Source organism: Halochromatium roseum (genome assembly GCF_016653315.1).
Classification (GTDB): Bacteria; Pseudomonadota; Gammaproteobacteria; order Chromatiales; family Chromatiaceae; genus Lamprobacter; species Lamprobacter roseus.
This window is the reverse complement of the sequence record NZ_NHSH01000061.1, coordinates 168,459-224,830: the sequence shown is the minus strand read 5'-3', so window position 1 is coordinate 224,830 and position 56,372 is coordinate 168,459. Positions and strand designations below refer to the sequence as shown.

52 protein-coding genes (2 of these 52 cut by a window edge) are annotated in these 56,372 nt (G+C 57.2%); 21 read left to right on the top strand and 31 right to left on the bottom strand.

The window, feature by feature from the left end; all coding sequences use genetic code 11:
- The 4 genes from rpmG to CCR96_RS14590 form a co-directional block, all read right to left on the bottom strand.
- Nucleotides 1-162: the 5' portion of a 50S ribosomal protein L33 gene (gene rpmG, locus CCR96_RS14605; RefSeq protein WP_093034499.1), read on the bottom strand. Its footprint begins 6 nt before the window's first position; the window shows 162 of its 168 coding nt (coding positions 1-162); the start codon lies at nucleotides 160-162; its stop codon lies beyond the left edge, outside the window.
- A 65-nt stretch (nucleotides 163-227) separates the two neighbouring features.
- Nucleotides 228-464 carry a 50S ribosomal protein L28 gene (gene rpmB / locus CCR96_RS14600; RefSeq protein ID WP_201220840.1) on the bottom strand — a complete coding sequence of 79 codons (237 nt, stop codon included), beginning with the start codon at nucleotides 462-464 and terminating at the stop codon, nucleotides 228-230.
- A gap of 266 nt (nucleotides 465-730) precedes the next feature.
- Nucleotides 731-1,408, bottom strand: a complete 678-nt coding sequence (radC, locus tag CCR96_RS14595; protein ID WP_201220839.1) for a RadC family protein — start codon at nucleotides 1,406-1,408, stop codon at nucleotides 731-733.
- Nucleotides 1,409-1,482: 74 nt separating this feature from the next.
- Nucleotides 1,483-1,779, bottom strand: a complete 297-nt coding sequence (locus CCR96_RS14590) for a type II toxin-antitoxin system TacA family antitoxin (RefSeq protein ID WP_201220838.1) — start codon at nucleotides 1,777-1,779, stop codon at nucleotides 1,483-1,485.
- A 170-nt stretch (nucleotides 1,780-1,949) separates the two neighbouring features.
- Here CCR96_RS14590 and coaBC point away from each other — a divergent pair, with 170 nt between their 5' ends.
- The 3 genes from coaBC (at nucleotide 1,950) to argB (ending at nucleotide 4,905) form a co-directional block, all read left to right on the top strand.
- On the top strand, nucleotides 1,950-3,368 hold the full coding sequence (gene coaBC / locus CCR96_RS14585) for a bifunctional phosphopantothenoylcysteine decarboxylase/phosphopantothenate--cysteine ligase CoaBC (RefSeq protein WP_338035887.1): 1,419 nt from the start codon (nucleotides 1,950-1,952) through the stop codon (nucleotides 3,366-3,368).
- Complete coding sequence (gene dut, locus CCR96_RS14580; RefSeq protein WP_201220837.1) at nucleotides 3,346-3,804, top strand: dUTP diphosphatase; 459 nt, start codon at nucleotides 3,346-3,348, stop codon at nucleotides 3,802-3,804. The genes coaBC and dut overlap by 23 nt, the downstream gene beginning before the upstream one ends.
- A gap of 204 nt (nucleotides 3,805-4,008) precedes the next feature.
- Nucleotides 4,009-4,905 (top strand): acetylglutamate kinase, encoded by an 897-nt coding sequence (argB, locus tag CCR96_RS14575; RefSeq protein WP_201220836.1) that lies wholly within the window; start codon nucleotides 4,009-4,011, stop codon nucleotides 4,903-4,905.
- 248 nt (nucleotides 4,906-5,153) lie between these two features.
- Here argB and pyrE read toward each other — a convergent pair whose 3' ends face one another.
- Nucleotides 5,154-5,801, bottom strand: coding sequence for an orotate phosphoribosyltransferase (gene pyrE, locus CCR96_RS14570; protein ID WP_201220835.1), 648 nt, complete (start codon nucleotides 5,799-5,801; stop codon nucleotides 5,154-5,156).
- 164 nt (nucleotides 5,802-5,965) lie between these two features.
- On the opposite strand from pyrE, the gene CCR96_RS14565 reads away from it, so the two are divergent.
- Both CCR96_RS14565 and CCR96_RS14560 read left to right on the top strand, forming a co-directional pair.
- Nucleotides 5,966-6,649 carry a sulfite exporter TauE/SafE family protein gene (locus CCR96_RS14565; protein ID WP_338035886.1) on the top strand — a complete coding sequence of 228 codons (684 nt, stop codon included), beginning with the start codon at nucleotides 5,966-5,968 and terminating at the stop codon, nucleotides 6,647-6,649.
- A 451-nt stretch (nucleotides 6,650-7,100) separates the two neighbouring features.
- Nucleotides 7,101-7,796 carry a VPLPA-CTERM sorting domain-containing protein gene (locus tag CCR96_RS14560; protein ID WP_201220834.1) on the top strand — a complete coding sequence of 232 codons (696 nt, stop codon included), beginning with the start codon at nucleotides 7,101-7,103 and terminating at the stop codon, nucleotides 7,794-7,796.
- Nucleotides 7,797-8,004: 208 nt separating this feature from the next.
- Here the strand turns inward: CCR96_RS14560 and CCR96_RS14555 are convergent, their stop codons facing one another.
- The 7 genes from CCR96_RS14555 to rph form a co-directional block, all read right to left on the bottom strand.
- On the bottom strand, nucleotides 8,005-8,319 hold the full coding sequence (locus CCR96_RS14555; protein WP_201220833.1) for a DUF167 domain-containing protein: 315 nt from the start codon (nucleotides 8,317-8,319) through the stop codon (nucleotides 8,005-8,007).
- Nucleotides 8,303-8,482, bottom strand: a complete 180-nt coding sequence (locus CCR96_RS14550) for a hypothetical protein (RefSeq protein WP_201220832.1) — start codon at nucleotides 8,480-8,482, stop codon at nucleotides 8,303-8,305. Before CCR96_RS14550 ends, CCR96_RS14555 begins: the two co-directional genes overlap by 17 nt.
- A 19-nt stretch (nucleotides 8,483-8,501) precedes the next feature.
- Entirely contained in the window at nucleotides 8,502-9,077 is a 576-nt protein-coding gene (locus tag CCR96_RS14545; RefSeq protein WP_201220831.1) for a YggT family protein, read from the bottom strand.
- Nucleotides 9,074-9,910, bottom strand: coding sequence for a pyrroline-5-carboxylate reductase (proC, locus tag CCR96_RS14540; protein WP_201220830.1), 837 nt, complete (start codon nucleotides 9,908-9,910; stop codon nucleotides 9,074-9,076). Before proC ends, CCR96_RS14545 begins: the two co-directional genes overlap by 4 nt.
- Nucleotides 9,911-9,992: 82 nt before the next feature.
- Nucleotides 9,993-10,718, bottom strand: a complete 726-nt coding sequence (locus CCR96_RS14535) for a YggS family pyridoxal phosphate-dependent enzyme (RefSeq protein WP_201220829.1) — start codon at nucleotides 10,716-10,718, stop codon at nucleotides 9,993-9,995.
- Between the two features lie 219 nt (nucleotides 10,719-10,937).
- Nucleotides 10,938-11,597: an RdgB/HAM1 family non-canonical purine NTP pyrophosphatase gene (rdgB, locus tag CCR96_RS14530; protein WP_201220828.1), complete on the bottom strand. Its 660-nt coding sequence runs from the start codon at nucleotides 11,595-11,597 to the stop codon at nucleotides 10,938-10,940.
- A 67-nt stretch (nucleotides 11,598-11,664) separates the two neighbouring features.
- Nucleotides 11,665-12,381, bottom strand: a complete 717-nt coding sequence (gene rph / locus CCR96_RS14525) for a ribonuclease PH (RefSeq protein ID WP_201220827.1) — start codon at nucleotides 12,379-12,381, stop codon at nucleotides 11,665-11,667.
- 406 nt (nucleotides 12,382-12,787) lie between these two features.
- Between rph and CCR96_RS14520 the strand changes: the two genes are divergently transcribed.
- Nucleotides 12,788-13,657: a YicC/YloC family endoribonuclease gene (locus CCR96_RS14520; protein ID WP_242519098.1), complete on the top strand. Its 870-nt coding sequence runs from the start codon at nucleotides 12,788-12,790 to the stop codon at nucleotides 13,655-13,657.
- 85 nt (nucleotides 13,658-13,742) lie between these two features.
- On the opposite strand, the gene CCR96_RS14515 is transcribed toward CCR96_RS14520, so the two are convergent.
- Nucleotides 13,743-14,327, bottom strand: a complete 585-nt coding sequence (locus CCR96_RS14515; protein WP_201220825.1) for a Uma2 family endonuclease — start codon at nucleotides 14,325-14,327, stop codon at nucleotides 13,743-13,745.
- A gap of 68 nt (nucleotides 14,328-14,395) precedes the next feature.
- On the opposite strand from CCR96_RS14515, the gene CCR96_RS14510 reads away from it, so the two are divergent.
- The 5 genes from CCR96_RS14510 to CCR96_RS14490 all read left to right on the top strand — a co-directional run bounded on the left by CCR96_RS14510 (nucleotide 14,396) and on the right by CCR96_RS14490 (nucleotide 19,912).
- The gene (locus CCR96_RS14510; protein ID WP_201220824.1) at nucleotides 14,396-15,970 is read left to right on the top strand and encodes an ATP-binding protein; all 1,575 of its coding nucleotides are present in this window, start codon (nucleotides 14,396-14,398) and stop codon (nucleotides 15,968-15,970) included.
- Between the two features lie 109 nt (nucleotides 15,971-16,079).
- Nucleotides 16,080-16,229 carry a DUF433 domain-containing protein gene (locus CCR96_RS14505; protein WP_201220823.1) on the top strand — a complete coding sequence of 50 codons (150 nt, stop codon included), beginning with the start codon at nucleotides 16,080-16,082 and terminating at the stop codon, nucleotides 16,227-16,229.
- Nucleotides 16,230-16,831: 602 nt separating this feature from the next.
- Entirely contained in the window at nucleotides 16,832-17,440 is a 609-nt protein-coding gene (locus CCR96_RS14500; protein WP_201220822.1) for a PEP-CTERM sorting domain-containing protein, read from the top strand.
- Nucleotides 17,441-17,878: 438 nt separating this feature from the next.
- Nucleotides 17,879-18,622 (top strand): PEP-CTERM/exosortase system-associated acyltransferase, encoded by a 744-nt coding sequence (locus CCR96_RS14495; RefSeq protein WP_201220821.1) that lies wholly within the window; start codon nucleotides 17,879-17,881, stop codon nucleotides 18,620-18,622.
- Between the two features lie 336 nt (nucleotides 18,623-18,958).
- Nucleotides 18,959-19,912 carry a PEP-CTERM sorting domain-containing protein gene (locus tag CCR96_RS14490; protein ID WP_201220820.1) on the top strand — a complete coding sequence of 318 codons (954 nt, stop codon included), beginning with the start codon at nucleotides 18,959-18,961 and terminating at the stop codon, nucleotides 19,910-19,912.
- Between the two features lie 48 nt (nucleotides 19,913-19,960).
- On the opposite strand, the gene CCR96_RS14485 is transcribed toward CCR96_RS14490, so the two are convergent.
- Both CCR96_RS14485 and CCR96_RS14480 read right to left on the bottom strand, forming a co-directional pair.
- A complete protein-coding gene (locus CCR96_RS14485) occupies nucleotides 19,961-20,911 on the bottom strand; it encodes a S1 family peptidase (RefSeq protein ID WP_201220819.1) in 951 nt (316 codons plus the stop codon).
- A 34-nt stretch (nucleotides 20,912-20,945) separates the two neighbouring features.
- The gene (locus CCR96_RS14480; RefSeq protein WP_201220818.1) at nucleotides 20,946-21,638 is read right to left on the bottom strand and encodes an N-acyl amino acid synthase FeeM domain-containing protein; all 693 of its coding nucleotides are present in this window, start codon (nucleotides 21,636-21,638) and stop codon (nucleotides 20,946-20,948) included.
- Between the two features lie 137 nt (nucleotides 21,639-21,775).
- On the opposite strand from CCR96_RS14480, the gene CCR96_RS14475 reads away from it, so the two are divergent.
- Nucleotides 21,776-22,642 (top strand): ThiF family adenylyltransferase, encoded by an 867-nt coding sequence (locus CCR96_RS14475; RefSeq protein WP_201220817.1) that lies wholly within the window; start codon nucleotides 21,776-21,778, stop codon nucleotides 22,640-22,642.
- Between the two features lie 103 nt (nucleotides 22,643-22,745).
- Here the strand turns inward: CCR96_RS14475 and CCR96_RS14470 are convergent, their stop codons facing one another.
- Both CCR96_RS14470 and CCR96_RS14465 read right to left on the bottom strand, forming a co-directional pair.
- Nucleotides 22,746-23,678, bottom strand: coding sequence for a PEP-CTERM sorting domain-containing protein (locus CCR96_RS14470; RefSeq protein ID WP_201220816.1), 933 nt, complete (start codon nucleotides 23,676-23,678; stop codon nucleotides 22,746-22,748).
- Between the two features lie 554 nt (nucleotides 23,679-24,232).
- Nucleotides 24,233-26,512 (bottom strand): efflux RND transporter permease subunit, encoded by a 2,280-nt coding sequence (locus CCR96_RS14465; protein WP_201220815.1) that lies wholly within the window; start codon nucleotides 26,510-26,512, stop codon nucleotides 24,233-24,235.
- 204 nt (nucleotides 26,513-26,716) lie between these two features.
- Between CCR96_RS14465 and CCR96_RS25595 the strand changes: the two genes are divergently transcribed.
- Nucleotides 26,717-27,112 carry a PilZ domain-containing protein gene (locus CCR96_RS25595; RefSeq protein WP_201220814.1) on the top strand — a complete coding sequence of 132 codons (396 nt, stop codon included), beginning with the start codon at nucleotides 26,717-26,719 and terminating at the stop codon, nucleotides 27,110-27,112.
- 232 nt (nucleotides 27,113-27,344) lie between these two features.
- Entirely contained in the window at nucleotides 27,345-27,755 is a 411-nt protein-coding gene (locus CCR96_RS14455; RefSeq protein WP_201220813.1) for a PilZ domain-containing protein, read from the top strand.
- A gap of 58 nt (nucleotides 27,756-27,813) precedes the next feature.
- On the opposite strand, the gene CCR96_RS14450 is transcribed toward CCR96_RS14455, so the two are convergent.
- The 9 genes from CCR96_RS14450 to prsT all read right to left on the bottom strand — a co-directional run bounded on the left by CCR96_RS14450 (nucleotide 27,814) and on the right by prsT (nucleotide 42,821).
- Nucleotides 27,814-28,701 (bottom strand): XrtA system polysaccharide deacetylase, encoded by an 888-nt coding sequence (locus tag CCR96_RS14450; protein ID WP_201220812.1) that lies wholly within the window; start codon nucleotides 28,699-28,701, stop codon nucleotides 27,814-27,816.
- A gap of 38 nt (nucleotides 28,702-28,739) precedes the next feature.
- Complete coding sequence (locus tag CCR96_RS14445) at nucleotides 28,740-30,191, bottom strand: TIGR03016 family PEP-CTERM system-associated outer membrane protein (protein ID WP_201220811.1); 1,452 nt, start codon at nucleotides 30,189-30,191, stop codon at nucleotides 28,740-28,742.
- A gap of 17 nt (nucleotides 30,192-30,208) precedes the next feature.
- Entirely contained in the window at nucleotides 30,209-31,150 is a 942-nt protein-coding gene (locus CCR96_RS14440) for an XrtA-associated tyrosine autokinase (RefSeq protein WP_201220810.1), read from the bottom strand.
- Between the two features lie 13 nt (nucleotides 31,151-31,163).
- Nucleotides 31,164-32,720 (bottom strand): XrtA system polysaccharide chain length determinant, encoded by a 1,557-nt coding sequence (locus CCR96_RS14435; protein WP_242519097.1) that lies wholly within the window; start codon nucleotides 32,718-32,720, stop codon nucleotides 31,164-31,166.
- A 58-nt stretch (nucleotides 32,721-32,778) separates the two neighbouring features.
- Nucleotides 32,779-33,417 (bottom strand): polysaccharide export protein, encoded by a 639-nt coding sequence (locus tag CCR96_RS14430; protein WP_201220981.1) that lies wholly within the window; start codon nucleotides 33,415-33,417, stop codon nucleotides 32,779-32,781.
- 97 nt (nucleotides 33,418-33,514) lie between these two features.
- Nucleotides 33,515-34,891 carry a PEP-CTERM-box response regulator transcription factor gene (gene prsR, locus CCR96_RS14425; RefSeq protein ID WP_201220809.1) on the bottom strand — a complete coding sequence of 459 codons (1,377 nt, stop codon included), beginning with the start codon at nucleotides 34,889-34,891 and terminating at the stop codon, nucleotides 33,515-33,517.
- Nucleotides 34,888-36,981, bottom strand: coding sequence for an XrtA/PEP-CTERM system histidine kinase PrsK (prsK, locus tag CCR96_RS14420; protein WP_201220808.1), 2,094 nt, complete (start codon nucleotides 36,979-36,981; stop codon nucleotides 34,888-34,890). The genes prsR and prsK overlap by 4 nt, the downstream gene beginning before the upstream one ends.
- Before the next feature lie 57 nt (nucleotides 36,982-37,038).
- Nucleotides 37,039-38,460, bottom strand: a complete 1,422-nt coding sequence (locus tag CCR96_RS14415; RefSeq protein WP_201220807.1) for an ExeA family protein — start codon at nucleotides 38,458-38,460, stop codon at nucleotides 37,039-37,041.
- 686 nt (nucleotides 38,461-39,146) lie between these two features.
- On the bottom strand, nucleotides 39,147-42,821 hold the full coding sequence (gene prsT, locus CCR96_RS14410; protein ID WP_201220806.1) for an XrtA/PEP-CTERM system TPR-repeat protein PrsT: 3,675 nt from the start codon (nucleotides 42,819-42,821) through the stop codon (nucleotides 39,147-39,149).
- Between the two features lie 326 nt (nucleotides 42,822-43,147).
- Here prsT and CCR96_RS14405 point away from each other — a divergent pair, with 326 nt between their 5' ends.
- From CCR96_RS14405 to CCR96_RS14395, 3 genes are read left to right on the top strand one after another with little or no spacing between them, the layout of a single operon-like run.
- Nucleotides 43,148-43,963: a S1 family peptidase gene (locus CCR96_RS14405; RefSeq protein ID WP_201220805.1), complete on the top strand. Its 816-nt coding sequence runs from the start codon at nucleotides 43,148-43,150 to the stop codon at nucleotides 43,961-43,963.
- Nucleotides 43,951-45,339: a sigma-54 interaction domain-containing protein gene (locus tag CCR96_RS14400; RefSeq protein ID WP_338035885.1), complete on the top strand. Its 1,389-nt coding sequence runs from the start codon at nucleotides 43,951-43,953 to the stop codon at nucleotides 45,337-45,339. The genes CCR96_RS14405 and CCR96_RS14400 overlap by 13 nt, the downstream gene beginning before the upstream one ends.
- Before the next feature lie 17 nt (nucleotides 45,340-45,356).
- On the top strand, nucleotides 45,357-46,256 hold the full coding sequence (locus tag CCR96_RS14395; RefSeq protein ID WP_201220804.1) for an HDOD domain-containing protein: 900 nt from the start codon (nucleotides 45,357-45,359) through the stop codon (nucleotides 46,254-46,256).
- Here the strand turns inward: CCR96_RS14395 and CCR96_RS14390 are convergent, their stop codons facing one another.
- The 5 genes from CCR96_RS14390 to CCR96_RS14370 all read right to left on the bottom strand — a co-directional run bounded on the left by CCR96_RS14390 (nucleotide 46,257) and on the right by CCR96_RS14370 (nucleotide 50,633).
- Nucleotides 46,257-47,648, bottom strand: coding sequence for a TIGR03013 family XrtA/PEP-CTERM system glycosyltransferase (locus CCR96_RS14390; RefSeq protein ID WP_201220803.1), 1,392 nt, complete (start codon nucleotides 47,646-47,648; stop codon nucleotides 46,257-46,259).
- A 303-nt stretch (nucleotides 47,649-47,951) separates the two neighbouring features.
- Nucleotides 47,952-49,019, bottom strand: coding sequence for a nucleotidyltransferase domain-containing protein (locus CCR96_RS14385; RefSeq protein WP_242519096.1), 1,068 nt, complete (start codon nucleotides 49,017-49,019; stop codon nucleotides 47,952-47,954).
- Between the two features lie 73 nt (nucleotides 49,020-49,092).
- A complete protein-coding gene (locus tag CCR96_RS14380; protein ID WP_201220801.1) occupies nucleotides 49,093-50,010 on the bottom strand; it encodes an HprK-related kinase A in 918 nt (305 codons plus the stop codon).
- A gap of 5 nt (nucleotides 50,011-50,015) precedes the next feature.
- Complete coding sequence (locus CCR96_RS25590; RefSeq protein ID WP_201220800.1) at nucleotides 50,016-50,273, bottom strand: HPr-rel-A system PqqD family peptide chaperone; 258 nt, start codon at nucleotides 50,271-50,273, stop codon at nucleotides 50,016-50,018.
- 6 nt (nucleotides 50,274-50,279) lie between these two features.
- Nucleotides 50,280-50,633, bottom strand: a complete 354-nt coding sequence (locus CCR96_RS14370) for a hypothetical protein (protein ID WP_201220799.1) — start codon at nucleotides 50,631-50,633, stop codon at nucleotides 50,280-50,282.
- Between the two features lie 532 nt (nucleotides 50,634-51,165).
- On the opposite strand from CCR96_RS14370, the gene CCR96_RS14365 reads away from it, so the two are divergent.
- The 4 genes from CCR96_RS14365 to CCR96_RS14350 all read left to right on the top strand — a co-directional run.
- Nucleotides 51,166-53,658 carry an exo-rhamnogalacturonan lyase family protein gene (locus CCR96_RS14365; RefSeq protein ID WP_201220798.1) on the top strand — a complete coding sequence of 831 codons (2,493 nt, stop codon included), beginning with the start codon at nucleotides 51,166-51,168 and terminating at the stop codon, nucleotides 53,656-53,658.
- The gene (locus CCR96_RS14360) at nucleotides 53,651-54,598 is read left to right on the top strand and encodes a glycosyltransferase family 2 protein (protein ID WP_201220797.1); all 948 of its coding nucleotides are present in this window, start codon (nucleotides 53,651-53,653) and stop codon (nucleotides 54,596-54,598) included. Before CCR96_RS14365 ends, CCR96_RS14360 begins: the two co-directional genes overlap by 8 nt.
- An 83-nt stretch (nucleotides 54,599-54,681) precedes the next feature.
- On the top strand, nucleotides 54,682-55,794 hold the full coding sequence (locus tag CCR96_RS14355) for a glycosyltransferase (protein ID WP_201220796.1): 1,113 nt from the start codon (nucleotides 54,682-54,684) through the stop codon (nucleotides 55,792-55,794).
- A 110-nt stretch (nucleotides 55,795-55,904) separates the two neighbouring features.
- Nucleotides 55,905-56,372 carry the 5' portion of a polysaccharide deacetylase family protein gene (locus CCR96_RS14350; protein WP_201220795.1) on the top strand. Its footprint extends 420 nt past the window's final position, so 468 of the gene's 888 nt are visible here — the first part of the coding sequence; the start codon lies at nucleotides 55,905-55,907; its stop codon lies beyond the right edge, outside the window.

Below are 56,372 nucleotides of genomic sequence, written 5' to 3'. Positions count from 1 at the left end.
AATCTTGCCTTCCTTGTACATCACATGCTGGCGCACCACGGGATCAAACTTCTTGATCTCCATCTTGCCCGGCTGATTGCGCTTGTTCTTGGTCGTGGTATAGAAATGCCCGGTTCCAGCGCTGGAGTTCAGGCGAATCTTATCGCGTGCGGCCTTGGCCATGGTTGCTCGCTCCTAGAATTCTTGTGGCTGTTGGAATTCTGAGTAGGTGTTGATTCGGCGACGGCTCAGACGCGCTCGCCACGCTTGCGCATGTCAGTGAGCACGGAGTCGATGCCGAGCTTGTCGATGACGCGCATGCCCTTGGTGGAGACGCGCAGGCGAACCCAGCGATTCTCGCTCTCGACCCAGAAGCGATGGTAGTGCAGGTTCGGCAGGAACCGGCGCCTGGTCTTGTTGTGGGCGTGAGAAACGTTGTTACCGGTCAGCGGCCGTTTGCCGGTGACCTGACAGATCTTGGACATGGTGGTGCAGGGCTCCGATGCGAGTGGTCTCTGCGGCGATGGGGCGGGCGAGTCCTGGAGCCTCGAGCCGACCGCTGCCGCGACGTGCGCCGCCGACGCAGGACGCTGGCAGATCACGACGAATACGAAATACTAAGCCGATAAAAGTTAATGGAAAACGCGGCTAGCGTCAACTTCTATCTGCTTGCGAGGTCGGCACAAGCGCAGCGATTCCACCCATGGGCTAGATCAGACCACCCGTGGTGCTAGATCAGGCCTCCGTGGTACTAAATCAGCCCGCGCTCGGCGAACGAGGTGCCGTCTTGCTCACCGACGATGATGTGATCGAGCACACGCACATCGATGAGTTCGAGCGCGTCTTTCAGGCGTTTGGTGATGTGCAGGTCGGCCTGGCTGGGCTCGGCGACACCGCTGGGGTGATTGTGGGCGAAGATCACCGCTGCGGCGTTCCAACGAATAGCCTCTTTGACGACTTCGCGCGGGTGCACGCTGGCGCCATCGATGGTGCCGCGGAACAGCTCCTGATACTCGATGACGCGATGCCGGTTGTCGAGAAACAAGCAGGCAAAGACCTCATGTGAGAGGCCGCGCAGGCGCAGCTTGAGATAATCACGCGTGGCATCCGGGCTGGTCAGTACATCACGACCGGTCAGCTCCTCGCGCAGATAGCGGCGGTTGATCTCCATCACCGCCTGCAGCTGGACGTACTTGGCGTCGCCGAGGCCTTTGGCCTTGCAGAAATCGCGCTGGTTTGCGGCGAGCAGGCCAGCCAGACCACCAAAGGTTTGGATCAGATCACGGGCCAGATCGATGGCGCTCTTGCCGGTGATGCCGGTGCGCAGAAAGATCGCCAGCAGCTCAGCGTCGGTGAGCGATTGGGCGCCGCGCTTGAGCAGTTTCTCGCGCGGGCGCTCGTCCTCGGGCATGTCGGTGATCTTGGTCATGGGGTCTCCGTTCGGTCCTTTGGCTAACGCCCGAAACAGTGGCCTTAGAGGAGGCTCGGTGTTGGCTTCCTGCATCAAGACTGCCGACGCTGCAGGTATCGCTGTGCAGCAGCATGGAGCCGCTCGCCGGGAGGCTCGTCGTCGAGCAGGGCTTCGACAAAGGCCTCCTGATCACGCCTGCTCAGGCGGAGGCGTTCATGCTCTAGCAAGGTCTCTTTGGCCGCTTTTTGGGCTCTACTGACGACGAAATCCGCTAAAGATTGGCCTTCTAATGCGGCGGCCCTGCTCAAAAGCTGCTTTTGCTCCGTAGTGATCCTTGCTTCCAGTCGCTTTACCTGGTGCTGATTGACGCTGTTGAGTGTTTCCGACATCTGTTGTCCCAGTTGACGGCTAATCTGTGCTAACAATCTACGGCAGATAAACGCGCGATACAATCGATCTCAGCACAGCTGCTGAACCGAGACTAACCGGTTGACTGTACCTTGATCGGGTATGATGCAGCGCTAGCATTGACGAGGTTACTCAGTAGAGGTTGCCGACAGTGATCAAGCCCCGTGACCAGGAATTGCAAGCGCAGTTAGTGCATGTACTGCTTGGCATCAGCGGCGGGATCGCGGCTTACAAAAGCGCTGAGCTGGTGCGGCGTCTGATCGAGCGCGGTGCTGAGGTACGGGTGGTCATGACGCAGGCGGCACAGGCCTTTATCACGCCCTTGACCCTGCAAGCGCTCAGCGGCCACCCGGTACGCGCGGATCTGCTGAGCCCGGAGGCCGAGGCCGGGATGGATCATATCGCCTTAGCGCGCTGGGCCGATCAGGTGCTGATCGCGCCAGCGACCGCTGATCTGATCGCGCGCCTAGCCTGCGGGCTGGGCGATGATCTGCTGACCACGCTGGTGTTGGCGACTGAGGCGCCGGTGGCGATTGCGCCGGCGATGAACCAGCAGATGTGGGCGCATCCGGCAACCCAGGAGAATGTGGAGCGCTTGGCCGCGCGCGGGGTGCGGATGATCGGCCCCGCGGTTGGCGACCAGGCCTGTGGCGAGCAGGGTGCTGGGCGGATGGAGGAGCCGGTGGCGATCGCAGAGGTGATTTTAGGCGCTCATCAGGCACCTCATGATGCAGGCCAGGGTCGCGCCGAGTCTGAGGCCCGAGCTGGAGCCCAAGCCACAAGAGCTGGCTCCCAAGCGACAACGCAGTCAGCCAAAGTGGAGCAGCAGCGGCAGGATGCCGTTTCGAGCCGCGCTGGTGCAGCAGACGCTGAGCGGATGCTGCAGGCGACAACCTTCACTAACGGTCATCCGCTTGCCGGGCGACGGGTGCTGATGACGGTGGGCTCAACGCGTGAGGCGATTGATCCGGTGCGCTTTATCGGCAATCGCAGCTCGGGCAAGATGGGCTATGCGCTCGCAGAAGCGCTGCGCGCCTGTGGTGCGCAGGTGATGCTGATTGCTGGGCCGACCAGCGTTCCGGCGCCGGTCGGGATGATGCGAGTGGATGTTGAATCGGCGCTGCAGATGCGGGCTGCGGTGATGGCGCAGGTGCATACCTGTGATCTCTTTATCGCTACCGCCGCCGTCGCGGATTATCGTCCTGAAGCGCCGGTCGAGGGCAAGATCAAGAAGACCGACGCCGCAATGACGCTGAACTTGGTGCGTAACCCCGATATCCTGGCCGAGGTGGCGGCCTTGCCGAAGCAGCCGTTCACAGTCGGTTTTGCCGCCGAGACCGATGATCTCGAAGGCCATGCAAGGGGTAAGCTTGAGGCCAAGCAGTTGTCGATGATCGCCGCCAATCGCGTCGGCGACAGGTTGGGTGGATTCGAGTCCGATAAGAATGCGCTCATCTGCCTCTGGCCTGACGGTGGCCGGCGTGAGCTGCCCATGATGTCTAAACCCGCGCTGGCCACGGCGCTTGCTGATCTGATCGCCGAACGCTATGCCGCACAGTCTGCAGGTTAAGGTCTTGGATGCACGGCTGGGTGGCGAATTCCCGCTGCCGGCCTATGCGACTGTTGGCTCGGCGGGGCTGGATCTACGGGCGCTGCTAGCAGCGCCGCTCGAGCTGGCCGCTGGCGCCGTTGAGCTGATTCCAACCGGGCTGGCGATCCACATCGCTGATCCTGGTCTTGCGGCGATGATCCTGCCGCGCTCTGGCCTCGGTCATCGGCATGGCATCGTGCTCGGTAATCTGGTCGGGCTGATCGACTCAGACTACCAAGGCCAACTGATGGTCTCGTGCTGGAACCGGAGCGCCGAGTCCTTCCGCATCGAGATTGGCGAACGCATTGCGCAGCTGGTCTTGGTGCCGGTGGTGCATGCCGAACTCGAGCTGGTGGATGCGTTTGATCAGAGCGCGCGCGGCGAGGGCGGTTTCGGCCATAGTGGTCGGCATTGATCAGCCAGTCGCAATCAGCTTTCGGGACGCTAAGACCCTCCGCGAACTTGTCTCAATCGGCCAGCCACAGGTCCATAGCGCGTCGCTACACCGGACGATGAAGCGATCTTTTCAGGGTAACGGGCATGGGGGCCGCGCCACCCAGGCAAATGAATCCTGTGAGATTCAGATTACAATGTCGATCTGTTGATGCGAGGAGTTTCGATGTCGATTGCTGCAGACAGCGCCCAAAATATTGCCCACGTCCTCACCGAGGCGTTGCCCTATATCCGTCGCTTCTCGGGCAAGACCATGGTTATCAAGTACGGTGGTAATGCCATGGTCGAGCAGGCGCTGAAGGACGGCTTCGCCCGCGACATTGTGTTGATGAAGCTGGTCGGGATCAATCCGGTGGTGGTGCACGGCGGTGGGCCGCAGATCGGCGATCTGCTGAAGCGGCTGGGCAAGGCCACCGAATTCGTCCAGGGCATGCGGGTCACCGACAGCGAGACCATGGACGTGGTCGAGATGGTGCTCGGCGGGCTGGTCAATAAAGAGATCGTCAACCTGCTCAACCGCCATGGCGGCTCAGCGGTTGGGCTGACCGGCAAGGATGGTGATCTGATCCATGCCCGCAAACTTGTTCTGCGCCGTGATGCGCCAGAGCTCGAAGCCCCCGAGATCCTCGATCTCGGTCATGTCGGCGAGGTCGATAGCATCGATCCCGCCGTGATCAACATGCTAGTGCAGGGTGACTTCATCCCCGTGGTCGCCCCGATTGGTGTCGGCAAGGATGGCTTCTCCTACAACATCAATGCCGATCTGGTCGCTGGCAAGATGGCCGAGGTGCTGCAGGCCGAGAAGCTGGTCTTGCTGACCAACACGGCTGGACTACTCGACGAGCAGGGCGCGCTGATCCGTCAGCTCGAGGTCGCACGGGTGAATCAGCTCATCGCCGAGGGCGTGATCCATGGTGGCATGCTGCCAAAGATCCGCTGCGCCCTCGAGGCCGTTCAGAGTGGCGTGCGTGCCGCCCACATCCTCGACGGTCGCGTCGAGCACGCCGTGCTACTGGATCTGTTCACCGATGAAGGCGTGGGGACGTTGATTCGCGGGCGTTGAATGAGGCGCGAGCGATGCGCCTGTAGCCCGCAGCCTGATTTAAAGCGGCTGTCGCCTGAACTCTCAGGCGCTGGTGCTGAGTCTACAGAAACTGATACCGGACGCGTGCTTGATGGGCTAGGGTCAGTGCGTCGCCCCGCGGTGGCTGAAGGCCGCGGAGCGACGCGTTCCCGCCTCGCCGGAGTCACAGTCAAAGATTAGCTGCTAGCCGACGATTGAACTGCGACCCAGTCGAGGTTTTGGCACCCTCAAACTTCACTTCCATACTCAGCTCGATAGTCAGCCAAGGCGGCGAGCGTTGCTTGCGAAATCCCGCTCTCATCGACGTACTGGATCAGGCTATCCAGGTTGACGATACTCTGCACCGGGATGCCGTAGCGCGCGCGCGCCTCTTGGATGGCTGAGGTGCGGCCTTCGCCACGCTCTTGGCGATCCAGTGCGATAATCACGCCAGCGAGTCGGGCCCCGGCCTGCTCGATCAGGGCAGCGGATTCGCGTACCGAGGTGCCGGCGGTGATCACGTCGTCGATCAAGAGCACATCGCCCTGAAGGGGGCTGCCGACGATGATGCCGCCCTCGCCATGGTCCTTGGCCTCCTTGCGGTTGAAGGCAAAGGGCGTTTCCCGACCATGCTCATGGGCCAGCGCAATGGCTGTGGCCGCGGCGAGCGGGATGCCTTTGTAGGCTGGGCCGAAGAGCACATCGGTCTGCAGACCGGTGGCGATGATGGCCTGGGCGTAGAAATGGCCGAGCTTGCCCAGGCTCGCGCCCGTATTGAAGCCGCCCGCATTGAAGAAATACGGGCTGACGCGACCGGACTTGAGGGTGAAGCTGCCGAAGCGTAAGACGCCGGCCTCGATTGCGAAGCGGAGGAAGTCTCGTTGATAGGAATGCATGACGCCGTCTGGCCTCTCTCATCATCGTTACCGGGCCGGCATGATAGCCCGAGTCCGGCGCCGCGTCCGTGCGGGCGATACCTGTTGAGCGGCTGGCCTAATTGGCACAGCGGGCCTAGCTTGCACAGCGGGCCAGCGGCATCGCCTCTGCGGGGTCGCTGCGCATGATGACCGGCTCATTACTGACGGCCTGGGTGGTGGGGTTGCTCGGCGGGGTGCACTGCGTTGGCATGTGCGGCGGTATCGTCGCGACCCTCACCGCCGGACTGCCGCGTGAGCAGCGACAGCAATTGGCGCGGCAGCTGCCGTTTCAGCTCGCTTACAACAGCGGACGCATCCTCAGTTATACGCTGGCGGGCGCACTGATGGGCGCGCTGGGCGCGGTCGCGCTCGAGTTTCTGCCGCTGCATCTGGCGCAGCGGGCGCTGTATCTCATTGCGGCGGTCTTCATGCTCGCGCTTGGGCTCTATCTGGGCGGCTGGTGGCAGGGGCTGACCCGCATCGAGCAGCTCGGGGCGGGGCTCTGGCGTCTCATCGAGCCGATCGGGCGCCGTTTCCTGCCTGTGCGCCATTGGTCGCAAGCGCTGGCGGTCGGTCTAGTCTGGGGCTGGCTGCCCTGCGGACTGGTCTATAGCGTGCTCATCTGGTCCGCAGGCTCGGGAGGACCGTTGCAGGGGGCTTTGCTGATGCTGGTGTTCGGTCTCGGCACCTTGCCCAACCTGCTCGGGCTGGGTCTCTTAGCCGGCGCCGCCGCGCGTCTCAGTGAGCAACGCTGGCTTCGTCAGCTCGCGGGCGTGATGGTGATTGGGTTTGGTCTGTATGCGCTCTGGCAGGTGGTAGTGCTTTAAGGCAGCGTGCGCCTTGCCTTGGTACACAGGCCGGTCAGAAACCGATGTCCTGCTCATGCAAGCCCTCCTGCGACCCGGTCTCGGCGGAGTAATCCTGCGCTGTGACCCACCATAATCGATGTGTCAGTTTTTTTTACACTAAGCTAGGAATAGGAAAAACAATGACTTAGAGTGTTCTTGATCTGGATTTTAGATAAGGTAGACCGTCTTTAATACTTTTAAGATCAGTGACTTAAGCTAACTTTCAACTGCATCTACGACACCTCATCATAATTGCTGACTTGACGACATCTGTTGTCAAATATTTTTACAAAAGCGGTGACGAGAAGAGTTGTCGATTTTTTAAAGTATTGTTTTTTATTATTTTTTTAAGTTGGCATGAGTTTTGCTTTGTACCTGAGTGCTGTACTTGGGCTTTGTGCTTTGCTCCCTAAACCAAAGAGATCACATCATGGCTATTGATATGAAACCAATCCTAAAAACCAGCGTCATCGCCACTTTCTTTTACGCATCGACAGCAGTTGCAGTTCCGCTGGAGTTGGTTGGCGATGAAGGCCTGATTGTTTTTGAAAGCCTCGACAACGGTCTCGGAATATACGATGTTACCAATAATACTGGTGGCGGCCTAATCGGCTTTGGGGTTTCCAATAACGATTCGACGCCGGTGGTGAAGGATTTCGGTTCTGGCTTTACAGACCAAGGTACGGCGTTTGCCGATAATGACGGCGAAAACCAATTTACTTACTGGGTCAGGACACTGACCCAGTTAAACTGGGCTACGGAAAGTGTTAATCTTTTTGAAGTAGCAGCACCTGGAGAAACTCTCTCCACCTTCTTTGATATCTTCGGTGAATTCTCTACCGTAGCTGGCGGTGAAAACACGATCAACTGGTATGACGCTGTCGATGGCTGGCTTGAAGATGGCAACACGGTCTCGGGTTTCTTCGGCTTCCAGGCAGTAAACGTCGCCTCGTCGGTTATCGGCGTGACTGATGCCGCTAACGGGCCTGTCTATTTCACAGCCGGTCAGGCGATCACCGGTACTACAAACGCGGTCCCACTGCCCGCAACGGGTTGGCTGATGATCACCGGACTGGCCAGCCTCATCACCCTGCGGCGCAAGCGCCGCACTGATCGAACCGCGTAAAGCTAGTCAGAACGTCCCGCCGGATCAGCGGCGGGACAATTTTTCTATGGCGGCAGAACTGCGAGAACTGAAAACCGCGCTTGAGCAGATGTCTCTCAAACGAAGCGCATTTAACATCAATCTCACACGATTCATGTTCCAGGTTGACGCCGCGCTATGAGAGTTAGGTGCCGGGACCAGACACCTAAAAGCGGAAACCACCTAAGCTTCATGACTTGATGCCGTTGCGCGCATCGCTGATGCCCAATGTCAGCTGACCTGGGTTTTTGACGCGCAATTGCTTGGTGCGGCTCTGCAGCCCACTGACCAGATCGACCGCGCTGTAAGAGACACCGAAGCTCTCGGCGATGAAGCGCAGAAGCTCGGCGTTGGCGCGGCCATCGATCGGTGGCGCCTTGAGCTTCACCTTGAGCGCATCGCCGAACGGCTCGGCGAAGGCGTTGCGGCCAGCGCGTGGCTGTACGCGCAACCGCAGCAGCAGGTCGTTGCCCTCCCAGCGATACCAGTCAGCCGAGTCGACCATTATTTTCGGATGCCGTGCTCAGGCCAGCAAGCTGCTGGCCCATGGCTGAGACTTGGACTTCAATCGCCGAGAGACGCTGCTTGACCTCGCTCATGTCAGCGCGGATCTCAGAGCGCATGGTTCGCAAGATGTCTAAGACAAGATTGTCGGGCTCGTTGCTCATGGTATGACGTCACTCTTCTTTAGAACGGACTCCCGGTCAACAGCCGCAACGGCGGCAGCAACAGCATCTCGAGCAAGACCAAACTGATCATCACCACCATTGGCGATAGATCGATACCGCTCATCGGCGGGATCAGCCGTTGCGCCGGGCGCATGATCGGGTCGGTGACATCGCTGAGTAGCAACACCGCCGGATTATAGGGGTCTGGATTCACCCAGCTCAGGATCACCCGGATCAGCACCGCGAACAAGAAGATGCTGATGATCAGCGATACCAGCCCCGGCAGCGCCCAGAGCAGGGCGCCGAGTGGGTTGCGACCGAGCCCCATCAGCATCGACAGCAACGCCAGCTCGCAAGCCTTCAGCACCCAGGCCAGCACGACCGCCGAGAGGTCGAGTCCGGCATAACCAGGGATCACCTTGCGCAGCGGCCGCAGCACCGGCGAGGTCAGCTTGACCACGAACTGCGAGATCGGGTTGTAGAAATCGGCCCGCGCCCACTGCAGCAGGAAGCGAACCACGACCAACGTGATATAGAGCCCGAACAGGGTCTTGACCAGGAAGATCAGTGGGTTGGTAAAGTAGGCCTCGGTCATGTCTCCTCCGCGATCAGTTCGGAAAGCTCCTGCGCGCGATGCCGAGCAGCGGACACCGCGCGCAACGTGAGGGCCGGCAGACCACCCTCTTCGAACACCGCAATGGCGCGCTCGGTGGTGCCACCCGGCGAGGTCACACGCTGGCGCAATTGTTGCGGTGACTCGTCGCTCTCGACCGCCATCCGCGCGGCGCCGAGTGCGGTCTGGATGCTGAGCAGCCGGGCACCTTCGGGGTCGAGTCCCTCGGCGATCGCGGCCTTCTCGAGCGCCTCCATGAACAGGAAGAAGTAGGCCGGCCCGCTACCGGAGAGGGCAGTGACCGTGTCGAGTTCAGCCTCGGTCTTGACCCAATGGGTGAGGCCGCCGGCGCGCATGACCTCTTCGGCCAGGTTGATCTGCTTCGCCCAGGTACCGGCGCTGGCATGCAGCCCGATGGCGCCGGATTGCACCAGCACCGGGGTGTTGGGCATTGCGCGCACCAGCGGCGCGGGCTGTCCGAGCCAGCTGTGGATCGAGGCCTCGGTGACGCCAGCCATCACGGAGATGACCAGCGGCAGCGGCTCGCTGAGCAGGGCGCCGACCTCGCGGCAGGCGACCGCGGCCACCTGCGGTTTGACACAGAGGACGATGACCTCGGCGGCGTCGATGGCCTCGACAGTCTGAGCGCAGGCGGTGATGCCGAACTGCTCGGCGAGCGCTGCGCGCTTCGTGGTATCCGGGTCGCTGACGGTCAGCTGCGCGGCCTCATAGCCGTCTGCGATCAGCCCAGCGATGAGGCTGCGGGCCATGTTGCCGCCGCCGATGAAGGCAATGCGTGTGGTGGTTGAGGGCATAGGCAAGAAGATCCCTGACGTCGTCGGTTGTGCAGAAAGTGCGTCAGTCGTGGCGCGGACGCGTTGCGGCGCTGGTCGCTAGCTAACCAGCCCGAGCGGCCTCGTATGATGGTCTCGGGCCGAACACGGCCGTGCCAATACGCACCATTGTAGCGCCCTCGGCGACCGCGGCCTCAAGATCGTCGGACATTCCCATCGATAGGGTCGCAAGCGGCTGCTCGGGCGTGGCAAGCTGATCGCGCAGTGCGCGCAGCTCGGCAAAGGGCTGGCGCTGGGACTCGAGGTTGTCGCTTGGGGCCGGCAGGGTCATCAACCCCTCGATGCGCAGCCCGTCGATCGCGCTGCACTGCTCGAGCAGTAAGGGCAGCGCCTCCGGTTCGACGCCGGCCTTGCTCGCCTCGCCGCTCAGATTGACTTGCAGACAACAGCGCAGTGGCGCAAGCCCGAGCGCGACCCGCTGCGCGCCGAGGCGTTGGGCGTGATGCGCATCACCCAGCCCATGCACCCAGCAGAAGTGCTCGGCAATGAGCTTGGTCTTATTGCTCTGAATCCGGCCGATGAAGTGCCAATCCAGCGCCAGATCAGCGAGCAGCGCCTGTTTATCGCAGGCCTCTTGCACATAGCTCTCGCCAAAGGCCACTTGGCCGTGCTGATGGACAGCGCGGATCAGCTCCGCCGGCTGCACCTTACTGACCGCGAGCAGCGCGACGCTGCCCGGTTCGCGACCGAAGCGAGCCTCGGCAGCGGCGATGCGCGCACGCACCGCCTCGAGTCGAGCGGACACCTCGGTATTGTCGGAGGCGTTCATGGTGTAGCTGCTCCTCATTCAGGGCGAGATTCAATCGTCCAGCGCACAGAGCGCGTCGCTATCCAGGGCGATTAAGCAACGGTTTCAGGATAAACCCGTGCTGAACTCAAGGGATTCACGTGAATCTCGCGCGATTCATCTGCTGGGTGGCGCGGAGCCATGCGCGTTAACCTGAATCTCACGCGATACATTTTCCGGGGTGGCGCCGCGCCATGAGCGTTAGGTCCGGTCTGCAGGCTGGGTGTTGAGGTTATAAGGCGTCGGCTGCTCCAGCAGGCTCGCGACCAGCGCGCGCAGTGCCTGGCCGCGATGGCTGAGCGCATTCTTGGTCTCTGGCTCCAGCTCCGCGGAACTCATGCCGTGCGTCGGCACGCCAAAGATCGGGTCGTAGCCGAAGCCGCGCTGGCCGCGCGGTGCCTCGAGGATCAGCCCTTCCCAGGTGCCTTGGCAGATCAACGGGGTCGGGTCATCGGCATGGCGCAGATAGACCATCACACATTGGAAGCGCGCGCTGCGATTGGCGCCGGGCTGCTCGGCGAGCGCTTGTAGCAGCTTCTCGCAGTTGGCCTCATCGCTACTCTCGGCGCCGGCGTAGCGCGCCGAGTAGATGCCGGGCGCGCCCCGCAAGGCGTCGACCTCGATCCCGGAATCGTCAGCGATCGCCGCGCGGCCACTGCAGCGTGCCGCGTGACGCGCCTTGAGGATCGCGTTCTCGACGAAGGTCAGGCCCGTCTCCTCGGCCGACCCGATGCCGAGCTGGCCTTGCGGGATCAGGTGCAGCCCGGCGGGGGCGAGGAGCGCCTCGATCTCGCGCAGCTTGCCGGCATTGTCGCTGGCAAGGACGATGGCGTTGGTGTTGGCGTCAATCTTAGGCTGCATGCGTCATGTTCGTGCTTGTTCTGGGTTTCATCCGCGTCATCCACGGTTCAGTTCGCGGTCGCAAGGCTCAGTCGGTGAGTGCGGCGCGCTGAGCGGCAATGATCTGTTCGATGCCGATCGTCGCCAGGTCGAGCATGGCGATCATCTCGCTGCGTGAGAAGGGCGCCGCCTCGGCCGTGCCCTGGATCTCGATCAGCCCGCCGTCATCGGTCATCACCACATTCATATCGGTATCCGCGCTGCTGTCCTCGGCATAGTCGAGGTCCAGCACCGGCGTGCCGGCATAGACACCCACCGAGACCGCAGCAATCTGTCGCTTCAGCGGCGACTGCTGCAGCTTGCCGTGGCTGACCAGACCCTGGATGGCGATCTGCAATGCGATCCAGGCGCCACTGATCGCCGCCGTGCGGGTACCGCCATCGGCCTGAATGACATCGCAATCCAGCGTGATGCTGCGCTCGCCGAGCTGTTTAAGATCAACCGCCGCGCGTAGCGAGCGACCGATCAGGCGCTGGATCTCAAGGGTACGCCCGCCCTGCTTGCCGCGCGCCGCCTCGCGCTGCATGCGCTCACCGGTCGAACGCGGCAGCATGCCATATTCGGCCGTGATCCAGCCCTGACCTTTGCCCCGCAGGAACGGCGGCACACGCTCTTCGACGCTGGCGGTGCAGAGCACCCGGGTCTCGCCGAACTCGGCCAGGACCGAGCCCTCGGCCTGGGACGTAAAACCGGGGGTGAAGCGCAACGGGCGCAGCTGATCAGGTTGGCGGGCGGACGGGCGCATGTGGGACTCCATGGATGAAGGGGGCGAAGATAATGGAGGGAGGCGAAGATAATAAGCAAGGCGGTCTGGCCTGCGAGTTGTGACTGTGGCGCTCGTCAGGAGAGCGGTCTCGCCGTAGCCTGATTGTCGCACGTGAGCAGCGGCGATGAACGGCTGCGTGACCCCCGATGCAGCCGAACGGATTGTCGGCATGGCTCGGCTTTGGGGTCAAATCAAACCGCAGACGGATGAGGCTTCAGACACTTCATTGCCGCGCCTCTTCGCGGCTTTTGGTGTCCAGCTGTGATTCAATGCCAGTAATCCCCGGGCGCAACGGCTGATCTGTTTCAGCCGCTCAGCAACGCTGATCGCGTTATGATCGCGCCAACGTCCGCAACCTGATCGAAACAAAGCTATGGCTAAAAGCATGACCGCCTTCGCCCGCCAAGACCGCAGTACCGAGGCCGGCGAGCTGACCTGGGAGGTCCGCAGCGTCAATCATCGCTTCCTCGAGCCACATCTGCGCCTGCCAGACGACCTGCGCAGCCTCGAACCCAAGGTCCGCGAGACCCTGGGTCAGCATCTGAATCGCGGCAAGATCGACCTCAGCCTGAGGTTAGGCGGGCGCGGCGGGCCAGGCGGCTCCGCCGGCTCTGCGGAGCTGCGCGTCAACACCGCGCTGCTCGAGGCGCTGCTCAAGGCCGCCGACGAGGTCGCCACCCGCATCGGCGAGCCGGCGGCACCGCACATGTTCGACCTGCTGAGCTGGCCCGGCATGCTCGAAGAGGCGCCGAAGGACATGGAGGCCCTCAGCAGCGCCGCGCTCGAGCTCCTCGACCAAACCCTCGTCGCCCTCGTCGAAGCCCGCGAGCGCGAGGGCGAGCGGCTGAAGACGCTGCTGCTCGACCGCTGCGACAAGCTCCTCGAACGCGTTGCCGAGGTCCGCGAACGGATGCCCGAGGTCCTCGCCGCGGTGCGCACCCGCATCGCCGACCGACTCGCCGAGGTGCGCGACGAACTCGACGAGACCCGGCTCGAGCAGGAGATGACCCTGATCGCCCAACGCCTCGATGTCGACGAAGAGATGGACCGTCTCGAAAGCCACATCACCGAGGTCCGCGACAGCCTCAACAGCGACGAGCCGATCGGCCGCCGGCTCGACTTCCTGATGCAAGAACTCAATCGCGAGGCCAATACGCTGAGTTCGAAATCGCCCGATGCCGCGGTGACGCGTGCCGCCGTCGATATGAAGGTGCTGATCGAGCAGATGCGCGAACAGGTTCAGAATATTGAGTAGTGAGGCAGTTTAAGTAAGTCTCACCTTCGCCTAAGCCGACAACCGGAAACGACTTGGATGCGCTGTGCCTTGGCCGCTCTGGTTGCTACCAGAACTCGTCAACGCGAATGCGCAGACTCGGCAGCAGCAGCGGCGCCACGACCTCGCCCGGGCCGGGTCGCAGGACCAGCCGATAGTCGTCAGCGCCGGGCTCCCGATACAGCTCCAGGCGCCGATGCTGGAGGTCGACCAGCCAGACCTCAGGAACGCCGTGAGCCGCATACAGAGGCACCTTGACCTCGCGGTCGTAGCGCAGCGAGCTATCGCAGATCTCGATCACCAACAGCGTATCGGCCGGCGTGGGATTCGCGCCTTCGTAGAAGTCATCGCGCGGTCGTAGCAGCATCAGGTCCGGCTCAGGCTCCGAACGGGGCTGCAGCGTGAGCGGATTCTGCACGGAGACCAGCGCCTCGTCCCCGACACGCAGGTTCAGCAGTCGGTTCAGCCGCTTGTTCTTCCCGGCATGATCGGGTTTGATCGGTGGCGTGGCACGCAGCGCTCCGTCAATCAGTTCGACGCGGTCGTCTTCATCGAAGATGCCAGCGCGGATCATCTGATGGTAGGCATCCACGCTCAATGGAAAGATCGGACGCGCTTCTGTGATGATGGGTTCGGCTTCGACAACAGGCATGGTAGACCTCCGGTCGATAGGAAACAGGCGATAGCGCGGATAACAGTATCAGGTGTGCAATTCCAGTGATGCGATTTTTCAACACCGAAGGCCCGGTGCGGGCCGAAGACCATTACGTCTTGCCGCCGCTGCAACGCTGGGATCTTGACGACGTGCTCGCCCTAATCGAGCAGAAAAAATATTTCCTGCTGCACGCACCACGCCAGACCGGCAAGACCAGTTGCCTGCTGGCCTTGATGGACTACCTCAACCGCGAGGGCCGCTATCTGGCGGTCTATGCCAATCTCGAAACCGCCCAGGCTGCACGCGAAAACCTCGCACTGGCGATGACCGACATCGTGCAGACCATCGCCGCCGAAGCATGCCTGGATACGGGCGAGCAGGGCCTCGCGGAACTGGCAGAAGACGTGCTGGCGCACAACGCCCCAACGCGTGCCCTACGCGCCTTTCTGACCCGCTGGTGTGAGCGCTCCGAGCGGCCCCTAGTCCTCTTTCTCGACGAGGTCGACGCGCTGGTCGGCGATACCCTGGTCTCGCTACTGCGACAGTTGCGCGCCGGCTACCGTCAGCGCCCCAGCGCCTTCCCGAGCACCTTGGTGCTCTGTGGCGTACGCGATCTGCGCGATTACCGCATCCACGCCAGTTCCGAGGCGGAGCCCATCACCGGTGGCAGTGCATTCAACATCAAAGCCGAGTCCCTACGACTGGGGGATTTTCACCCCGAAGAAGTCAAGACGCTGCTCGGCGAGCACAGCTTGGAAACCGGGCAGCCATTCACCCCCGAGGCCGTCGAGCGGGTCTGGCATCTGACCCAAGGCCAGCCCTGGCTCGTCAATGCGCTCGCCTATGAATCCTGCTTCCGGATGCCCGAGGGTCGCGACCGCACCCAGCCTATCAACCGGGCGCTGATCGATCAGGCAAAAGAGCAGCTGATCCTGCGCCGCGTCACCCATCTCGATCAGCTCGCCGACAAGCTGCGCGAGCCGCGGGTGCGGCGCATCATCGAGCCCATGCTGGCCGGCACCGCAATGGATGTGATCCCCGTCGACGAGCGTGATTATTTGGTCGACCTGGGACTGTTGCGGCGCGTCAATGGCGGCAGCCTGGAGATCGCCAACCCGATCTACCGTGAAGTGCTGCCACGCACCCTCGCCAGCGGACCCATGGACTCCCTGCCGCACATCCGCCCGAGTTGGCTCGATGCCGCTGGCAACCTCGATCCGGACGCCCTGCTCAACGCCTTCCTCAGCTTCTGGCGCCAGCACGGCGAGGCCCTACTCGGCAGCGCGCCCTATCACGAAATCGCCCCGCATCTAGTGCTGATGGCCTTTCTGCAGCGGGTCGTCAATGGCGAGGGCAGCCTAGAGCGCGAATACGCCATCGGGCGCGGCCGCATGGACCTGTGCCTGACCTACCGCGCGCTGGTGCTTGGGATCGAGCTGAAGGTCTGGCGCCCTGGCGCGCCCGATCCACTGACGGAAGGCCTGGCGCAGCTCGATGGCTACCTGGCCCGCTTGGCGCTGAACAGCGGCTGGCTGATCATCTTCGACCGCCGCCCCGAGGCGCCACCGCTCGCCGAGCGCCTGGCAAGCAGCCTAACCAGCACACCCGCTGGCCGCGCAGTGCGGCTGATCCGCGCCTGAGCTGGTCGGCCAGGTTTCAGTATCATCCAAACCACCGCTGCAGGTTCCAGAACCAGATCTCGGTGGAGACGCCATGGGCGCTCCGGTCGCATCCAACGGAGATGGCAAGATGAGCTCTCCAGAGCTTGATCGCATGACCCTCGACCCAGGAAAGATGGGTGGAAAACCCTGCATCCGCGGGGTTCGGATCACCGTGGGTACGATGACCCGTTTGCTCGCGGCCGGCGCCCGGAAGTTGGGCAAGCAACGGGCGCAGTAGCATCAGATCAGGCTCCGGTTCAGATCGCGGCATCAGCCTGAGCGGGTCTTGCAGCGAAGCCAGCGTCTCCAAGATGTCAGTTTTTTTTACACCCCGGCCGTGACGGGTGACGACCCCGTCATGATCTGGGGTTTCTGGTCAGATTGCCCTGTGATACAGCCTTTGTCCTCGCCTGATGCCGTTCGTGGTGAGGTTTTTCAACCACGGATGGCTTCAGGTGTTCCGCCAGCATCCGGCCAAAGTGTCAGGATTCTTTACGCTTGTAAAAGCAGGGGGGCGAGAAAATTTTTTACCTTTTGAAACAATGACATGATTGTCGAGCCCCCGGCAAATTGGCGATTGGGCGCGGTCTGAGGGGGCAAAAAGCGACGCGAACAACGGCGTTTGACCCCGGGTGGCGGGGGTGAGTGTCGGGATTCTTTACAACATTGGGTTTTCGCAGGGTGCTTTCTGGTCGTTAAATTTATTAAGTACTTGAAATTATAGATATATTTATTTTTGGCATGAGGTGTGCTTTGGGGGAAGTGCCTAGGTGCGATGGCTGAAAGCACAAGAGTTCGTCTTAACAACCCCTGGCCACTTAATTTCACGCGAGACTTACCATGAAAAACTATCTGATTTCCGGTCTATTGGCTGTTAGCGCTTTGTTACCCTTAAGCGCGACTGCGGTTCCTCTGAATGGAACCTTTGCTGCAGCAGGTCTTAACGGGCCTGTAACCATCACGGGTGGTAATTTGAACACTGCAGATTCAATTACTTCCGCTTCTTTGCTCTTTGGAGTGACGGGTATTGATCCAACATACCTTGGCGAAGATAATGATTTCTTTACAAATGCCGACTTTAGTGTTCCCTCTGCAGGTACCATTAGTCTACCCTTGGCGATCACAACCTTTAATCCAATTACCAACTTTTTGACCTGGGGGGCTGGAAATAGATTCCAGTTTGACCTGGATACGCTGGTTCGTAATGTAAGCGAACCAAACTTTATGAATCTCTACGGTACCGGTGAATTCCGAGATACTACCAATTTTTATGACACCCAAACTGCAGCTATTGCCTTCTCCGCTCAGTCTGTTGGTGGTTCCATATCGTATTCCTTCTCTTGGGGTACGCCTCCTTTTTCGAACCCTGTTCCGGAACCCACCACCCTTGCCCTCCTCGGCATGGGCTTGATCGGCTTAGGCGCGGCTCGTCGTCGTAAGTCTGCTTAAAGTCGAGTGCGCAAAAGTCCCCCGGATCTCCGGGGGGCTTTTTTTCCTGAACCCAGCGCTGTCGCTGCCCCTCACCAACCGGAATCCGCCCGTCAACAGTGTCAGAATCTTTTACACTGTTGCCTACCCGTTAGACGCAACGGATAGAAGATCCAAACCACGCTGGCGGGCCATCCCGTTGGGGCCGCTAACGTGAGCAAGGCCGTTCGCAACGACGGCTTTTCCCGATTCAAGTGTCTCTTGAGCGCTTGGCGTCACGCCGGTTGATGCGACGACTGGATCTGCTGGGTGTGCCACGGTCTTGTCTTCCGCGCATCGCCCGCAACGCGGCGAGTCGCGCATCTTTGGCCAGCACCCAGCTCAAAGATGTGTAAGAATCATTGCGGTCCAGCACTCCTGAATCCAGCCCGCGAACAGTCTCACCGATAGGGGCCACGCATGTCCGATACCGACTTGGTCACACCCTACCGCGAATATTTCCAAGTGCTCTATGCCGACACCGACGAGTTGCGCCGGCGGGCCTATCAACTCAGGTACCAGGTCTATTGCCAGGAACTCGGTTGGGAGAGTCCGGATCGTTTTCCGGACGGCCTGGAGAAGGACGAGTTCGACGATGCCTCGCTGCATTGCATCCTTATCCATCGTCCCTCAGGCCTAGATGCGGGTACCGTGCGCCTGGTGACTACCCGGCCTGACAGCCCCGAGCCTTGTCTACCGCTGACGGCCCACTACGACAGCCGCCAGTATAACTCTGAACACAGTCCGCTCATGGTGCCGAAAGGGATGTATGGAGAAATCTCGCGTCTCGCGCTGACCGAGCGGTTCCGGCGCCGACCAGGAGAGCGCAACACACCCGATGGTGGACCGGACGTCTTCCAGTGGACGCAGACCGATCGCCGCCGCTTCCCGCACATCGCGCTAGGACTCTATCTGGCCGCCGCAACGGTTGGGTTGTCGCATGGTCTATCTGCAGTCTACGCGATGATGGAGCCACGACTAGCTCGACACTTGCATTATGGCGGTATCTTCTTCGAGCAGATCGGTGAAGTGGTGGAGTTTCACGGTGCGCGAGCGCCTTTTTACTTGTCTCGTTCCATGCTCTTCGAGCATCTCGGGGCGCCACTGCGTGCACTGCTAGACGCGATTGCCGAGGATTTAGGCATTGGGCTGAATGATCCCTGACAGCGCAACGTCGGATCATTGCTGAAGGCGCGGCCTAATCCTTTTTGTATCGAGAAAATGTCACATCAATGTCAGTTTTTGTCACTATTTGTCAGGATAGCCTGTCACAGGTAGTCGGGGCCTCTGAGAAAAAAAGATTGTCTTTTGTTTTATAAATAATATCAGTTAGTTAGCACATTTAGAGTTGGTTGTGGCAAGTTTTTTGCTTTATAATACCCTTTAAAGGTTGCTAGACGAGCGGATCACTGCGCGCCACCTGACTGACTTTTTGAGAAGACTATGGCAACCCCACCCACACACATGTTCACTACTAGACCATCTTTAGCGAGATTTTCTATGAGATCAACCATCCTTATCACTGCCATCGGGTCTATGCTGTTTAGCGGGGCCAGTTTCGGAACATTGTTCGAAGGTAATTTCGATGACGCCACGCCGGTTGTGATTAACAGCACGGGTTTGGAAGCATCGGATGTCCAAATCACTGGAATATTCCCGATATTAGGCATTGACACAAACGGGGATTTTATAATTAGCGACGATCCATTGACGGGTTTGGGTTATCCGATAAATTCAACGAGTTTTATCGGTATCGAGACACCCGATAACGACTGGGGGAAAGATCCAAGCCCGAACACCGGCTTGCTGTATGAAGGATTACTAAATGGAGAAACTCTCCAACATAATAAAAAAGGCACGAAAACAACCTATTACCTCGATCCGAACCTGTTTCTTACCAATTCTAACGACTCTTGGGTCGATGAAGAGACGGTTGGATGGATTTCCTTGGCAAACTCTGAAAATGATAATTCAGGAGAGTGGATCAGCGACGATAGCTACAGCTCTATTACCGCGGCCGATGGCACAGTGTTTAACTTGAATGATTTTATCGACTTATCATTCAACAATAGTGGTGATTGGTCCTTGTTCGTTGATCCTACAGCCATTGATGCTGCGACAGCAGCGCTTGGTAGGCCAGCACTTTTCGATCATCTAACGTTCGTGCTTAAAGGCAGTAATAAAAGTGATCCAAGCTGGGCTGTTTTTGATTTCAATTTTTGGGACCTGATTGACGATGGACTCGACATCAGTCTCGGTGATACTGTCTACTATTTTACGGGGTCGTGGAATACAGGAGTCATAAACAATCAAGATTTGTCTCACGTTGGGATCTGGGCACACGATCCACCCACCGTACTCACCGATAACGAGATTCCGGAACCATCAACGCTTTTGCTGATGGCCGCGGCCTTCGCCGGTCTCTACACAAGGCGCAGCTTAAGGCGCGCTTGATTGTAGCGGGGGCGCTTAAGTTTCCGCGCCTACTCCGCTTACGCTTCTCTAACCCGCAATGTGCTTCCGCCGTTGCGGGTTTTTGTTTCTTGGCCACAAACCTAACAGGACCCCGCCGATTAGCATTAGCGACAGGGGGCCGGGTTCTGGGACTGCGGTTACGTTGGGGGACATGATGTTGGAAATCCAGCTGGTGAAACTCGAAACCCGTGTTGATCCGGCAATATGACCATAGCCAGCGGTACCAGGACGATCAGTGAGATTATCCCATCCAAAAAAGGAATGAACGCCAGCCAGGTACGTATTGCCCGCTTCTTCGATAAACAAACCACCGCCACTGTCACCTGGAGCGATCAGATATTCGAGGTTGAGCGGATTCGGGTCCCCAAACCAGTTGTCTGTACTATCGTCAGGGTTATCGAAGTCTTGTAATAAGATCTGTTGATTCGAGTTCGTCTCATCAACAACATTTTGTCCAGCGCGTTTCGTCCCGGATGTTCCACTCATGTATCCCTCATTCCCGACACCAGTTGAACCAAAACCCACATTTGTTCCAACCATCCCCAGCTCTGAGGTTCCGGCATATAGCTCAGCAATGGTTACTCCACTGACCTCGCTGGTGAGTTCCAGAAGCGCGATGTCCCATCCTGACCATGCATCGTCATCCCAATTTTCGTGAACGATACGTTGCCCGCCGTTGTAGATTTGGCCTCCAACGTCGAAGGTGACGCCTCCTGTAATGTCTTCTCCATCAATACAGTGCGCGGCAGTCAGTACCCAACTGGAACCGATCAAAGTGCCTGAACACCGGTAGGTTGCGCCGGTTCGGGTAATTAACATGTCGCCGACGCCGGAGTAGCTTTCCTCGGCAGCAAGATTTTTGTACAAGTCATCCGTTCTGTCGTGCCTGATGACGCCTGCCGTAGCTGTTTCGTATCCAAGCAGGGTAGAACAACCTACGAGACTAAGGCCAACAGCCATTGAAAATCGACTGTACATGAGAGGTACTCCTAAAACGCAATGATCGTGAAGGTTAACCGAACCTGGCCCTGACTTCTTGCTGGCTGTGCGACTCCAGCCTGGGCTCCAGCCTGGCAGGAATAAACGAGCGCATGCGTTGCACTGGTGTCGCGATCAAATTGGCCTGTTTGCTAAAAGCCCAATCGTAACAAACCTGTGCTTCGGCCATGATTGGAATGACATGGTCTTGCACGTCCGGCAACCAGATACGCCCAGCGATTGGTAAAAAACCCATCCGGCCGTAAAGGGATACCGTCTGCAAACTGACCAGAGCAATGACGTGGCTGACCTGCCAAGATTGCAGCACCATGGCGGTAGCACGGTACAATTCGCGTGAAACCTGTCGTTTTCGGCGCCACTGCTGCCGCACCGCCAACATGCTGACTGACGCCATTAACGTTGATCGGCCTGGCCTCTGGAACTGTTGCGAGATCATGCCGTCGAGATAGGGTCGATAGTCGAAATGGTCATTGATGGGCAGCCCGAAACCGGTTTCAGCATTCACACGGATACAGCCAACGGGCTCGTTGTCGTCTTGAATTAGGATATGCGCGACTTTTGGAATATGGTCGTAGCGGTCCATAATGCACTCATGCGACGACAACGACCCGCCGTAGCGGCCTTCTTCCTCAACATAGACTTTGTGGCGTAGCCAAAGGATGTGGTCCATGTCCTCTTTACAGCAAGCAATCTTGATCTTTACCATGTACAGCTACCCAGACTGGAATTTCGTTATTAAGCAGGTGACGGCTTTGTGTTCAATCAAGGGCTGCCACTCGGATGGCACCTGAAATTCAGCCGGCCGGTCAAACCATCTGCGTCACTTGCTAAAGGAAACATCTTATGCCAACACCAAACCCATTTGACTACGATGTCGCATTTTCACGCAACATTGGTTGGTTTACTGAGCATGAGCAGGCGCGCTTGCGCGAATGCCGTGTAGCCATTGGCGGCCTTGGTGGGGTTGGCGGTAGCCATCTGATCACACTGGCTCGACTCGGGGTGAGCCGATTCACCATTACCGATCTGGATACCTTCGAGTGGGCTAATATCAACCGGCAGGCAGGCGCGGTGGCTTCGACCATGGGTAAGCCCAAGCTGGATGTGATGGCGGAACAGGTACGCGACATTAATCCGGAAGCCGAATTGAAACTGATGCCTCATGGGCTGACTTTGGACAATATCGACGAGTTTCTCGACGAGGCTGATCTGTACATGGACAGCCTCGACATTTTTTCCCTCGATATTCGCCGGAAAGTCTTTGCTCGCTGTCATGAGCGCGACATTCCGGCTGTGACTGCAGCGCCGATGGGCATGGGTACCTCGATGCTGGCTTTCGACCCGAAGGGAATGAGCTTCGAGGAGTATTTTCGCCTCGATGGCTTCGGGTTCGAGGACCAGATTTTGAAATTCATCGTCGGTGTATCCCCTTCGATGCAGCAGCGGCATTATCTGGTCGACCGCCGCTCGGTTAATCTGTTTAAGAAGAAGGTGCCATCAACAGCGATTGGTATTGAACTTGCCGCCGGGGTTGCCTGCACCAATGCAGTGAAGTTCCTGCTTCGACGCGGCGATGTGGTCACGGTGCCGCATGGGCTGCATTTCGATGCTTATCGCAATAAGCTTATCAAGACCTACCGTCCCTGGGGCAACGCTCACCCTTTGCAACGGATGATGTTTTGGTATATCAGGCGCCTACTGTTGGGCTGATCAAAAAAAAAGGCGCCCCAGGGTTGCGGCGCCTTTGAAATTGATTAGCTTCAGCAGGACTCCTGGCCCCTCATGGTCAGGCGTCCTTACTGGTTGATACGAACTACTTGGCCGACATTCTCCGACCGAGGGCGCCGAATCCGAGCAAGCCCACGCCAAGCAAGGCAAGGGATGCTGGTTCGGGTATCTCGAAGACGAGTGATCCTTCATGTTCGCCTGCCAAATAGGCGACTGTACCTGGCCCGTTATCGAAGGTCAGCACCGTCCCAAATGGCGTCACTGTTTCGGTCAGATCAAAGAACTGATAAGGCTGTGTGTTTTGGTCGCTGTTGGCGAAGATCTCAGTGTCTCCAGCCTGCCAAAGATCGCCAAATGAGCCGCCACCGATGTTGAACAGATCACCGAGGGTGGAACTGCCGATCGTCTGGTTTAAATCCAGGCCGGTGAAGTCAACCCTGCCGGCCAGGTTCAAGCTCTGGCCGATGGCATTGACCCCCCCGCCAGAAACCTCGATTTTCATGATTTCCTGACCAGCAATGCCGGAGTTGGAGTCCCAGAGATTCAGGCTGATGGTGCCGCCATTGTAGGTGATACCGCCGCTGGCATTGACAACGCCGGTCAGGTCATTCCAGCCGAACGACAGCGTCCAGTTTGGAAAGCCGTAGCGGTTGGTGTCCGGGCCACCCGGGTTGTCAAAGCTTACCTCAGGGCCAAAGCCTGTCACGCTATTAGAACCCAGTGAATTGTTACCGTAACCGGTGTTCGAGGGGTCGTTCAGTAGGCCACCGGTACCAACCACGGTATCACCCGGGCTGTAAATCCCATCGTTATTGGCGTCCGTGATGGTGGTGTTTGAGAAGTAAGTCAGCACCGCCTTATCGAACCAGCCAGTGGTGCCAGGTCCATCAGCGACGCTTCCGCCGACGTTGCCGTAGTCGTAGCCCACATCGATGAAAAAGGGGACTGCCTGAACAGCGCTCGAGCCGAGCAGAGTTGTTAGCGCCAGCCCCACGACTTTGGTTGTTTGCTTCGTCATCTTTACGTCTCCTCAGGCCTTAAAGACCCAGTACATTATCGTTAAAACGTCAGAGGCTGCGAGCCTGTTTTTAGTTTCGTTACCATGAGCACTCTCAGAAATCTCTGATAATAGAAGCAAGCATAGTGCCAGTTTTTACCTATCTGTTTTTGAAGGTTTTTTTTTTACGCATTTTTTTAACTGTAAAAATAGCTGACAACTGTTTATCGCCAAAATCGACACTCAGTACTAAGCTGGATGGCTGATTGAGCTAAAAACTCCTAACATTCTGTTATTGAAGACTATTTTATGCTAGCGTTCGCTCGCTGTGGCTGTAAAGAAAACGGACACTTGCATGTGGCTTTTTTGTGAGTACAAGGTGGTAAGCAGGCTCTCTCAAGAGGATAAGCCGCTCCTACGCGTACTGAACAGGGCGTAAAAAATCCTATAAGATACTGTTTATATATAATAAATGGTATTCTCGAAAGCGCCTAACGTCGCTCAGCAGGTAGGTGTAAAAAACTGATAATCGCTCGACGACGGCCTTTTTCCTCGGCGAGCGCGCCGGTGGAGACTCAAGCGGTGATTCGCTTGCGCGCGGTTCTTGGCCGCCCCGCTGTCAGCAATAAAAGTGCCGGCAGCGCCAGAAGGTCAAAGAGCAGCGCGGCGACCAGGCCAACAGCGGTCAGGAGTCCAAAGGCGGCGGATGGGTTGAAGGCGGAGGTGCCGATCAGCAGGAACTGGCCGCCGAGAATCAGGGTGGTGACGACGATGGCGCGTCCGGTTTGCTGGTAGGCGCGCGCCAGCGCCCAGACCGGAGGGCTGCCTGCGGCGAGGCGCCCGCGATAGCTGTGCATCAGATGAATGGTGTCGTCGACCGCGATGCCGACGGTGACGCTGGCGATCATGGCAGTGGCCATGTCGAGCCATACCCCAAGCAGTCCCATGATGATGAAGATCAGCGCGATGGGCGCCAGGTTGGGAATCATGCTGATGAGCATCTGAGCGGGGGAGCGCCATAGGATCAGCATCAGCAACGCGATCAGGACCACGGCGGCGGCCAGGCCACGAATTTGGCCTTGGATCAGCAAAGCCTCTTGGTCGGCGAACAGGCGGCCAAAGCCGGCCACACGCACCTGCAGATCGCCCAGGTCTTGGCTGGCGAGCTGATCGTCGATGCGCGCAATCAGATCATTGATGGCACGCGCGCCGCGTACATTGAGGTTCAAGATCAGACGGGTCTGGTCGAACTCACGATTGACCAACTCGTAGAGATCGGTGCCGTCGTAGACCAGTAGATACTGGGCGATCAGGTTTTGGCTCTCTGGCAACGCGCGGTAGGCCGGGTCTCCGCCATGGAAGTTCAGGTGCATTTCCTCAACGAAATCGACCATCGACAACGCGCGATCAACCTCCGGCTGCGCATCGAGCCAGCCTTGCATGGATTGAATCGACCGCAGCGCCTCGGGTTGCTTAAAGCGGTCGCGCTGATCGGCCTGGTATACCAGCTCTAAGGAGGTGACGCCGACCAACCGCTCACCGATGCGTTCGGTCGATTGGGTGATGGCGTGCTCCGGCGGGAAGAAGCGCAGCAGATCGGTTTCGGTCTGAATGCGCGCGATTTGGGGCACTCCAAGCGCCAGCAGTGCGGTAGTGATACCTAGCACCCATAAGGGTCGGCGCATGCTCATCGCGCGCAGGGTGCGCACCGTCATGTCGGTGAAAGCGATACGCTTGCGGCCCCGGTTCCAACTACCGTGATCCCAGCGTGCAAAGATGGGCGGGACGAACAAGGTCATGATGGCCGCTTGCACCAGCATACCGACAGCGGCCACCTGTCCGAAAGCGGCGATGGGCTGTATGGAACTGAAGCTGAGCGACAGCAGACCAACGCCGGTGGTCAACGCGACGAAGATGATTGGCTTGGCAACCTGACGGTAGGCACGTTCCGCGCGCTCGGGGCCACTTAGGCCCTGGCGTGCGGCGAGCGCCACAGCGTTCAGCCAATGAACCAAAGCGGCCACGGTGAGCGCCGACATCAAAGGCGGGAGAATGGCGGAAATCAAGGTATAAGGCTTGCCAGCCAGAATCAGCAGCGCAATGGTGACGTTGACCACGGCGGCAATCACCAGTGCACTGACCAGGACCGCGAGCCAGCGGCGGAACATCAGCCAAATGATGACTAATCCTAGCCCTAGGGTGCTGGGTACTAGCACCATGGTGTCGTGGATCATGGCGCGCAGTTGCGCCACGTCCAGGGCGATTTGACCGGCGATGGCGGTCAGCTGATCGTCGAGCTGGTGAGCGCTAATGGCGTCGCGCAGGGTGTTTTCCATCTGCAAGCGTTCCAGGCTGTTGCGCAGCTCGCGCGGGCGCACCACTAGCGCCAGCGCCTGGCCGTCCTCGCTTGCGAGCAAGCCGGCGGCAAAGCGGTCGCTGAGCACGCGGTCTCGGCGCTCTTCGGCCTGAGCAAGCTTTTCCATTTGCGCCTGATCGAGTAGGGGCTCGATGGCAAAGCCGTCATCGGTGCTACGCATGTGATCCTGATTGGCCAGCGACAGCACCCGCTCGACCATTGGGTCGTCCTCCAGCGACTCAGCCAGGGCGAAGTAACGGGTTAGAAAGGTGTCTTGCCACAGGGTCGCCTGCTCATCTTCGAACAACGCGACCAGAACTTGATCGAGCGGAAAGTGCTCCCGCAGTTGGTTCTCGAACTGCACGGTCGGAGAGTCGGCGGGAAAATAGGCCTCTGGCGCATTGTCCAGACGGATCAACATGAGTGCGCCGTTGGCCAGTACCGTCACAAGGATCAGAATCGCCAGGGCGGTGCGCCCTGAGAGGAAAAATGGCTTCATCAAGGCCTCCTAGGCGCGGTTGATGCGGGTAATCGTTTTGAATTCGGCATCGGGAGCAATCTTGCCGTTGAATCCGGGCGATGATGATTTTGCCCACAACATGCTCTCAACAGTTGCAGCGAGGCCTTCGATGTTGTCCAGTTAAGGCTAACTTTGAAGCTTGATCGCCAAGAGGGCGAGGCAATAGTGAAGGGGCACAGATCGATGGCCTTATCAGATTCTGCAAGCATCGACCGACGGCAACATCGGCAGACTCTCGCGAGTGATACTCGCCGATCTGTGCGAACGGACGTACTCTGTTATGCGCGCCTGGAGTTGTTGCCGCGGAAGTATGGAGGCATTTATCATAGTCTATCCCATAACCTGAGCTGCGGTGGGGTCAAAGTCCGCACCTTCCAACAACTTCGCGTCGATTCAAGCGTTCTCGTCAAGCTGTGCTGTTCGGAGGAGGCGGATCCATTAACACTGTCAGGAGCAGTTGTTTGGGTCTCCCGGGATGCGTGGAACGAGCAGTGGGAATTCGGAATCGCCTTTACGGATCTTGACCTTGGAATCATGCAGCGTCTCCAGGCAATGAACAAGGCCTTCGACATCAACTAGAACCTTTGTTGAGCCGGTTTCGCCTCAGACAGCCTGTTCATATCACACCGGCAGGTTCCCCGTAGGCGATTCTGAGCCTGCATTCTGGACTATGTTTTCGAGCAGTATTCGTTTAGTCTTCGGTCTAAGCAGCAATCTAACGCCTACCAAAACTGCTGTGGCTAACAAAGTGTGCTAACGATAGGGCTCGGAAAACCGCAACGCGGGCGAGACAATGTTGGGGGGAAGTGTGATGAATTTGTCAACATCTGCGATGAGTGAACGTCAGGATCAGTGTCAATCTTCAATGATGGAGAATCGGCGTTTCAAGCGGTCTGCAGTTGAGTGCTACGCACAATTGCAAATGTTTCCGCAGCAGTATGGTGGCGTCAACTATGGATTGTCTCAGGATCTGAGCGAAGGTGGGGTCAAGATTCGGACCTTTAGTCAACTTCCGGTCGATTCGAGCGTCATCATTCACCTAGGCTGCTCAGATGAATCAGAGCCCTTAACGATGTCGGGCTCCGTCGTCTGGGCTTCACGGGATGAAGGGCAAGAACAGTGGCTGGTTGGAATCGCCTTCACTGATATCAATGACGGAACCCGGCAGCGTCTGCAGCAGATCAACGCGCCTGTTTCGATCAATCAGGATGACGAGGACTGAATCAGACCACTGAATGCCCGAGGTAGGACCTCGGGCGCGGGCTTTCGTCAATGGCTAATCACTGGAGCGAAAACACTGGAAAGTCGTTGATGCTTTGTTGTTTGCCGAAGTAAACCTGGTTCATGGGTGCCCAACTGAAGTCGCGCAACAAGGCGCCAAGCCTCTGCTTCGTTTGATCAAGGTGCAGATAATGTCGAAATCTCGTCTTCCATGGGAGATCCGGAATTCGAGGTTGTTCTGCGTCGATCTCCCAGGGATGAAAATAAAAAATTGCCGACTGATGTTCTTTAGCGTTGACCCGATTAATCATCCAACGGGAAACAGGATAAGGGTAGAGTCTGAAAAATCCACCCCCACCGCAGGGTATGCGTCGCGAGCCAATCTCGAGTGTAGTAACCGGAATTTCCACTAGATCCGTGCCAGGAAGCGGGCGGAAAGCGAACCTCGGTGCATCCGGTATACCGTAGAGATCGTGATGGATTGGATAAACGCTTGAGCTATAACGATGGCCAGCGTTCAAAATCTCCTCATGTGCCCAAAGGTTAGTGCGATTGATGGAGTAGCTCGCTGCCCGATAACCTGTGATCGGGCAGGCGCAGATATCCTCAAGCAGTTTCTTCGTGTGCTGAATGTCCTGCGCAAAATCGTTTCGAGATTGTTTGGTAACACGTACATGGTCATAGCCATGGCTCGCCATCTCATGGCCCTGATCAGAAATTTGCTTGATCAGTCGCGGAAAGCGTTCTGCGATCCATCCGAGTGTAAAAAACGTCGCTTTAACATCGTGTTCGTCGAGTAGAGCGAGAATCTCATTAATGTTACGTTCCACTCGGCAGTCAATCTGGGACCATTGATCGCGATTGATATGGGCCTCAAAGGCAGATACCTGAAAATAATCCTCTACATCAATCGATAAAGCGTTAATTATTTTTGATGTTTGGGCCATCTGATAACACTCGGTTATTGTTGTCAGCAGCGCAAGGGCTACCAATCGGCAGCAATGCCGAATGTGACACGATTTTCTGTATAATCATCACCGCTTTGAAGTTGGTACGAAAAATCTAAATTCCAGTGTTGGCTAAGATTTTTACGTAAGCCAGTACGCAGCGCTAGTTGCTCGTTACGATCAGCATCAGTTGAAATTACCGAACTTGATTGATCTGTTTGTCGCCAATTCAACGCAGCAAGGCCTGATAATTTACCTGATAATTGGTGGGTATAGTCAACCCCAAGCTGTACGGCCGATTGGTCATTATCAGAGCCACTAAAATCACGGTGGACATAACGAGCATTGGCCGTCAAAACGCCGCGTCGCATTTCTAGCGCATACCTTGCGTTTAAGCGGTCTGCAATGAACACATCCGAGTTTGGTAACGCATTGTCGACTCCGATTATCTGATTCTGAGTAACATTTGGGATGGTCGGGTCGCCGAAGGGGGTTTCAAAATTAAAGACTGGTATTGCATCAACTTGAGTTCGAGCACTTGTTAGCTCTCTCGAATAAGTCGCCGACCATACTGAGCGCCTCCGCCGGTGTCTAAACTCGACGCTAGATGTGGTCCCAAAGTAGTGTTCCTCGAACTCAGCACGCAGCGATGTGCGCGGCGTTGGAGTCCAGGAAAATCCGCCGCCCCAGAGAAACCCGCGCGTGTCATTAGCAGATGCATAGCTATTATTCTCATAACCAGCGAACAGGTCTACGGCGAGACGGCGGCTCAGTTGGTATCCAAGAATAGCTGAAAAACTCGAAAATTCATTGTGACCTTCATCGTATTCAATTCGTTCTGTTTCCGCTAACAGACCCCAGAGTAAGCGACCAAAGTAATTTGAGTCAGACCGCAGCTCAAAATTTGCGCCATAGCTGTAACTGTCTGTCCCTTGCTCAGAGTAAAAGATGCCACTTTGTTCAAGCCCTAGTGACGCATTTGCGTAGCGGCCAAGACTTGTGCGTAGCAGTGGAGCAATAGCATAGGAATAGGTTGTTTGTACATTGTCCGTATTGTTGGCGGCATCGCCTCGCGCCTGGAAAGGATCGATGAAAGTCTGTCTGGCTGAGGCACTGAAGTCTACCGATAAACGGTCTTCATAGAGCCGTGTTGTAGCATTCGCTTGCAGATTATTATCGACTCGGTTATTAGTTGACTCAGAGAGATAATATAAAAGTCGGGGAGCATAGGCGAGGTTAACGTCAAGATGCCGCCCAGTCCCTTGAAGGACAAAGCCCGGGGTCAGGGAAGCAAAAACATCAGATTCTTTATTGGACTCGCTGAGATTGATATTGTCACTAAAGGTTGTGTCTAACGCCACTTGTTTCGAGAAATTCCAGTCGGCCGCGGATGCCACATTGCAGAAGGCGAAGGATCCTACAATGCCACTATAGGCGAACAACGCGACAAAGGTCGTCCTGAACCGATGGAAAATTGGGAAGCTGTGCATGATCGATCGGGCTGCCACTAAGCCGCTGGATGTTGCGGGGTTTGGGCAATATCGGGATCTGGACTTGGGTGGTCATGTCCATAACCGTAGCCATAGCCGTAACCGTAGCCTGAACCGGAACGATTGCCGAGGCTAGGCCGATACTTATTGAGTAGGAGTCCAATGATCTTATCGGGATCGAGCAGAGCAAGGGCTTCGTTTGCTGTGTGACGACTTGTTTGTTCAGCCGCAACGACCATAACGATCTGCCCGACGCATGAGCTGAGTACAGCCGTTTCGCTCGCCAATAATAGAGGAGGGGAGTCAAAAATGACGACACGGTCTGGATAACGCGTTGAGAATTCGGACATGAACCGTGCCATTTTCTCACTCGCGAGTAACTCAGTGGCTCGATCGTGGGGCCGACCAGATGGCAGAACCCGAAGGTTCGGCAAATCGGTTTTCACCAGCACATCGTTAATCTTGGTGTTGGAGTCGTCGACAAGGTCTAGCAGCCCGGCCTCTTGTTGGATGCCGAGGCGTTTGGCGGCGGTTGGTTTGGCAACGTCACCATCAATAAGGAGTACGGTACGATCGCGCTCCATGGCGATACTCATCGCGAGGTTTATGGCGTTAAAGGTCTTGCCTTCACGGGGTAGGGCGCTGGTCACTAAGATAAGATTGGCATTGTCAACAATATCAGCGCCCTTCTTGTCAATATTCATCAACAGCGGCCGCTTGATTTGTCTGTATTCTTCAGCGAGCTGTGAGCGCTTAGTATCGCGAGTAAGAATGCCATGTTTCCGGAGTTCATTCCAGGGAAAATGATGAATTTCCGTTCTCGATTTGGTATGGATGTGCGGAGAACGAGTTTCTGGCCTTTTTAAAGTCTCCTGATGCTGCGCCACCGGATCAGTAAGGGTCGGGCGCTCTCGCTGCTGGGCAGCGAGTTTTTCAAGGCTTTTTTCAATGGTACTCATAGTGGTCTGGAATTTAAATAATCACTGGAGAAATAACTTCTGAAACGAAGTCGGCAGTTAATCCAGAGCCAACAATCATCGATCCAATGACTAAGCCCATGATGAGTAGAAAGAAAGGTAACCAGAGAATTCTTTCAAGGCGGCGCTTTTGGGGCGTTCGGATCAGTGAGACAACACCTAGAACCGGCAATCCAGTTGTGCGATAAAGGACACGTCGATCATCATAGATTGGGCGAAGCAGATCGAGCGCAACCGCGGCTGCCGCACCGCCGCCAATTGCGACAACCAAGACAGCAAAAGCCAACAAAAGGCGGTTGGGTGCAGAGGGTTTCTTCGGCGCCAGAGGAGGGTCAATTACACGGAATTTGATGCCCTCTACTGAATTTTCCACCTGTTGAGATAGGCGTGCTGATTCACGTCGTTCAAGTAGCTTAGAGTGTTGGTTTGCAATCGTGTTGTATTCTCGAGTGAGTTGCGTGAGATCCGCCTCAATCTCTGGGATCGAGTCGATTTTCTCTGTAAGCGAGGTGACTCTGCTCTCAAACTCGTCAACACGCGCCTGAAGTGATGCAACGTCAGCTTCTGCTTCATTCAGCGCGATCCGTAAGTTGCCGTAAACAGTTGTTGATTGAACAAGACTCGATGGTTGATTTTCGTTGGCTCTCGCCTGTTGAGAAGAGCGACGTTTTAGCTCTGCGATCAGTCTTTGCAACTCGAGGACGTCAGGATGGCGTTCAGTGTAACGCAGCAGCAGATCATCGAGTCGAGCCTGCGCCGCTGAGACTTGCGGGTCGAGTGCCAACGAGTCATTTAGGGCTTCGGCGTTTCCGCGAGCTCGTTCGTTTTCAGCTTGAATTTGCTGCACAAGCTGATCTCTGCGTTGGATCGCCTCTTCTAATGCAAGTCTAGCGTCTCGGAGCTGAGCTCTAGCTCTTTCCAGGGTTGCGTAATAGCCAGTATTTCCAGGAAGTAAACCGGCGTTCCTACGCTTGAAGTCTGCGAGGCGCAGTTCAGATGCTCGAAGATCGGCCTCGTAGGCTGCAATTTCCTGATCTAGAAAGTTTTGCGCCGTCGTCGATGCTGTTTGGTCACCCGCCAAGGCTTCTTCAATAAAAATGTTCACTAAAGCCTGAACGACGCGAGTTGCACTTTCGGGATCTTGATCTTCGTACGAGATATTATAGATTGGAGCGTTGCGGTTGCCATTAATACGGATTTTCGTATTGAGCCGAGACAGTAGCTCTTCCTTTTCGCGGGGGCTATTGACAGTGAGCTCCAGGTCGCTCATGCGGATAGCCCTCTCCAGATTTGGCCGACTCAGGAGCATTTTGCTCATCAGCGATACCCGCTCGGCAAAATCAGGCTGGATGGTGAGGCCTCTCAAAAGTGGCCTCAATACGCTTTGGGTGTCGACGAATAAACGAGCAGAAGCGCGATATTCGTTTGGAATTGCTGAGACATAGACCCAACCCGCAATGGCGATCACCCAGGCGAGCCCGAGGGCTACCCAGCGATAGCGCAATACGCCTCTCAGGTATTGAAAAATTTCTGCAAGGAGGTCGTGCAGCAATGCGAAGTATCCTGAAAATTAAGCTGAGTGATGGATGTCGTGAGTTCAGTTGCGGCGATTAGAACCAGGCTTCGGGTATGATAAGGATATCGCCAGGCAGAAGGCTGACATTCTCGGACATGTCGCCTTTCCGGAGGAGGTCATCAATGCGAACTGAATATTCCTCAGGTTGTCCGTTGTTAAAGCGTACTAATACTGACTTGTTGCCAGCGGCAAAGGGTGTTAAGCCACCCACCTGAATCATGAGATCCAGCAATGTCATGTGTTTTCTGAAGGGTACTGCTGCCGGCCCCCTGCCTGATCCAGCGCCACGACCACCTGATCCAGAACTTCCCATTGCCTCGCCGACAACCCTGACCTGCTGTTGAGGTAGACCGACGAAATTATTGACGATCACTGTGACGATGGGCGAACGAACATATAGCGCCAATTCCTTTTCGAGGTCACGCGCCAACTCAGACGGGGTCTTACCGCTGGCGGGCATGTCTTCTATCAGCGGCGTTGTTAGCATACCGTCCGGCCGCACGGGCACAGTGCCAGAGAGTTCTGGGAAGGCCCAGACAAAGATATTGACAGCGTCACCAGGGGCAATCTCATACAGATAACTTTCCTGCGCGCTGAGGGAGCGTTGATCCGGCGGCACGGGCGGATACTTGCTGTCAAAGGCGCATCCCGACAAACCCGCGAGTGCGATCATGGCTGTTGCTAACCCAAGTGACGATCGGGGTCCCAAAGTCGTCTTGTTGTGGTTGGTCACTTTTGATCTCCCGATGAGTGCGACATGCTGAGTCTCGCTACTGGCTCTCGTTCGGCTTAAGCTCATATTTTTCGAGCAATTTATACAGTGTTGGCCGGGTAATTCCCAAAAGGCTAGCGGCCTGGCTCAGGTTACCGTCAGCCTGTGCAAGAGCCTTCCGAATGGCCGTTGTCTCTGCTTGCTTGCGAACCTCCCGCAGTGTCAAAGACAGCGTTGGCGTCTCCGAAGCTTCCCGCTCTAACCCGAGGTCCTTAGCTGAGATCACCGGGCCTTCGGCCATAACGACAGCCTTCTTCACCGTGCTATCCATCTCTCTGACATTTCCGGGCCAGGGATACTGGTCGATCGCGTTGACGGCATCCGGTGTGAAGCCGCGATGCGACTTACTAAAGAGTGCATTGTAGCGTTTCAGGAATGCCCGTGCGAGTACGATCGCGTCTCCAGGTCGTTCCCGCAGAGGCGGAAGGTGAAGCACAACCTCGCCAAGCCGATAGTAGAGGTCTTCCCGAAAACTACCTTTAGCGACAAGCGCTTGCAGATCCTGGTGGGTTGCCGAGATGATCCGGACATCGACCGGGATTTCTTCGCGACCGCCGACTCTCTCAATAACGCGCTCTTGTAAAAACCTGAGCAGCTTTGGTTGAAGTGAGATTGGTAAGTCACCGATTTCATCCAGAAAAAAGGTTCCGCCGTCAGCGCGCTCTATCTTGCCGGGGGTCTGGCGGACAGCGCCTGTGAAGGCGCCCTTTTCGTAACCGAACAGCTCGCTCTCGAGAAGCTGTTCTGGAATTGCCGCGCAGTTGACGGCAACAAATCGCGCTTCAACGCGTCGACTGAGGTCGTGAAGGGCGTGGGCAAATAACTCCTTTCCTGTGCCTGTTTCTCCGATGAGCAGGACTCTCGCGTCAGTATCTGCGACTTTTTCGACTTCTCGGCAAAGTGACAGTACATTCTCGCTACTTGTGATGAGGTTGGCAAACGGCGTTTCGGACCGGTGTTGCTCCTGGAAAATCCGATTTTCAGCTTCGAGGTTGAACAGGGCTTGAGCCCGGTCGACCACTAAACGCAGGGTTCCAGCGTCGATTGGTTTGAGATAGAAGTCATAAGCCCCTAAGCCGATGGCATTGACAGCATTTGTTCGTTCGTCATTACCGGTGACAACAATGATTTTCGTTTCTGGTGCCAGCATTCGAATATCATTGAGGGTAGCCAAACCCTCAGTCACGCCGCCAGGATCTGGAGGTAGGCCAAGATCGAGCGTGACGACGCTCGGCCTATGCTGGCGCACATAGGTGAGCGCTTCAGCTCGGTTTCCAGCAATTAGCACGCGATAGCCATCAAAACACCACCGTAATTGGCTTTGCAGACCAGTGTCATCTTCAACAATCAACAAATGCGGCGCGGGTTGACTCATGCACAATCCTCTGTCTGTGGTAATGCATTAGCAACTTCAGGTTCGGCAAGCATCGGAAGGTGGATGGTGAAGACTGATCCCGCACCCGGCTTGCTATCCACGGTCAGTTCACCACCCAGTGCGTAGAAAAACTGACGACTCTCGAATGCCCCTACGCCCATGCCGGTCAGTCCTTTGGTTGAGTCAAAGGGCTTGAACAGTCGTTCTCTGATGAAGTCTTGTGACATGCCTACGCCGTCGTCAGAGATCCGAATGATGGCAGTGTTATCCTTGCGCAAGACTTCAACGTCAACTGAGCCGTTACTTGAGGTTGCCTCGCGCGCGTTCTTGAGAAGATGTCCCAGCGATGTAATGAGACGTTCCTCATCCGCCTGGATAAAAAGATCATGATCAACGATGACAGCGCTGGGGATTGGTGGGGTTGATCCGAGCCGACAGATTGCTTCGGTCACAGCTGAATCAAGTGAGCAGCGAGTCGATTCTTCTTCGCGCTTGCCATGGCGCAGTTGAATCATCAGTCTTTCCATGCGCTCAACCGAGTTTTTGACCGTATGAATGACATCGTTGATAAATTCTGGATTGTCTTTGTGTCGCTCCGCGTTAGTGACAATCAGTGACTGTTGTGCGATCAGGTTTTTCAGATCATGCGCAACATAGGCAGCAAGCTGGTTGAAGGCTTCAAACTGCCTTGCGCTCATCAGTGCTTGGTCGGAGAGAAATTGTGCGAGCATACCTGCCGCTTGCAGTCCGGCTGTTTTTAGTAAGCTGCGGTCTTCCCAGTTGACATGACGAATAACAGCTGATCTCGTGAGGGCGACACAGCCAATGAGATTTGTTTGAAAAAACAGAGGGATGATGAGCCATAGTTCCGGCCAGTCATGGGACCAATTAGGAGCGTCGACTTCAGGGTAAGCCTCCGGTTGGCTGCGCATTTCTGAAAGATCAACAATCCAGCCGGTGTTGCGTATAAATTGGATTAAGGGATCGTCATCTTTTAAAGTTGGGAGTGGTAATGAGTCAACTTTGAGTTTTTCAATGCACTCAAAAGAACCTCTTCCGTTATTAATCCACATAAAACCGCCGGGGCTTTTAACAAGACCGCTTAACGCATGAATGATGGCCTTTGGTGTCGTTTCGTTGGTTGCGGCAAGACTCTCAGTGAATTGGCTCCATTCGGAGCGATAATCATATTTGAAACTGAAAAAGTGCTCGCTCAGAAGAATCTTCAATCTTGCCCTAATGTGACCAGAAAACAACAGCGTTATCAAGAAGAGGACCGCAGCAAAAAGGAATACAATTTGTAAGGTTGCGCCCCAGGCGCCGGAGGATGCTCTTATGTAATAACCCGCAACTGCCATGGCTATGAGGTAGAGGCCTGATCCAAGTAGCGTCGCAGAATGAAACACAACGCTTCTGGAAACATGTATGTCAAGCGACCAAGCAGGGTTTCTGGCGACTGAGACGGCAATGAGCGGAATCGCAATCGCGGTCACAAAGCCACGCGCACTCAAGAAATCGAGGTCGACACGATTCAATAGGACGGAGTCGGAGAAGAAAAATAGATCATAGGCAAAGATGACGCCAAGTCCAAGGCAAAGATGTTTAAGCGACCAGAGTTGCGATTGTGGATAGTTGCGGACAACCTGTTCAATCAGTAGCAAGCCAAAGACCGCCTGCAGGAGCCAGAAATAAGGTAAAAGCTTAAGAGACCATGTTGGCGGTATTAATGCTGTAAGCAGGGGAAGCGTTTGTGGGAGGATGCCAAAAACAAGCGTTGCTGATAATATAGAAATGAGTACAGAGTACCAGTAAATGCGTTTTGTTCTAGGTATTGACGAAGCAAGCGCCGAGGTCAGTAATAAAAAAAGACCGGCATTGCGCGCCAAGGTAGCGTATGGAACGAGACCTTCTGGAAAGGCGTCCCAAGCCGTATCCGCGAAGTAAATAGCAGCCCAGATGATGATGCTGCCAATGCCAATGATCGCGGGCAGGCCTTGTAGCCGACCCCGCCAGGCTGTGAGTAGAAGTATAAATAAGAGGCTAGAAGCGAGAAGCGCTGATAGATAACTAAAAGTAGCAGCGTTGAGCATGAGTCAGGCTTCGCGATTACAAGCATTAAGCTGATTGATGACTGACGAAGTAAGCAGCTATAGGTTGGGGTTAATCTGTTTTAACCATTCTAGTAGAGATTGTATCGCTGCGCTGGTTGACGCTATAACGATCTCGTAAGTCGATACTGAAGCGGTTATAACTTTTTGGCGTAATTCGTCATCAGTCATCACCATGCCGCCCAAGAAACTTGTCGTCAATAGCACAATCATGATGAGCACGATGACAATCACGCGCAACGGCTTTGATGGCGGAGTTTGTGGTTCCGCGTTTAGATTCTGATGTGGGGCGTACAGTGTTGTTTCGGGGTCGTTTGTGTCGGTGTCCGCCGGTGCGTCATTCGGGAGGGTCGATGTTGGTTGTGCAGTGAAGCGTAGATAGCGCGCTGCGTCTTCGACGGGAACAGTTTCCACTTTGAAACCAACCTCTGGCTGTTCGCTGATGTCGGGGGATTCTGTTTCTAGTGCAAGCGTGGGCGTGAGCGGAGCTGCTGGTTCTTGGTGCGTTTGGCTATCTTGAATGATCGGGGCTACAGGAGGCTCGGGGGGCTTAGGGGGCTTGATAACGGCGAGGCCTTTATCGATTTCAGACCATGGGGTGTCAGAGGTCGATTCTGCCTGATCAGCATCGAGGCGAGGTACCTCAACTAGGCCTTCCTCTTGAAGTTCGCGCAGAACTTCTTGGGCGTCATGTTGGGTCAGCTCATGCCGATCTAAGCTGAAGCCTCGCAGGAGCAGGCGACTGCAATACTGGTTGATCAGTCGCGGTATTCCCTCACTATAAGCATAGATGGCCCTCACGACGCCTGGCTCAAAGACCGGGTCACCGCTCCATCCTGCAGTCTCGAGTCGGTAGCGAACATAAGCGACAGTTTCCTGTGGCTTCAGCGGTTGAAGATGCATCGCGGCGACAATCCTTTGATGCACCTGAAGCATCTCTGGTCGCCGGATGAGATCCCGAAGTGAGGTCTGTCCGAGCAAGATGATCTGCAGCAGTGGTCGGCCGCCGCCTTGTAGGTTGGTCAGGAGCCTCAGCTCCTCAAGCGCTTGCACCGAAAGATCCTGGGCTTCGTCGATGATCAAGAGGACGCGGCGGCTAGATTGCTGCTCGCGACGGAAGAAAATCATCAACTCTCGCAGGAGGACGGCCTTCTGGTTTGACTGGACTTGTAATCCAAACTCGTAGGCACAAATAAACAACAGCGCTTCGGCATCTAACTGGGTGCAGTTGATCGTGGCAGTCGTGGTCTCAGTTGTCAGAAGTCGGGCCTGTAGGTCCGCGATCAACGTCGTCTTGCCGGTGCCAGGATTGCCCGTGATCATCACAAAGCCCTCGCCACGAACCAGCGCATAGTCGATGTATGCCTTCGCTCGCGAGAACTGCTCGTGGTTGAAGGAGAAGTGGTGGTCAGGCGTCAGTCGAAAGGGATCGGTGCGCAGACCATAGAAGCTTTCAAACATAGTGGTCGCGTGTTCTCGTGGATGCTGAGCGTTGGATAGCGCGTTTTGGTTCAGCTTTTGGCTGGTGCATGAGAGATTTCGCCGCCGAGCAGTGACCCCGGCCAGTTAGCAAGCAAGCTTGGTGTCTGGCCGATGATGACAGCAGGCTGCCACGCTAAGTGTCAGCAATGGCAGTTTCTGTCAGGTTTAGGTGCTGCCAGGTTTATCGTATGTGGCTCGACACCGGCAGACAGAGCAGCATGCCACAAAAATTACCTGGTAGCGCACTCAGGCATGACTTCTGCTTCACGAACCTGTATCCTGCCGCAAGGCCTAAGATCGCAAGGCAGGAACCGTCGATCCAGCTGACCAATTGGCACTGATTGGATGTAGCGATCGAAACTTCAAATTAGCTCGTCTCTGGAGATATCAAAGAATGAATTTCAGCTCAACGAATTTGAAGCATTTCGCGCAGTCGGTACAGGGTGTTCGCCAGTTGCCAGAACCCCAGAAACTGCCATCGACGTTTCGTGAGCGGGTCATCATGAACGTTTCACAGTGCTTGCGGGAGACCAACCCTGGGAGCCAAATCCCAGCGATGCGACAACTCTCGCTCTAAAGACGGTTACCGCGAAACAAGCGCTTCATCGCCAGGGGGGCGACCGAAGCGCCGCCGGCGTCTGGTCGAGAGACGCCGGCAAAGCGCATTACTGTTGAAGCCAGCGCTCTGCTTCTTCCCGCTCAGGGAACGGGGTCGGATCAGCGAGAACTTGCTCGACCAAGGCCCTGGCCTCCGTCAACTCGCCCTGTCCTTGCATGATGAGCGCCTTGTGGTAGCGCATGCTTGGATTATCAGGTCTGATCTGTAACGCGCTGTCGATCATTCGTCTGGCTTCGAGTAGCTCGTTCCGCCCAAGGAGTACAACCGCCAGCGTATCAGCGATTTCGGCCGAGTCCGGGGCGATTGAGTACGCCTGCCGCGCATAAATCAACGCCTGATCGGGATCACGTTCCTTCAGCAGCCAGGCCAGGTTATTGAGCACCTCAGGACTGGCGACGCCTTTATCGATCAACGTTTGATATTCCTTGATGGCTCGTTCAGAGGTTCCACGGGTAAGTTCCAGCTGAGCCAGCGCTAATCGCGTGCGATGATCGTCAGGATATTCCTCCACCCAACCTTCAAGCAGGTCGCGGGCGGCAGCAATCTGTTCCTGGCGTGTCAGTACGCGCGCTACGGGTAGCAGGCTCGCTGAGGTTGGCGACTGCTCGAAGACCCTGCGGTATTTCGACAGTGCGAGTTCCAGATCCTCAGCTTGTTCGGCGACTTGTCCCTCAAATTGCAGAACGTCATTGTGATCCGAGCCCAGAATCTCCCTGAGCGCATCAATGTTCTGATTGGCCACCCTTGGCGAATTCTCTGCAAGGGCCAGGCGCACCAAGCCACGCAAGGCTGGCACGGACTCGGGCTCCGAGTCCAGAATCTGCCTGAGGGTCTCTCTGGCGGATGAGAGCTGGCCAAGTCTGGCTTGCGTGTTAGCCAGGGTGAGTAGCACCCTTTGCTGGTTAGGCTGCAGGCGATTGAGGGTTTCGAGTGTTCTGAGGGCGGTCCGGAAACGCTCCAGATTGAGTTCAGATTCAGCCTTCAGTGCTAGTAAGCGAGGTTCCTGCCTCAGATCAGGGCTCGCTGTCGTGACCAGCTCGAGGGTTTTTTCTGGATGCCCCTGTCGCAGGTAGAAGGCGCCCAAATAGAACGTGGCTGCTGCCGACTGCGGATTACGCTCGACGCCACTGAGTAGAAAGGTTTCAGCAGCCTCGGGATCTTTTTGCAGCAGTGCAAGTCGTGCTGCCCCCAGCAGTAGACTGAGGTCGGAAGGGTTCTGCTGCAGTGCGGCTTTGTATCGGTTATTGGCGGCCTCGAAATCGTCTTTCTGCACGGCAATGGAAACCAATCCATTTGTGGCCGTGGCATTTGCGGGATCGAGCTTCAAGGCTTGCTCGAAGGCCGTCGCCGCCTTATCGAGGTCTTGATCACGTAGGTAAAGCAGCCCGAGCAATGCTTGGGTGCGGGCCGAGTCGGGCTGGCGGCTTGCGAGTTCCTCGGCCGCTTCGATGCCCGCTTCGGGATCGCCTTGCTGGATATAGGCAAGCACGAGTTGCTCAGCGGCGCTCCAGAGTTCGTTATCCTGATCAAGGTTCAGTTCGGAATCGACCCCGAGTAACGAACGGAACGCGTCGTCTGCTACAGCCAGATTACCCTGCAGTCGGGCGAGATCGCTTTGCATGAGGAGAACGTCGCGCTGGTTCGCGCCAAGTTGCTCCTGCAGTGTGGTCAGGTAGCCAGCAGCTTCGTCGATGTTCTGCTGCAGAATCGCCAGGCGTCCTAGTGCCAACAAGACCGGGGTGAAATCAGGATCAGCGGCGTGCGCCTGCTCCAGAGCAGCCTTGGCGTCTTCGGGGTTACCTAAGGCAATGTTGGTCCGCGCCAGCGCATAGAGCACGCGTGGATTCGGTTGCTCGAGAAGCCCAACGAGCTCCTGCAGCGATGCGCGAGCAGCCTGATTATCGCCCAACGCCAGTTGCGCATCTGCGCGGAGCCCAATGGCTGCGATGTTTTCAGGCTCTAGTGCGACAGCATCTGTAGCCCAGGATAAAGCCTCTTCAGCGTTGCCCTGTTGCAGATAATAGGCCGTCATGTAAAGCCTTGGCGTAATACTGTCAGGATGACGCTCGAGTGCCTGATCGAGATAGGCCTTGGCGGTCTTGGCATCATCTTGCGCCGAGGCAAGCTTTGTGAGGGCAATCAGCAGCTCAAGGTCATCAGGATGCTGCGAAAGGCTCGACTTGAGGATGTCGCTGGCCAAGGCATAGTCTTCAGCCTGCGCGGCCAGAGAGGCCAGCGCTCTACTCGCGGGGAGATGTCCGGGCTCTTTGTCGATCGCCTGCTCAAAGGCTGCCTTGGCCTGTTCGGTCTCGCCCTGTTGCAGATACACCGCTGCGACGAGAACGTGGGCATTAGCGGCGTTCGGATGTTGCTGTTGATAGGCTTTCGCAGTTTTCAGTGCTTCGTCCAGGTCGCCAGAACGCGCCAAACCAGCCACCAGTTTTTCGACTGCTGTGGCGGACTCTGGATTTTGCGCGGCTGTTTCGCGTAGTAGCCTGAGACCTTCTTCCTCGTCGCCTTGCTCTAGAAGGGCCATTCCTAAGCGCATGTCAAGCTCAGGCGAGCTTGGCGTAACGGCTTTGACCCGTCGCAGATAGGCCGTGCCTTCCTCGCGTTTACCCTGCATCATCAAGGTGCTGGCGAGCAAGTTCATGGCCGCAGCATCCTCTGGATCGCGTGCCACCAGTTCGCGCGCAATCGCTTCCGCTGCTTCAGCCTCGCCAGTCTGCAGCTGTGCCATGGCCAGCAGGCGTTGCGCACCGATGTCATCAGGCTGAACCGACAGGAAGCGCTGGAGGTGGATTTTTGCCAGCTTCGGTTCTTCGAGTGCCAGCCGTGTCGCGCCGGCAAGGCGCAACGCGGGTTGCAGATTCGGGTTGGAGCCAAGCGCGATATCGATGCGTTCGATGGCTTCGCGGTATCGATTTTCGGTATACAGTAATAATCCTTCGGCATAAGCGACGAGCGCATTGTCCTTCAGGGTTTCTTGCAAGTCGCCGATGTCTTCTCGCGCCCCAGCGAGGTTGTTCTGTTGAATGCGGGTATAGGCCCGGTTGAGCTGCGCGCGCGACGCTGTCAGTGGGTCCTTCATGGCTGCGGAAAAGGCCGCTTCCGCAGCCTCGAGATCGCCGACTCGGCGCTCGATCTCACCAAGCAGGAGGTTGGCGTTGCCATTCGTGGGCTCAGCGGTCAGTGTCCTGTCGACAAACGCGCGTGCTTGATCGGTGTTTCCTTGCGCGAATTGCACCTGGGCCATCGTCAGTGTCGCGGCCGGCAAGGTCGCGTCTGCTTCGAGGGCATTCTGCGCCTTGGCGGCGGCATCCTCAGTATCTCCGCTGGCCAGCGCTGCCGCGGCCTTCAGGGCGAGCAACTGCGCCTGCTGGGCCCCGGGCGTTGCCTGGTTGACATCGACCTCAGCGACCTTTGCGAACTCTCCAGCCTGAAGCCAGGCCTCGGCCAGCCAGGGCTGCAACAGCCCGAACTCCGCGCCCAAGCCTTGCGCGCGCTCCAACTCCTGAATCGCCGCAACCGCGTTCCCTTGACGGGCCAGCGTCTGGCCGAGCAGGGCACGGGCAACCGCCTGTTCCGGATTTGCTTGGAGCGCGTTCTTCAACTCGATGGCTGCGGTGGGTAGATCCCCTTCCTGCAAGGCGGCTTGACCGCGAGCAAGATAGTCATCCGAAGAAGCCGAGCCGCCGCAGCCGGTCAAGCCACCTGTCAAGCAGCCTATCGATAAGAGCCCGAGCAGCAACGAAGACGGCGCAGCATGTTTCCAAACCAACAAAGCCTTCATCAAAAGACCCCCCTGTTATTTATCATCGATTCATCGGCATAAGAGTACCATGGGAGTGTGCAAGAGGCGTGTGCCGGATAGGCAGTTGCGGACTTTCCGGATAGGATATTCACCAGTATTACGCTAACGGCTGAACTGGCCTCGCGAGGGACATCATGCGGTCTTCTCCCGTTCTTCTGGCATGTCTGCTCATGACAGCCTTGATCATCTCAGGTTTCCAGATCGGCCCGACCCGAGCTCAAAGCGGGGGCGCGATGGACCTGGTCAACTGCCTCGATCAAGAACGCCAGATCGTCCGGCGCTCACGCGCCGACCAATGCAGCGGTCGCGTCGTCAGCGACGCCGAGGCCAAGCGCGTCCGTCAACAACGCCGCGCCTACATCGCTGAGTCGCTCGAAGCGGAATCAGACGCCACCATCATCGGTAAACGCCTTACGAGCATCGGTGCCGGCTTTTTTGTCGATCGGCGCGGGTCGATCGTGACCAATGCGCACGTTGTGAAGGGTTGTTCCGAGCTTGCCATTACATCGCCAAACGGCAGTATGAGTCGCGTCAAGCTCGTCGCGACGCAGCCGAGTCGGGATTTGGCCCTGCTCAGCAGCGATCTGAAGCCAACCACTGTGGCTGAGATCGCGCGCAAGCCTGATCTGGCCGGGTCGGAGCTGTTCATCGTCGGTTATCCCAACCAGGGACTGCCGCCCCTGATTCCGTTGCTCACCGAGGGAATGCTCACCGATGGAATGCCCAGCCAAGCGTCTGGTCGTGGCCGTTCACCGCTCTCGTTTAAGGCGGCGTTGCGGCCCGGAAACAGTGGGGGTCCGGTGTTGAACCGGGCAGGGCAGGTGATCGGAGTGGTCTTCGCTGCAGTGGACACCAGCACGATCTACAAGGAACAGGGGCGCATCATTCGCGATCGAGGCGTGGCAATTCCAAGTCCGATGCTGGGCGAGTTTCTGGCGAGCCAGGGTGTGAGTGCCGACTTCAAACCCGCCAGCACCCAACGTTATGAGTCCGACCGGTTGCTCAAGGCAGCGAAGGACTACGTGATTCGCGTCGAGTGCTGGAACTGACGGTCGCCATCGTCATGACTTCCACTGCTCCCACGGCCACCCTATCGCGGATTCTTGCCGGACAACGTAAGCCGCTGATGGTTGTTGCCGCAGACTGTCAGATACGCTTTATCAATGACGCCTTCGAGCATGTGTTTGGCCTGCCCCGAAGCAACATCGTGGGACAGGATTCTTGCAGCCTAGACGCCATCCCCCAGAATGAATGTCGGCATCGGCGATTCTTTCGCGATCTAGAGCCCTATGCTGAGAACCACCTGATCAAGCTCGGCACAGGCGAAAGTCAGTTAGCCCAGATTTTTGGCTTTCCGATGCTGGACGAAGACGGCCAGATCTATCTCGGTGAACATCTACAGTTGCTCGGATCGCCGATTGCCGAGAGCAAGATCATTGGGCACGCAGCGGCGACACAGTCGCTACTCAGTGAACTGGAGCGGGCCGCGCAAACCGAGGCGCCGGTGCTGCTGCATGGCGAGACTGGCTCTGGCAAAGAACTGGCCGCTGAGCATATTCATCATCAGTCCCACCGGGCAGCCGGCCCCTTTATCGTGGTGGACTGCACGGTCCTCAGCGAGGATCTGTTTGAAAGCGAGCTCTTCGGCCACGCCAAAGGCGCGTTCACCGGCGCGGTGGCCAACAAAACGGGGATGTTCGAGCTGGCGGACGGCGGAACGCTGTTTTTGGATGAGATCGGCGAGCTGCCCATCTCGCAGCAGCCCAAACTGCTGCGCGCACTCGAAACCGGGTCCTTCCGTCCGGTGGGCGCCATCAAAAACCGCAACTCCCGAGTGCGGGTGGTCAGCGCGACCCACAAGGACCTGGCAGCGATGGTCAAGCAAGGAACGTTTCGGCAGGACCTGTTCTACCGCCTAGCCGTCTTGCCGATCATGATTCCGCCTCTACGCAATCGTCGGGAAGACATTCCTGAGCTTGCACAGTTCTTGCTTAAAGAATTGAGTCTGCAAGGGCTTGGGCAGCCCAGCCTTAGCAAAGCCGCCGTTCAGAAACTGCTTCAGTATGACTTTCCAGGAAACATTCGTGAGTTGCGCAATATTATTCACCTCGCAGTCGCGCTCAACCCGGGTGGAGAGATTACCGAGGCGTCCATCCGGCTACCAGAATCCCCAAGTGCTGCTCCTGCTTCCGTTCCAGCTCCAGCTCCAGCTCCTGCCCCTGCTGGGCTGCCAAGCTGTTTGGAAAACGCTGAGCACCTTTCCCCTATTGAATCGGCAGAGGCCAGCTACATCATGGAGTTACTGAAGCGATACCACGGCAACCGCAAGCAAGTTGCCGCTGGGCTTTCAATCAGCGAACGGACACTGTACCGGAAGCTCAAACGATACCGGCTCAATGTACATAGCCAGGATCTAAGCTCCTGATGATCCTGAGTGCGGCAGTGATTTCTGAACCCGAGCTTCTGCATTGGAACATTGCCAATGCCGACCGTGGTGCGCTTGGGCGCTTGCCTCCTGGTGATATTCGTGACCTGGTGCGCTCCAATGAAGCGCTGCCGCCAATGCCCGCGCTCGCCAAACGGTTGTGGTCATTCAGAGATGATGACAGCATCTCGGCCCAAGGCCTGGCCGAAGTGATCCTGCTCGATCCGTTCCTGTCAACCCAGATCCTCAGACGCGCCAACTCCGCCTATTACGGAGCCGTGCAGCCAATCGAAACGGTACAGGATGCCGTGACCCGCCTTGGATTCAGCGTCGCGCTGGAGTTCGCGTTGGCGTTGGCGGCTCTCTCGCCGCTGCGCACGCCAAACCGAGGTCCTATTGGCCGCGATCGGCTCTGGCAGCACGGGTTACGCTGCGGAGTCGTGATGCAGGAATTGGCGAGACAGCGACGATCCGCGTTCCAGCTACCCCCCGGAGTCATCCAGCTTTCAGGCATTACCCACGACATCGGCTACCTGCTCTTAGGTCATCTGCTGCCCGAGCAATTTCAGCTCGTCAGCCGCTTAATCGAAGCCAATCCAGCGTTATCCTTGCCCACCATCGACCGCTTTGCGCTTGGCGTCGAGCATACCCAGCTCGGTGAGTGGTTGTACGACGCCTGGGACATGCCGACGCCCTTACTGCTCGTGGTCCGCCATCATCATAACGCGGCCTATGAAGGGGATTACGAGCAGCTGGTCTTGCTCACCGGATTGGCAGACGCCTTGCTGGAGCAAGCAGGCCTCGGCCTAGGGGGGCAATATCCGCCTGAGGATCAACAACAGTTTGCCGATCGGTTGGGCCTGGATGCCAATGCCTGTGCGCAAGCGCTTGAACGCGCTGCCGCAGCGACGCTGTAACTACATGGCGCCTTTGCCAAACAGCACGACCTCTACGGTTTGGACAAGGATGAGGAGATCAAGAAAGGTGCTGTGATTCTTCACATAGTAGAGATCGTATTCGAGCTTGCGTAGCGCATCGTCCTCAGTGTTGCCGTACGGATACCTTAACTGCGCCCAGCCAGTGAGGCCGGGCTTGACCCGCAGACGGGCAGCATAATAGGGATGCTTGACGGCGAGATGGCCGACAAATTCCGGCCGTTCCGGTCGTGGGCCAACGAAGCTCATCTCGCCTTTCAATACGCTGACCAGCTGCGGCAGTTCATCGATTCGCGTCTTACGAAGAAACGCACCGACCCGGGTGATGCGAGGATCGTTCTTCGTCGCCCAGCGTGCCTTGCCATCCGCCTCGGCATCCACGCGCATACTGCGAAACTTCGTCACCTTAAACGGGTTGCCATCGCGTCCAATGCGGATCTGCCGATACAACACGGGGTGTTTGAAGCGGTCTTCAACGGCAATCGCGAGCGCCGCCAGCAGCATGATCGGGATCGTCAGCAAGAAAAGACCGCCGGAAGCGGCGATATCGAAGACGCGCTTCAGCAGCAAGGTCATATAACCCTGGTGGAAGCCCGACGCACGCACGAGCCAGCTCGGGTTGAGAAAATCAAGCTTGACCATGCCGAGCTCGCGCTCGAAAAAATCCAGCGGCTCGAGCACCGGTATGCCCGACATCCGACAATCGAGCAGTTCTTCCATCGGCAGCGCGCCGCGCCGATCTTTGATGGAGAGGAGGATCTCGCTCACATCGGCGGTGGTCGCGATATGCACCAACGGCGCGTTATGCGGCAGCGTGGGGAACGGATAGTCGTGTTGCGGTGCTTCTTGGGTCAAGGGCACAAGGCCAACAATGACCAGACCGCGGGATTTTTCGGCGAGCAAGTTATCAACAGCGCTGGTATCTCCGATGATAAGAATGCGGCGCTGAAACATTGATGGCTCAAGGCGGTAGAGGCCGAGCCGGAGCAAGGTTGTTGTAACAAAAGCGATAACAACGGTGATGGCCAGTACGCTGCGCCACACCTCGAAATGGGGCAGGGCGAAAGAGATAGCAGCCATGCCGATGCTGCCTATCAACAGTGCAAGCGCAATGCGGATGGCGGAGCCGGTTAGACCCTCGCGAAGGCTGGCCTCGTACAGGCCAACCGAAGCCATCGCCACCACGAACACAACGCCAACAAGCAGCATCAAGAACCCGAGTTCGCCGGGCCCGAAGGGGACTGCACTGCCGGTTAGCCAGAACCTGAGGTGAGTACCCCCCAAAAACGATAACGCAACAATAAGCCCCTCAAAAACTGCAAGAAGGACCAGCGGCAAGCGGAGGAAATGACCGAAGATTCTGACGGAATGCATCAGGCTTTATCGCCACATTCTAGGGGAAAAGCGGAATCAGCGATTTGAAGCTTCAACCTTTGCCAGGATGCCGGCAACTGTCAAGCCAATGCCACCGATAAACACGGACTGACTTTCGGCTCCGAATAAGTAGTAAGACCCGGTCAGCTTGACCAGAGCACTCACTAAGCACACAACGACCCCGCTCCAGCCAAGCACGGAGCCGACGAGTGACAATTGACTTTTCATAACGAGCCCCCCGAGACCCAGTAGGATGATAACGCCGAGCATATTATCATGCTGGTCAGTCGGGATGGAGACCAATCAAGAACCGGATGGTTTGTCTGATGAGCCCGAACCTTGCGGTTGAAGTGCGGCCTGGACGCGCCGCCAGGCTTTCCGCGCCAGATGCTGAAACAACAAGCCTGGCGGCATCCGCAGCCAATGTGCACGGAGATACAGCGCCCAGCGCGCCAACGCCGCGATCGGATCGGACTGATCCGGGTGGGTTGGCAAGATCGCGCGGGGCACGAGCCAACCCATGGCCCGTTGTACAAGCCAAGATGGAGCAGACGATTGCGCCTGTTGCAAAACAGCATCGGGGATCTCCGTGCCGAGCAACTGCCGGGAAAACACCAAACCATAGTGGAGCGGGCGCCCAAGCTGCAACTGCTCGGCCCGGGGAACGAGAGTCTCCCAAAACCCTGGCTCCTGGCCAAAATGCCGCAGTAAATCCGCAACATCCACCAGGTCGCGCAGGCGCAAGCCCTCCTTAGGGTCGCCTTCGTGAAACAGATGCACCAAGGCGTGCAAAATCATATCTTGCGGCCCGAGCACGCGAATCGGCGAGTCTGGCACAGCGCGGGTTTGTTGGAACAACAACGCCGGATCAGGCTGCAAGCGGCTGGTCCGCGGCAGAATCCGATGATGGATATCGACTTCGGTCTCGCGCTCGCGGTGGCGGAGGGCAGGGATCTCGTGCATCCATTCCCGGTAATACTGGTCATCGTAAGGGTCCAGCTGCGCGCCCATCCAGCCGCGTTCGAGCAGGCGTTGCTCCACTGCGGCGATCTGCTCCTGCGGCACGAGCAGATCAACATCGACGGCCAGCCGCCCGCGTGCCGCCGGTAAGCCGGCCAACATATAGGCCACACCCTTCAACGCCACGATGTGCAGATCGAGACCGCGCAACGCCCAAACAACGCGGTCCGCCTCCCAGGTGAGCCGTGTCTGGCGGTGCGCGACCAGATTCCGCGCCGCGCGCAAATGGTTGCCCGCCCGTTCGGGGATGCGATCGAGCAATGCGAGCTGCGCAAGATCGGCCTCAAGGCGCCCGAGCAGTTGGGTATGGCGAGCCAGCCGCAGCAGAAGATCCCAGTCTGCCGGGCTCAAGTGAGGCAGGTCAGCCGGCTGCCGCAGCGCTCCGATGAGCAACCGCGCCGCATGTCGCTTTTGGCAGAACCTGTCAGGCACGGGCAGAATCTGTCAGTTCGTTCAGAGCAGCCATCGCTTCCTTCAGGTCTGAATAGACCAGGGTGTAGCACTCGCAGGCATCGACCATCTGGCCAACCAACTCAAAGGCGGTTTGTCCGAGGAGGTTGTAATTAAAGGCGTTGGTGGCGACCATTAGAAAGGCATCCGGCTTCACCACCGGCTCGAGGCGCAGCCGCGAGTTGGCCACCCAGCGCGGAAATACCACCCAGCGCGGCCGAGCCGGTTCATCCATGCGTTGAACGCTCTCGCTCGGCGGGCGTACATGGGCGACCGTCCCTTTGTGGGTACCTTCAAAAGACGGGCCGAGATCGGCCTGCGGTGCAAAGGCGCGTATTACATCAATCGAGGCGTTCTTCAGAGGCAAGGAACGTGGCACAGGCAATAACAAGCCGTCCTCGGGTCGCACCAAACCAAACTCATCGCTCAGCAATCGCCAGCCAGAATGGATTAGCGCTGCGCACAAGGTCGATTTTCCATGGCCAGGAATGGCCGGCAGTAGCAGCGCTAGACCGTGACGTTCTATCACGGCAGCGTGGAGGATCAGTAAATGATTGGCTCGCCGGGCCAAGCAGAAATTGACCCCCCACTCAAGCATGGGGAAATGATGCGCACGCGGAAAAGGCGGGCCAATCGCACGTCCATCGACCAGAATGTGCAGTTCTGGGTTCGGCCAGCGGCGGTGAAGGGAATGCTGGGAAACAGCTAGATGGCAATCGATAATCGCAGGCTCGTCGACCAGCGGAAAATCGCGCCAAAAATGATGCAGGAGACCGGCAAGCGGCTTAATGGCCGTGCGCAAGCGTATTTGGAGTGGGCCAAAGCGAACCGCTATCCCTGCCCGGGCGAGCTTTTGGGCGAAAATCGGTTGCTCGAGAGTGCCAAGCTTCAACGGCGTCAGATGTCCTCTACAAGTCCACGCTCATGAAAATGATTCAACATGTTGCGAACTTCTTCCAAGGACGGCGTTGCGATCCGAGCCTTCTCCAGGCTCTGATGCAAGCTTTCAGTACTGGCCGGCCCCAAGTCTAGCCGTTCGATAATTGCTACAGCGCTAGGGTTTAAATAGTGGGTTTCTCCCGATCGCGGAAAAAAGACGATCTGCTCGCCCTGCCAAGCACGGACTGCCTTGCTTGCTGTGCTAGTCTGCCACATTCTGTATCAGTTTATGCAGTAGTGGTCGCCAAGTGACGCATTAGCTTGTGCCAAACTTGCTCGAGCAGCGTTGCAAGCGTCTTCATCTTGCACTACTGTTATCTCGTTACCCTCATCGTCTATCGTAGTGGTTGTGGCGCAAGCTTGATCAATCTTGTCATTAATAGCATCAATTCGCAGATTCACTCGGTCACAACTATTCATCGCCCTTGCAGCTCCGCTACCCAAAGTCAGCATTGCTGGCGCAGCCATTGAGGCCTGCTTGAGCAAGCGGCGTCGCGATGAGCTAACAGTTGGTGAGGCGTCATTCGGTTCTGCTGCGGTCGGCGTACTTATTGTCTTGCGGGTCAGATCGTTCATCGAGGGTTACCAGTATGACATGCTAAAAAATTAAGTTAAGCAAAAACCGCGCCAAGCAGACTGAGGTTGAGTGCTAGTCATCCTGCTGCCAGTATTATAAGACCCGAATCACCAGCGACAAGTTCTTGCTGTTACCTGGTTTGCTCAACGATGATCAGCTAAAACTAGTAACATCAGGGGCTTACTTGGCCACCTAGAGGTTTGATCCAGACGTTAAGCAAATCGGTGTTCGGGGCTTGCGCGACAAACCTTTAGACTGAGGCTAATATGATGAGGGTCTATCGCCAAACTTCGACAAGTTTAGCAGAAATCGAGCGACGAACCGTGATCTGGTTAGCCTTGAAAAACCCTCATTTTGTCAGTGGTTCGGGCCGTTCCTACCGCACAGCGTTTCAGGTGCGATCGCGCTGCTGTGTACCTGAGGCAAGCCCTGGCATGTTGACGAGACCCACGCAAGCCAAAGCTCGATGTGTCAAGGGCACCCCAGAGTGTTCCGCGGCGCTGATGTACTGATGGCGCTGATGCACCGATAATGAAGCAACCATCGCTCCTCAACACACCGGACGGCGTGGAACGGCAGCAACAAACCCTCTGTTTTCCTCGGGGGGCCTTGTACTCTCTGGCAGAGTTGAAGCTATCCGAGCATCTCGGCTGGCGTGGCGACAATCTCGACTGGCAGGGCGTGAGTTGCAGTGTATTGCAGTATTGGCCAGACTGCTCGCTCCAATGGGTTTCCCTGTCTGGCATCGCCGGCGTGTCGGGTCAAGACGGCAGTGCTTGGGAGGCTGATGAAGGCTTGCCGCGACTGCGTCTAACGAAAAACGGCACCCAGCGCTGTGAACTCAGTCTCGTCTGCCCATCGCTGAGCCCGGAGCGACTCGTCTCGCATGCAGTACAAAGGCTGACCTTCGAAACTCGCCTCAAGTGGATCTACCATCTCGAAGGCTCCCCAGGTTCAGGTTCCCCCGGCTCACCGTTAAGGGTAGAGGTCAAGATAACCCTGCATACCCTTGGCTACCTGGATGCGACGGTCTGCTTACACAATCCGCGTGCCGCGCTGCATCCCGGTGGCCGCTGGGATCTCGGTGATCCCCATTCGATTGTTCTCCATGGGGTAGGGTGGGACATACGGCCACTCATCCCGATAACGCCATCCTTGAACCTTGATGGTGACGAGTACAGCATGGAAGTCGGAGACTGCCTGATTCAAGCGAGTAGCGGGGGAGCGCACTGGCAGAGCCCCGTACACATGAGCGCTGACAGGAGTGTCAGATTGCCCTTCAAAGGCTATCGCTGGCACCACGCTGGAAAGGTCGTTACCGGTGACCGGGCCGCTCCCATCTTGCGGCTAGGCGGCGAAGAATCGTTGCTCCAGTTGTCGTGGAGCCATTTTTGGCAGCAATTTCCAAACCAACTCTCCTGCCACGCGCACCCTGAGGGGCAAGGGCAGGTGATTGCCTGGCGCTGGCATCGCGACGACGAAGAGATCGATCTGCAACCCGGTGAAAAGCTCTGCAAATCCTTCCGGGTGATGCTCGGGCAAGTTCCCGCTGCTCCGCAAGATGCGCCGCCACGATTCGATCTCAACAGCCTGATTGCCGCCAATGTCATCCCCTTTCTAGCGCAAGATGCCGATCCTTCCAAGATTGCCAGCTTGACCACTGTGGCGCTGGATGAGCGGCGTGGTTTCTTTGCCAAACGCGAGGCGCTCGACGCCTACGGATGGCGCAACTTTGGCGATCTGTTTGCGGATCATGAGTCGGCGTTAAGCGACGAACCAGGGATCTTCGTCTCCCACTACAACAATCAGTACGACCCGGTCAGCGGCTTTCTGTATCGCTATCTGATCACCGGAGACCCCCGCTGGTGGGAACTCGCCAGGGATCTCGTCGACCATATCGTCAATATCGACATCTATGACACCAACGAGGACAAGCCCGAATACAACGGCGGCTTGTTCTGGCATACCGACCACTACCTTCCGGCACTCACGTCAACCCATCGCTCATTCTCAGACAAGCATGACCAAGGCATCTACCAAGGGCACGCCGGCGGCGGCGGACCCGGTGGCCAACATTGCTATACAACCGGTCTCGCGCTGCACTACCTACTGACGGCCTCCGAGCGCAGCAAACAAGCGGTCCTGCAACTCACCGACTGGATCACCCGTTACTACGACGGCACCGACTCGCTGCTTGAGTTGGCCTTGGCACTGAAAAATCGCCATGTGCCAGGGCTGAAAAACCCCTTCACCGGTCAGTATCCGCTGGACAGAGGTACAGGAAACCTCATCAACGCGCTACTGGATGCCTACTGGGTCACCGGCAATCCTGCCTATCTCGATCAAGCCGGGCAGGTCGTGCGCCACTGTGTCCACCCAGCGGATGACATTTCCCTGAGAAATCTACAGGATGTCGAAGAGGCCTGGTTTTATACCGTGCTGCTGCAAGCCACCATACGGCTGATCTGGTTCAAGGAACAACGCGACCACTATGATGCCGACTGGGGCTACGCCGTCAATTGCTTGCTGCACTACGCAGACTGGATGCTGCTACATGAAGGCATCTACCTCGACACACCAGACATCTTGGAATTTCCCAATCAGACCTGGACGGCGCAAGATCTGCGCAAGGCCTGCATCTTCTATGCAGCAGCCAGGTATCACCCGACAAACCGAAAGGCCTTACAAGAAAAGGCGCAAGCCTTCGAAACCGAGATCCATCAGCGCCTGGTGGACCACGAAGAGACCGCATTCACCCGTGTGCAAGCCATCTTGCTGCAGAACTTACCCATGTTGGCGTACTACAAAGACGCAACGGCCTGCTCACACCCGATCCCCGAGATCGAAACGGCAGCGTCTCCCTTCGATCACAACCGGCTCACCGCAAGCAACGTCCTCAGCGCCTTTGTATCAAGACTGAGACGATTCGATTGGCGAAAAGAACAACGCTGGCTCTTCCCGCGTCTACCGCTGCGCCGATTCAAGCCTCATCGATTCAAACAGGCGGCATCCACCAATGCCTGACGTCACCTTTATCGTTCCCCACAAGGGGCGATCTGGCCTGTTGATCCAAACCCTGACCTCACTGGTCGAGCAAGAGACCACACTGGCATGGCAAGTCTGTGTCGTCACCCAAGAGCACGAGCTAACGCGAGAAACGCTCGCCGTTCCCGCAGAGACTGAGCTCATGCTGGTTCAGGTCCCAACCGACCTGACCATCTCCGACATGCGCAATCTGGGCTTGGCCGAGACCCGCTCCGAGTTCGTCGCCTTCCTGGATGCCGACGTCTCCCTGTCGCCTAACTGGCTCGACGTGATGCATCGGCTGCTAACAACCACCCCAGAACCTGCAATCGTCAGCGCGGTTCAGGTCAACAGCCAAGAGGCGCCCGTGCTCGAGCGCATCCGGACGGCGCTCAGCAATGCCAAGATCGACACCGATGTGGACTTTCTGCCCGGCCGCAACCTATTCATGCGCCGGCAGCTCGTCGAAAAGATCGGTGGCTTCCCCTCGCATCTCGTCACCTGCGAAGACTACTATTTCACTGACCAAGCCCGACGCCACGGCCGCCTGTTCTATAGCGCCATGGCGAGCTACATCCATCTCGGCGAGGATAAAGCCCTCTGGCCAATGTTCATCAAAGAGATCTGGCGCGGCCAGTCCAACCTGCGATCCGTACAGGGGCGGCGTATCCCATGGCGAGAAGTGCCGAGCCTGATCATGCCGATGTTCACGCCCCTGGGCCTTCTCATCATCCTTCTCGGAGCCATCACGGGCTCATGGGTCCTCGCTGGCGTGGGCCTCTGTGTCACCTTATTGCCGACACTGGTCTACAGCACCCGCCTCTGGACAATGGCCGACAAACAGATCCCCTTCGCTGAGATCCTCAAATTCTACCTGCTGTATTTTCCAGCCAGGGCCTACGGTACCCTGCGCGGGCTGTTCGAGCCCATCGCACACTAGACCAGCCCAAAAGTCTGTCATTAGCCGTCTGCCATTCAGCCGTCTGCCATCCAAAAGCCTGTCACCCAGAAGCCTGCCACCCGATGGAGCGTCCGATCAAAGTCCTGCAATTCATCTGTTCCACCGGTTTCTATGGCGCCGAGCGCTGGATTCTGGCGCTCGCGCAATACCTTGACCCAGAACAGGTTCAATGCGAATTGGCCGTCACCGAGGAGGCGCAAAATGTTGATCTGCAACTGGTGCGGGAGTACAAAAAGACCGGCCTGGCAACCCATGCCATCCCGATGTCTGGCCGTTTCGACCTCAAAGCCGTCAAACGCCTGTCCGACCTACTGATCACAGAGCATGTCGACCTGATCCACACGCATGGCTACAAGTCAGACATCCTTGGCCTCCTCGCCGCCCGTCGCGCAGGTATCCCGGTGATCATCACGCCCCACGGTTTCGAGAACGCCCAAGACCTCAAGCTCAGGCTCTTCGTCTGGCTCGGCTGCAAGGCCATGCGCTTCGCAGACAGCGTCGCACCGCTCTCCCCACAACTGATGGACGATGCACGCCGGCACCGGGTGGCGGAATCCAAGCTCACCTATATCCAGAATGGCGTCAACGTGCACGAGGTCGAAGCCATTGCAAACAATCCTGACGCCGTCGCGCCAAAACACAAAAAGCGCATCGGCTTCATCGGCCAGCTCATCAGTCGCAAGAACCTGCGAGAGATGCTGGACATCTTCGCCATGCTGCGCCAGTCGCGCTCTGACGTCGAATTGGTCTTGGTTGGCGACGGCGAAGATCGCGCCGAGCTAGAGGCCTATGCCGCGCGTCTCCATTGCGCGCCCGATATCCACTTTCTCGGGTTTCGAGACGACCGCCTGCAACTGCTCAAATCCTTCGACCTCTTCACCATGACCAGCACCCTTGAGGGCATTCCACGCTGCCTGATGGAAGCCGCCGCCATGGGCGTGCCCGTCGCGGCCTACGACATCCCCGGTGTTGATCAACTGGTCCGGCATCAACACACCGGGTTGCTGGCCCCCCTAGGCAACAAGGCCTCCCTGCTCGAGCACTGGAACACACTGCTCGATCAGCCCGCGACCGGTCAGGCGCTGGCAGCCGCGGGGCTAGACGTCGTCCATCAGCACTACTCCGCCAAACGCATGGCCGCTGAATACACAACCCTCTTTCGTCGCCTAACTTAGGGGGTTCATTGATGAGACGCCCACAGGTCCTGTTCCTGCTCAGCATCGACACCGAGGAAAGCTGGGATTGGTCCGGCCCCTTCCCAGAGGCAGACTGGTGCGTCCAAAACGTGCAGCAGCTCCGCCCCTTCCACCAAGTCTGCTACGACCTCGGCGTGCGACCGACCTTATTCGTCGATTACCCCGTCGCCAACAACGAACAAGCCGCCCAGGTCATCCGTGAGCTGCAGCAAACAGGTCAGTACGAGATCGCCGCGCACCTGCATCCCTGGTGCAATCCGCCCTATTTTGGCCGCCCGAATGAGCGGGACAGCCACGTCGTCAACCTGCCGATCGAGCAAGTCGAGATCAAGCTGAAAAATCTCGTCAAGATCCTCGAAGAACAATTTCAGGTCCGGCCAGTGAGCTTCCGAACCGGCCGCTGGGGGATCGATGGCAAGGTCATGCAACTCCTCAAACAGCATGGTTTTAGCGTCGACTGCAGCATCTATCCGTTCTGGGAGAATCAGTTCTTCGACTGCCACGACGCGCACCTAGCGCCTTATTGGGCCTCTCTGCAAAATCCACTAAAGGTCAGT

What these genes read in the sequence shown, in the direction of transcription:
- rpmB (WP_201220840.1), bottom strand. Translation starts at nt 464, where the DNA reads ATGTCCAAGATCTGTCAGGTCACCGGCAAACGGCCGCTGACCGGTAAC.
- radC (WP_201220839.1), bottom strand. Translation starts at nt 1,408, where the DNA reads ATGACCAAGATCACCGACATGCCCGAGGACGAGCGCCCGCGCGAGAAA.
- CCR96_RS14590 (WP_201220838.1), bottom strand. Translation starts at nt 1,779, where the DNA reads ATGTCGGAAACACTCAACAGCGTCAATCAGCACCAGGTAAAGCGACTG.
- dut (WP_201220837.1), top strand. Translation starts at nt 3,346, where the DNA reads ATGCCGCACAGTCTGCAGGTTAAGGTCTTGGATGCACGGCTGGGTGGC.
- argB (WP_201220836.1), top strand. Translation starts at nt 4,009, where the DNA reads ATGTCGATTGCTGCAGACAGCGCCCAAAATATTGCCCACGTCCTCACC.
- pyrE (WP_201220835.1), bottom strand. Translation starts at nt 5,801, where the DNA reads ATGCATTCCTATCAACGAGACTTCCTCCGCTTCGCAATCGAGGCCGGC.
- CCR96_RS14565 (WP_338035886.1), top strand. Translation starts at nt 5,966, where the DNA reads ATGATGACCGGCTCATTACTGACGGCCTGGGTGGTGGGGTTGCTCGGC.
- CCR96_RS14560 (WP_201220834.1), top strand. Translation starts at nt 7,101, where the DNA reads ATGGCTATTGATATGAAACCAATCCTAAAAACCAGCGTCATCGCCACT.
- CCR96_RS14555 (WP_201220833.1), bottom strand. Translation starts at nt 8,319, where the DNA reads ATGGTCGACTCGGCTGACTGGTATCGCTGGGAGGGCAACGACCTGCTG.
- CCR96_RS14550 (WP_201220832.1), bottom strand. Translation starts at nt 8,482, where the DNA reads ATGAGCAACGAGCCCGACAATCTTGTCTTAGACATCTTGCGAACCATG.
- CCR96_RS14545 (WP_201220831.1), bottom strand. Translation starts at nt 9,077, where the DNA reads ATGACCGAGGCCTACTTTACCAACCCACTGATCTTCCTGGTCAAGACC.
- proC (WP_201220830.1), bottom strand. Translation starts at nt 9,910, where the DNA reads ATGCCCTCAACCACCACACGCATTGCCTTCATCGGCGGCGGCAACATG.
- CCR96_RS14535 (WP_201220829.1), bottom strand. Translation starts at nt 10,718, where the DNA reads ATGAACGCCTCCGACAATACCGAGGTGTCCGCTCGACTCGAGGCGGTG.
- rdgB (WP_201220828.1), bottom strand. Translation starts at nt 11,597, where the DNA reads ATGCAGCCTAAGATTGACGCCAACACCAACGCCATCGTCCTTGCCAGC.
- rph (WP_201220827.1), bottom strand. Translation starts at nt 12,381, where the DNA reads ATGCGCCCGTCCGCCCGCCAACCTGATCAGCTGCGCCCGTTGCGCTTC.
- CCR96_RS14520 (WP_242519098.1), top strand. Translation starts at nt 12,788, where the DNA reads ATGACCGCCTTCGCCCGCCAAGACCGCAGTACCGAGGCCGGCGAGCTG.
- CCR96_RS14515 (WP_201220825.1), bottom strand. Translation starts at nt 14,327, where the DNA reads ATGCCTGTTGTCGAAGCCGAACCCATCATCACAGAAGCGCGTCCGATC.
- CCR96_RS14510 (WP_201220824.1), top strand. Translation starts at nt 14,396, where the DNA reads ATGCGATTTTTCAACACCGAAGGCCCGGTGCGGGCCGAAGACCATTAC.
- CCR96_RS14505 (WP_201220823.1), top strand. Translation starts at nt 16,080, where the DNA reads ATGAGCTCTCCAGAGCTTGATCGCATGACCCTCGACCCAGGAAAGATG.
- CCR96_RS14500 (WP_201220822.1), top strand. Translation starts at nt 16,832, where the DNA reads ATGAAAAACTATCTGATTTCCGGTCTATTGGCTGTTAGCGCTTTGTTA.
- CCR96_RS14495 (WP_201220821.1), top strand. Translation starts at nt 17,879, where the DNA reads ATGTCCGATACCGACTTGGTCACACCCTACCGCGAATATTTCCAAGTG.
- CCR96_RS14490 (WP_201220820.1), top strand. Translation starts at nt 18,959, where the DNA reads ATGAGATCAACCATCCTTATCACTGCCATCGGGTCTATGCTGTTTAGC.
- CCR96_RS14485 (WP_201220819.1), bottom strand. Translation starts at nt 20,911, where the DNA reads ATGTACAGTCGATTTTCAATGGCTGTTGGCCTTAGTCTCGTAGGTTGT.
- CCR96_RS14480 (WP_201220818.1), bottom strand. Translation starts at nt 21,638, where the DNA reads ATGGTAAAGATCAAGATTGCTTGCTGTAAAGAGGACATGGACCACATC.
- CCR96_RS14475 (WP_201220817.1), top strand. Translation starts at nt 21,776, where the DNA reads ATGCCAACACCAAACCCATTTGACTACGATGTCGCATTTTCACGCAAC.
- CCR96_RS14470 (WP_201220816.1), bottom strand. Translation starts at nt 23,678, where the DNA reads ATGACGAAGCAAACAACCAAAGTCGTGGGGCTGGCGCTAACAACTCTG.
- CCR96_RS14465 (WP_201220815.1), bottom strand. Translation starts at nt 26,512, where the DNA reads ATGAAGCCATTTTTCCTCTCAGGGCGCACCGCCCTGGCGATTCTGATC.
- CCR96_RS25595 (WP_201220814.1), top strand. Translation starts at nt 26,717, where the DNA reads ATGGCCTTATCAGATTCTGCAAGCATCGACCGACGGCAACATCGGCAG.
- CCR96_RS14455 (WP_201220813.1), top strand. Translation starts at nt 27,345, where the DNA reads ATGAATTTGTCAACATCTGCGATGAGTGAACGTCAGGATCAGTGTCAA.
- CCR96_RS14450 (WP_201220812.1), bottom strand. Translation starts at nt 28,701, where the DNA reads ATGGCCCAAACATCAAAAATAATTAACGCTTTATCGATTGATGTAGAG.
- CCR96_RS14445 (WP_201220811.1), bottom strand. Translation starts at nt 30,191, where the DNA reads ATGCACAGCTTCCCAATTTTCCATCGGTTCAGGACGACCTTTGTCGCG.
- CCR96_RS14440 (WP_201220810.1), bottom strand. Translation starts at nt 31,150, where the DNA reads ATGAGTACCATTGAAAAAAGCCTTGAAAAACTCGCTGCCCAGCAGCGA.
- CCR96_RS14430 (WP_201220981.1), bottom strand. Translation starts at nt 33,417, where the DNA reads ATGATCGCACTCGCGGGTTTGTCGGGATGCGCCTTTGACAGCAAGTAT.
- prsR (WP_201220809.1), bottom strand. Translation starts at nt 34,891, where the DNA reads ATGAGTCAACCCGCGCCGCATTTGTTGATTGTTGAAGATGACACTGGT.
- prsK (WP_201220808.1), bottom strand. Translation starts at nt 36,981, where the DNA reads ATGCTCAACGCTGCTACTTTTAGTTATCTATCAGCGCTTCTCGCTTCT.
- CCR96_RS14415 (WP_201220807.1), bottom strand. Translation starts at nt 38,460, where the DNA reads ATGTTTGAAAGCTTCTATGGTCTGCGCACCGATCCCTTTCGACTGACG.
- CCR96_RS14405 (WP_201220805.1), top strand. Translation starts at nt 43,148, where the DNA reads ATGGACCTGGTCAACTGCCTCGATCAAGAACGCCAGATCGTCCGGCGC.
- CCR96_RS14390 (WP_201220803.1), bottom strand. Translation starts at nt 47,648, where the DNA reads ATGCATTCCGTCAGAATCTTCGGTCATTTCCTCCGCTTGCCGCTGGTC.
- CCR96_RS25590 (WP_201220800.1), bottom strand. Translation starts at nt 50,273, where the DNA reads ATGTGGCAGACTAGCACAGCAAGCAAGGCAGTCCGTGCTTGGCAGGGC.
- CCR96_RS14370 (WP_201220799.1), bottom strand. Translation starts at nt 50,633, where the DNA reads ATGAACGATCTGACCCGCAAGACAATAAGTACGCCGACCGCAGCAGAA.
- CCR96_RS14365 (WP_201220798.1), top strand. Translation starts at nt 51,166, where the DNA reads ATGAAGCAACCATCGCTCCTCAACACACCGGACGGCGTGGAACGGCAG.
- CCR96_RS14360 (WP_201220797.1), top strand. Translation starts at nt 53,651, where the DNA reads ATGCCTGACGTCACCTTTATCGTTCCCCACAAGGGGCGATCTGGCCTG.
- CCR96_RS14355 (WP_201220796.1), top strand. Translation starts at nt 54,682, where the DNA reads ATGGAGCGTCCGATCAAAGTCCTGCAATTCATCTGTTCCACCGGTTTC.